This window comes from Bacillus ectoiniformans, assembly GCF_016908875.1.
Lineage (GTDB): Bacteria > Bacillota > Bacilli > Bacillales > Domibacillaceae > Bacillus_BX > Bacillus_BX ectoiniformans.
Window position 1 is genome coordinate 1 of record NZ_JAFBES010000003.1, and the last position, 57,671, is coordinate 57,671.

52 protein-coding genes, 3 tRNA genes, 1 rRNA gene and 2 pseudogenes (1 of these 58 running past the window's edge) are annotated in these 57,671 nt (G+C 39.7%); 47 read left to right on the top strand and 11 right to left on the bottom strand.

Going from position 1 to position 57,671, the window contains the following annotated elements; all coding sequences use genetic code 11:
- From JOC78_RS05225 to dnaA, 9 genes are all read right to left on the bottom strand, one after another.
- Positions 1 to 382, bottom strand: a 16S ribosomal RNA gene (locus JOC78_RS05225); the annotation flags it as partial.
- A gap of 321 nt (positions 383 to 703) precedes the next feature.
- Positions 704 to 1,795 carry an HD-GYP domain-containing protein gene (locus tag JOC78_RS05230; protein WP_204553457.1) on the bottom strand — a complete coding sequence of 364 codons (1,092 nt, stop codon included), beginning with the start codon at positions 1,793 to 1,795 and terminating at the stop codon, positions 704 to 706.
- Positions 1,796 to 1,952: 157 nt separating this feature from the next.
- Positions 1,953 to 4,463 carry a DNA gyrase subunit A gene (gyrA, locus tag JOC78_RS05235; protein ID WP_204553458.1) on the bottom strand — a complete coding sequence of 837 codons (2,511 nt, stop codon included), beginning with the start codon at positions 4,461 to 4,463 and terminating at the stop codon, positions 1,953 to 1,955.
- Between the two features lie 235 nt (positions 4,464 to 4,698).
- A complete protein-coding gene (gene gyrB / locus JOC78_RS05240) occupies positions 4,699 to 6,609 on the bottom strand; it encodes a DNA topoisomerase (ATP-hydrolyzing) subunit B (protein WP_420829906.1) in 1,911 nt (636 codons plus the stop codon).
- Positions 6,610 to 6,681: 72 nt separating this feature from the next.
- Entirely contained in the window at positions 6,682 to 6,933 is a 252-nt protein-coding gene (gene remB, locus JOC78_RS05245) for an extracellular matrix regulator RemB (protein WP_204553459.1), read from the bottom strand.
- Positions 6,934 to 6,945: 12 nt separating this feature from the next.
- The gene (gene recF / locus JOC78_RS05250) at positions 6,946 to 8,064 is read right to left on the bottom strand and encodes a DNA replication/repair protein RecF (protein WP_204553460.1); all 1,119 of its coding nucleotides are present in this window, start codon (positions 8,062 to 8,064) and stop codon (positions 6,946 to 6,948) included.
- A gap of 20 nt (positions 8,065 to 8,084) precedes the next feature.
- Entirely contained in the window at positions 8,085 to 8,303 is a 219-nt protein-coding gene (gene yaaA, locus JOC78_RS05255; protein WP_204553461.1) for a S4 domain-containing protein YaaA, read from the bottom strand.
- A gap of 156 nt (positions 8,304 to 8,459) precedes the next feature.
- The gene (gene dnaN, locus JOC78_RS05260; protein WP_204553462.1) at positions 8,460 to 9,596 is read right to left on the bottom strand and encodes a DNA polymerase III subunit beta; all 1,137 of its coding nucleotides are present in this window, start codon (positions 9,594 to 9,596) and stop codon (positions 8,460 to 8,462) included.
- 191 nt (positions 9,597 to 9,787) lie between these two features.
- Positions 9,788 to 11,131: a chromosomal replication initiator protein DnaA gene (dnaA, locus tag JOC78_RS05265; RefSeq protein WP_204553463.1), complete on the bottom strand. Its 1,344-nt coding sequence runs from the start codon at positions 11,129 to 11,131 to the stop codon at positions 9,788 to 9,790.
- A gap of 584 nt (positions 11,132 to 11,715) precedes the next feature.
- On the opposite strand from dnaA, the gene rpmH reads away from it, so the two are divergent.
- The 11 genes from rpmH (at position 11,716) to JOC78_RS05320 (ending at position 21,756) form a co-directional block, all read left to right on the top strand.
- Positions 11,716 to 11,850, top strand: a complete 135-nt coding sequence (gene rpmH / locus JOC78_RS05270; protein ID WP_204553464.1) for a 50S ribosomal protein L34 — start codon at positions 11,716 to 11,718, stop codon at positions 11,848 to 11,850.
- A 64-nt stretch (positions 11,851 to 11,914) separates the two neighbouring features.
- Positions 11,915 to 12,289, top strand: coding sequence for a ribonuclease P protein component (gene rnpA / locus JOC78_RS05275; RefSeq protein ID WP_204553465.1), 375 nt, complete (start codon positions 11,915 to 11,917; stop codon positions 12,287 to 12,289).
- Between the two features lie 107 nt (positions 12,290 to 12,396).
- Positions 12,397 to 13,155, top strand: coding sequence for a YidC family membrane integrase SpoIIIJ (gene spoIIIJ / locus JOC78_RS05280; RefSeq protein ID WP_204553466.1), 759 nt, complete (start codon positions 12,397 to 12,399; stop codon positions 13,153 to 13,155).
- 11 nt (positions 13,156 to 13,166) lie between these two features.
- Positions 13,167 to 13,784: an RNA-binding cell elongation regulator Jag/EloR gene (gene jag / locus JOC78_RS05285; RefSeq protein ID WP_204553467.1), complete on the top strand. Its 618-nt coding sequence runs from the start codon at positions 13,167 to 13,169 to the stop codon at positions 13,782 to 13,784.
- A gap of 330 nt (positions 13,785 to 14,114) precedes the next feature.
- Positions 14,115 to 15,503 carry a tRNA uridine-5-carboxymethylaminomethyl(34) synthesis GTPase MnmE gene (gene mnmE, locus JOC78_RS05290; RefSeq protein ID WP_204553468.1) on the top strand — a complete coding sequence of 463 codons (1,389 nt, stop codon included), beginning with the start codon at positions 14,115 to 14,117 and terminating at the stop codon, positions 15,501 to 15,503.
- Between the two features lie 21 nt (positions 15,504 to 15,524).
- Positions 15,525 to 17,414, top strand: coding sequence for a tRNA uridine-5-carboxymethylaminomethyl(34) synthesis enzyme MnmG (gene mnmG / locus JOC78_RS05295; RefSeq protein WP_204553469.1), 1,890 nt, complete (start codon positions 15,525 to 15,527; stop codon positions 17,412 to 17,414).
- Positions 17,415 to 17,440: 26 nt separating this feature from the next.
- The gene (rsmG, locus tag JOC78_RS05300) at positions 17,441 to 18,157 is read left to right on the top strand and encodes a 16S rRNA (guanine(527)-N(7))-methyltransferase RsmG (RefSeq protein WP_204553470.1); all 717 of its coding nucleotides are present in this window, start codon (positions 17,441 to 17,443) and stop codon (positions 18,155 to 18,157) included.
- A 148-nt stretch (positions 18,158 to 18,305) separates the two neighbouring features.
- Positions 18,306 to 19,175, top strand: coding sequence for a nucleoid occlusion protein (gene noc, locus JOC78_RS05305; protein WP_204553471.1), 870 nt, complete (start codon positions 18,306 to 18,308; stop codon positions 19,173 to 19,175).
- Between the two features lie 144 nt (positions 19,176 to 19,319).
- Complete coding sequence (locus JOC78_RS05310) at positions 19,320 to 20,084, top strand: ParA family protein (RefSeq protein ID WP_204553472.1); 765 nt, start codon at positions 19,320 to 19,322, stop codon at positions 20,082 to 20,084.
- The gene (locus JOC78_RS05315) at positions 20,077 to 20,928 is read left to right on the top strand and encodes a ParB/RepB/Spo0J family partition protein (protein ID WP_204553473.1); all 852 of its coding nucleotides are present in this window, start codon (positions 20,077 to 20,079) and stop codon (positions 20,926 to 20,928) included. The genes JOC78_RS05310 and JOC78_RS05315 overlap by 8 nt, the downstream gene beginning before the upstream one ends.
- A gap of 123 nt (positions 20,929 to 21,051) precedes the next feature.
- Positions 21,052 to 21,756 carry a DUF554 domain-containing protein gene (locus JOC78_RS05320; protein ID WP_204553474.1) on the top strand — a complete coding sequence of 235 codons (705 nt, stop codon included), beginning with the start codon at positions 21,052 to 21,054 and terminating at the stop codon, positions 21,754 to 21,756.
- Between the two features lie 26 nt (positions 21,757 to 21,782).
- Here the strand turns inward: JOC78_RS05320 and yyaC are convergent, their stop codons facing one another.
- A complete protein-coding gene (gene yyaC / locus JOC78_RS05325; protein WP_204553475.1) occupies positions 21,783 to 22,394 on the bottom strand; it encodes a spore protease YyaC in 612 nt (203 codons plus the stop codon).
- Positions 22,395 to 22,559: 165 nt separating this feature from the next.
- Here yyaC and JOC78_RS05330 point away from each other — a divergent pair, with 165 nt between their 5' ends.
- The 31 genes and pseudogenes from JOC78_RS05330 (at position 22,560) to JOC78_RS05470 (ending at position 53,034) form a co-directional block, all read left to right on the top strand.
- Entirely contained in the window at positions 22,560 to 23,480 is a 921-nt protein-coding gene (locus JOC78_RS05330; RefSeq protein ID WP_204553476.1) for a mechanosensitive ion channel family protein, read from the top strand.
- Positions 23,480 to 23,686, top strand: coding sequence for a DUF951 domain-containing protein (locus tag JOC78_RS05335; protein WP_204553477.1), 207 nt, complete (start codon positions 23,480 to 23,482; stop codon positions 23,684 to 23,686). Before JOC78_RS05330 ends, JOC78_RS05335 begins: the two co-directional genes overlap by 1 nt.
- Positions 23,687 to 23,812: 126 nt before the next feature.
- A complete protein-coding gene (gene ychF, locus JOC78_RS05340) occupies positions 23,813 to 24,913 on the top strand; it encodes a redox-regulated ATPase YchF (RefSeq protein WP_204553478.1) in 1,101 nt (366 codons plus the stop codon).
- 250 nt (positions 24,914 to 25,163) lie between these two features.
- A complete protein-coding gene (rpsF, locus tag JOC78_RS05345; protein WP_204553479.1) occupies positions 25,164 to 25,454 on the top strand; it encodes a 30S ribosomal protein S6 in 291 nt (96 codons plus the stop codon).
- Between the two features lie 70 nt (positions 25,455 to 25,524).
- Complete coding sequence (gene ssb / locus JOC78_RS05350) at positions 25,525 to 26,055, top strand: single-stranded DNA-binding protein (protein ID WP_204553480.1); 531 nt, start codon at positions 25,525 to 25,527, stop codon at positions 26,053 to 26,055.
- Between the two features lie 59 nt (positions 26,056 to 26,114).
- Positions 26,115 to 26,351: a 30S ribosomal protein S18 gene (gene rpsR / locus JOC78_RS05355; protein WP_204553765.1), complete on the top strand. Its 237-nt coding sequence runs from the start codon at positions 26,115 to 26,117 to the stop codon at positions 26,349 to 26,351.
- A gap of 237 nt (positions 26,352 to 26,588) precedes the next feature.
- A pseudogene (locus tag JOC78_RS17815) lies at positions 26,589 to 27,566 on the top strand (cache domain-containing protein); the annotation flags it as partial.
- A 117-nt stretch (positions 27,567 to 27,683) separates the two neighbouring features.
- A complete protein-coding gene (locus JOC78_RS17820; RefSeq protein WP_420829907.1) occupies positions 27,684 to 28,517 on the top strand; it encodes a methyl-accepting chemotaxis protein in 834 nt (277 codons plus the stop codon).
- 265 nt (positions 28,518 to 28,782) lie between these two features.
- Positions 28,783 to 29,721, top strand: a pseudogene (locus JOC78_RS17825) (cache domain-containing protein); the annotation flags it as partial.
- A gap of 123 nt (positions 29,722 to 29,844) precedes the next feature.
- Entirely contained in the window at positions 29,845 to 30,663 is an 819-nt protein-coding gene (locus JOC78_RS17830; RefSeq protein WP_420829908.1) for a methyl-accepting chemotaxis protein, read from the top strand.
- Positions 30,664 to 30,945: 282 nt separating this feature from the next.
- A complete protein-coding gene (locus JOC78_RS05370) occupies positions 30,946 to 31,887 on the top strand; it encodes a DUF2232 domain-containing protein (RefSeq protein WP_204553483.1) in 942 nt (313 codons plus the stop codon).
- A 36-nt stretch (positions 31,888 to 31,923) separates the two neighbouring features.
- Entirely contained in the window at positions 31,924 to 33,894 is a 1,971-nt protein-coding gene (locus JOC78_RS05375) for a DHH family phosphoesterase (protein WP_204553484.1), read from the top strand.
- Entirely contained in the window at positions 33,891 to 34,340 is a 450-nt protein-coding gene (gene rplI, locus JOC78_RS05380; RefSeq protein ID WP_204553485.1) for a 50S ribosomal protein L9, read from the top strand. Before JOC78_RS05375 ends, rplI begins: the two co-directional genes overlap by 4 nt.
- Before the next feature lie 105 nt (positions 34,341 to 34,445).
- On the top strand, positions 34,446 to 35,795 hold the full coding sequence (dnaB, locus tag JOC78_RS05385; RefSeq protein WP_204553486.1) for a replicative DNA helicase: 1,350 nt from the start codon (positions 34,446 to 34,448) through the stop codon (positions 35,793 to 35,795).
- Between the two features lie 171 nt (positions 35,796 to 35,966).
- Entirely contained in the window at positions 35,967 to 37,259 is a 1,293-nt protein-coding gene (locus tag JOC78_RS05390) for an adenylosuccinate synthase (RefSeq protein ID WP_204553487.1), read from the top strand.
- A 410-nt stretch (positions 37,260 to 37,669) separates the two neighbouring features.
- A tRNA-Glu gene (locus tag JOC78_RS05395) sits at positions 37,670 to 37,741 on the top strand.
- A gap of 81 nt (positions 37,742 to 37,822) precedes the next feature.
- Positions 37,823 to 37,899: transfer RNA gene (locus tag JOC78_RS05400), tRNA-Asp, on the top strand.
- Positions 37,900 to 38,115: 216 nt separating this feature from the next.
- Positions 38,116 to 38,188, top strand: a tRNA-Phe gene (locus JOC78_RS05405).
- 274 nt (positions 38,189 to 38,462) lie between these two features.
- Positions 38,463 to 39,170: a response regulator YycF gene (yycF, locus tag JOC78_RS05410; protein WP_204553488.1), complete on the top strand. Its 708-nt coding sequence runs from the start codon at positions 38,463 to 38,465 to the stop codon at positions 39,168 to 39,170.
- Between the two features lie 80 nt (positions 39,171 to 39,250).
- Positions 39,251 to 40,999 (top strand): cell wall metabolism sensor histidine kinase WalK, encoded by a 1,749-nt coding sequence (gene walK, locus JOC78_RS05415; RefSeq protein ID WP_420829909.1) that lies wholly within the window; start codon positions 39,251 to 39,253, stop codon positions 40,997 to 40,999.
- On the top strand, positions 40,996 to 42,327 hold the full coding sequence (locus JOC78_RS05420; RefSeq protein WP_204553490.1) for a YycH family regulatory protein: 1,332 nt from the start codon (positions 40,996 to 40,998) through the stop codon (positions 42,325 to 42,327). The genes walK and JOC78_RS05420 overlap by 4 nt, the downstream gene beginning before the upstream one ends.
- Positions 42,314 to 43,102 carry a two-component system regulatory protein YycI gene (locus JOC78_RS05425; protein WP_204553491.1) on the top strand — a complete coding sequence of 263 codons (789 nt, stop codon included), beginning with the start codon at positions 42,314 to 42,316 and terminating at the stop codon, positions 43,100 to 43,102. Before JOC78_RS05420 ends, JOC78_RS05425 begins: the two co-directional genes overlap by 14 nt.
- 23 nt (positions 43,103 to 43,125) lie before the next feature.
- The gene (locus JOC78_RS05430) at positions 43,126 to 43,920 is read left to right on the top strand and encodes an MBL fold metallo-hydrolase (RefSeq protein ID WP_204553492.1); all 795 of its coding nucleotides are present in this window, start codon (positions 43,126 to 43,128) and stop codon (positions 43,918 to 43,920) included.
- A gap of 203 nt (positions 43,921 to 44,123) precedes the next feature.
- Positions 44,124 to 45,335: a S1C family serine protease gene (locus JOC78_RS05435; RefSeq protein WP_239587018.1), complete on the top strand. Its 1,212-nt coding sequence runs from the start codon at positions 44,124 to 44,126 to the stop codon at positions 45,333 to 45,335.
- A 136-nt stretch (positions 45,336 to 45,471) separates the two neighbouring features.
- Entirely contained in the window at positions 45,472 to 45,630 is a 159-nt protein-coding gene (locus JOC78_RS05440) for a CxxH/CxxC protein (RefSeq protein ID WP_204553493.1), read from the top strand.
- Between the two features lie 320 nt (positions 45,631 to 45,950).
- Complete coding sequence (rlmH, locus tag JOC78_RS05445) at positions 45,951 to 46,430, top strand: 23S rRNA (pseudouridine(1915)-N(3))-methyltransferase RlmH (protein WP_204553494.1); 480 nt, start codon at positions 45,951 to 45,953, stop codon at positions 46,428 to 46,430.
- A gap of 415 nt (positions 46,431 to 46,845) precedes the next feature.
- Positions 46,846 to 49,635 (top strand): COR domain-containing protein, encoded by a 2,790-nt coding sequence (locus JOC78_RS05450; RefSeq protein ID WP_204553495.1) that lies wholly within the window; start codon positions 46,846 to 46,848, stop codon positions 49,633 to 49,635.
- A gap of 367 nt (positions 49,636 to 50,002) precedes the next feature.
- On the top strand, positions 50,003 to 50,782 hold the full coding sequence (locus tag JOC78_RS05455; protein WP_204553496.1) for an FRG domain-containing protein: 780 nt from the start codon (positions 50,003 to 50,005) through the stop codon (positions 50,780 to 50,782).
- Positions 50,783 to 50,791: 9 nt separating this feature from the next.
- Positions 50,792 to 51,895 (top strand): DUF262 domain-containing protein, encoded by a 1,104-nt coding sequence (locus JOC78_RS05460; protein ID WP_204553497.1) that lies wholly within the window; start codon positions 50,792 to 50,794, stop codon positions 51,893 to 51,895.
- Positions 51,896 to 51,995: 100 nt separating this feature from the next.
- Complete coding sequence (locus tag JOC78_RS05465; RefSeq protein ID WP_204553498.1) at positions 51,996 to 52,418, top strand: VOC family protein; 423 nt, start codon at positions 51,996 to 51,998, stop codon at positions 52,416 to 52,418.
- 142 nt (positions 52,419 to 52,560) lie between these two features.
- Complete coding sequence (locus JOC78_RS05470; protein ID WP_204553499.1) at positions 52,561 to 53,034, top strand: peptide-methionine (S)-S-oxide reductase; 474 nt, start codon at positions 52,561 to 52,563, stop codon at positions 53,032 to 53,034.
- Positions 53,035 to 53,184: 150 nt separating this feature from the next.
- Here JOC78_RS05470 and JOC78_RS05475 read toward each other — a convergent pair whose 3' ends face one another.
- Entirely contained in the window at positions 53,185 to 55,113 is a 1,929-nt protein-coding gene (locus JOC78_RS05475; protein ID WP_204553500.1) for a DUF2075 domain-containing protein, read from the bottom strand.
- 232 nt (positions 55,114 to 55,345) lie between these two features.
- Here JOC78_RS05475 and JOC78_RS05480 point away from each other — a divergent pair, with 232 nt between their 5' ends.
- The 5 genes from JOC78_RS05480 to JOC78_RS05500 all read left to right on the top strand — a co-directional run.
- Positions 55,346 to 55,606 (top strand): hypothetical protein, encoded by a 261-nt coding sequence (locus tag JOC78_RS05480; RefSeq protein ID WP_204553501.1) that lies wholly within the window; start codon positions 55,346 to 55,348, stop codon positions 55,604 to 55,606.
- 40 nt (positions 55,607 to 55,646) lie between these two features.
- Positions 55,647 to 55,964, top strand: a complete 318-nt coding sequence (locus JOC78_RS05485) for a hypothetical protein (RefSeq protein ID WP_204553502.1) — start codon at positions 55,647 to 55,649, stop codon at positions 55,962 to 55,964.
- Between the two features lie 70 nt (positions 55,965 to 56,034).
- On the top strand, positions 56,035 to 56,193 hold the full coding sequence (locus JOC78_RS05490) for a hypothetical protein (protein ID WP_204553503.1): 159 nt from the start codon (positions 56,035 to 56,037) through the stop codon (positions 56,191 to 56,193).
- A 29-nt stretch (positions 56,194 to 56,222) separates the two neighbouring features.
- The gene (locus JOC78_RS05495) at positions 56,223 to 57,311 is read left to right on the top strand and encodes a serine hydrolase domain-containing protein (RefSeq protein ID WP_204553504.1); all 1,089 of its coding nucleotides are present in this window, start codon (positions 56,223 to 56,225) and stop codon (positions 57,309 to 57,311) included.
- A 228-nt stretch (positions 57,312 to 57,539) separates the two neighbouring features.
- Positions 57,540 to 57,671, top strand: partial view of a bifunctional GNAT family N-acetyltransferase/carbon-nitrogen hydrolase family protein gene (locus JOC78_RS05500; RefSeq protein ID WP_204553505.1) — the 5' portion only. Its footprint extends 1,416 nt past the window's final position; only the first 132 of its 1,548 coding nucleotides appear in the window; its start codon is at positions 57,540 to 57,542; its stop codon lies off the right edge, out of view.

Consider the following 57,671-nt stretch of genomic DNA (forward strand, 5'->3'; position numbering starts at 1 on the left):
TGCGGAAGATTCCCTACTGCTGCCTCCCGTAGGAGTCTGGGCCGTGTCTCAGTCCCAGTGTGGCCGATCACCCTCTCAGGTCGGCTACGCATCGTTGCCTTGGTGAGCCGTTACCTCACCAACTAGCTAATGCGCCGCGGGTCCATCTGTAAGTGACAGCCGAAACCGTCTTTCAATCTTTCATCATGCGATGAAAGATGTTATTCGGTATTAGCCCCGGTTTCCCGGAGTTATCCCCATCTTACAGGCAGGTTACCCACGTGTTACTCACCCGTCCGCCGCTAACTTGAACTGGAGCAAGCTCCAGTCAAGTCCGCTCGACTTGCATGTATTAGGCACGCCGCCAGCGTTCGTCCTGAGCCAGGATCAAACTCTCCAAAAAGATGTTTGATTGCTCATTTTGACAATTTACATTGTCTGTTTGTTACATTTAAACGTTGACGTTTATTTTGTTCAGTTTTCAATGTTCAATCACCGTCGCACCTTAGCGACTTTTATAATATACCATCATAAATACAGCGGGTCAATACTTTTTAAAAACTTTTTTTAGTTTTATACCCTGTTTCTTATTTGCAAGCTTCTTTTCAGTCTACTAACTCATTTTCCTTATAAGTGAATAAAAATCGAACACCGGTCAATCCGAACGCAAATGAAAAGCTTGCAGATAATATTTATCTCACTGCAAGCCTGATCGCTACTACTCTTATTTTAGGATGGCTTCTATATAGATATCTCTTCTTTTTTCTAAATCAATGGTGCCTTCTCCCTCAATATTCACTAGCGGCCTTGTCGGGTGTTGCTGTTTAATAAACATGACCGTACCGACCTCTTGATTAGAGAGTTTGACCTTGGTTCCTAGAGAAAATGCCGCAAGTAAAGAAATCAAAGCATCCACCGTTTTAATATCGAACTTTCCGAATAAATCTTCTCTAATCATCTCCAGCACTTTAAATGAGGCTTCCCTATTTCTATAAAGTCTTTCAGAAGTCATGGCATGGTACGTATCTGCTACAGCAACAATTTGTGAAAGGTAATGGATTCTTTCAGCTTTTTCTTTCATCAAGTAGCCCGTCCCGTCCATTCGCTCATGGTGCTGAAATACGGCTAGTTTGGCTTCTGGTTTAAGAAGCAGGATTTCTTTTACCATGTTGTAAGAAGCCATAGGGTGATTCGTCATTTCTTTATATTCTTTTTCATTTAAAGGGGACGTTTTAGTAAGGACGCTTGGATTCACTTTAGACATCCCGCAATCCGCTAATACTCCCGCCAAGGCTGCTTGAATAACTTCTCCTTTACTGCGCTTTTGCTTGTCAGCGATCGCAGCGCTTAAAAGGCCAACAGACACAGCATGATGAAACAGGTAATCTGTTTTGGTTGAATAATTTTGTAAGTCTGCTAGTTTTTCCGTATGTTTTATTACATACTCCGCTAAAGGAACAATAATTTCGCGGATTTTTATAATATCGATTCCCATGCCTGACTGCCATTTTTGAAATTCTTTTTTATAGCACTCTACGCTGTGGCTATACATTTCTATAAAGTGATCTTTAGATAACAGAAGACTAACAGTTTCCGGACTTTCTTCTTCTATTGTGTTTTCTACTGGAATTGCAGCATCTGTGCCCGCACCTTCCCCGCTAAAGACGTCAATTCCTTTTATTAAGAAGGAGTTAAGAAACTTTATGTGCAGATTAGTAAGTGCTGTATTTTTAGGAATGATCGGGTAGTTGGTCATTCCCATTACATCTTCTTGGACAATCATGCCTTCTTGTAAGTCTCGCACTTTTATGTACATGGGTTTTCACCTCAAGATTTATTCTTATTTTTATCTTAACAAAAAATGGATAAACAAGAAATGAAAAAAGAGTGCAGCTTAAAAATGTTTAGTCTCTCTCATACATTGCGTTTGAGAAAGCGAGACCTCTTTTTAAACCGCACTCTAGCTTGATTATTTATTCGTTATCATCATCTGGTTCAATGTTTTCAACGATTTCTTCCACTGCTTCTTCCGGAAGAACTTCTTCTAATGATTCTTCTTCTTTTTCTACTTTCGCTACTGTTGCTACTGTTTCATTTTCAGACAGCCTGATTAACTTGACACCTTGAGTGTTTCGTCCAGTGATGGATATATCATTTACATCCATACGAATCAGAACGCCGCCGATCGTGATCAGCATAAGGTCCTCTTCCCCTGTTACTGTTTTAACAGCGATGAGCGAACCTATTTTATCTGTTACATTACTCGTCTTCAATCCTTTGCCGCCTCGGCTTTGAATACGATATTCTTTCTCTGGCGTACGTTTGCCGTAGCCATTTTCAGTTACAATTAATACATAATCATCCGTATGAAGAAGCTCCATTCCAACAACAGCATCACCAGGAGATAGTGTAATTCCTTTCACACCGGTCGATACCCGACCCATTTGACGAACATTATCTTCCGCAAAACGAATCATCATCCCTTTTTTCGTGCCCAAGACGATATGCTGCTGGCCGTCAGTTAACCGAACGGAGATCAGTTCGTCATCTTCACGGATATTTAATGCCCGCAAACCGTTTGTACGGATATTGGCATAATCCATTAATGATGTCCGCTTAACGATTCCTGATCTTGTAGCAAAGAATAAGAAGGATTCTTCTGTGAATTCTTCCACTCGAATCATCGTATTAACCCACTCACCCTTCTCAACCTCAAGAAGGTTAATCAGTGGAATACCTTTAGCTGTACGGCTGAATTCAGGAATTTGATACCCTTTTAAACGGTATACCTTACCTTTATTCGAGAAGAATAGAATCGTGTCGTGGGTTGATGTTGTCAGAAGCTGTTCGACAAAATCATTTTCATTCGTACCCATCCCTTGGATTCCACGGCCTCCGCGTTTTTGGCTGCGGTAAGTAGAAACAGGAAGACGCTTCACGTATCCATTATGAGTAAGGGTAATGATAATTTGCTCGCGAGGAATCAAGTCTTCATCTAGAATATCCTCAAGCCCGCCATCCATAATTTCGGTGCGGCGTTTATCATTAAACCGCTCTTTAATTTCAAGCAGCTCTTCACGAATAATTTCTAATACTTTTTCTTCATCTGCTAGAATCGCTTTTAATTCAGCAATGAGCGCTAATAGATTTTGGTATTCTTCTTCAATTTTTTCTCTTTCTAATCCAGTCAGCCTCTGAAGACGCATATCTAAAATAGCTTGAGCTTGTTTATCAGATAATGAAAATTGCTCGATTAACCCTTGGCGAGCAATTTCAGTCGTTTGTGAACCTCGGATTAGCTTGATGATTTCATCAATATGATCAAGTGCAATTCGAAGCCCTTCTAAAATATGTGCTCTGGCTTCCGCTTTATTTAATTCAAATTGTGTCCGCCGGCGAATAATCACTCGCTGATGTTCTAAATAATAATGCAGACATTCTTTTAGATTTAATACTTTCGGCTGGCCATCCACTAAAGCCAGCAGATTAATACCAAAGCTCGTTTGCATCGCTGTATGTTTGTATAAATTGTTTAACAGCACACTTGCATTGGCATCTCTTCGGACTTCCATGACGACCCTCATACCTTCACGGTCAGATTCATCCCTTAAATCCGTAATGCCATCTATTTTCTTGTCGCGAACAAGCTCAGCAATCTTTTCAATGAGTTTCGCTTTATTGACTTGATATGGAAGCTCGTGAATAATAATCGTTTCTTTTCCATTCGCTTTTTGCTCAATATCAACTTTTGCTCTTAGTACAATGGAACCTTTACCTGTTTCATACGCACGGCGAATGCCGCTTCTGCCCATAATTAAACCTGACGTAGGAAAATCAGGTCCTGGTATGTACTCCATTAATTCCGGAATCGTTATGTCTGGGTTTTTGCTGATTGCTAATACACCGTCAATCACTTCACCTAATTGGTGAGGAGGGATATTGGTAGCCATTCCGACGGCAATACCTGATGCACCGTTTACAAGAAGATTAGGGAATCTAGAAGGAAGGACAGCTGGCTCCTTCTCTGATCCATCATAGTTATCCTTATAATCAATTGTATCTTTATTAATATCTCTGATTAATTCCATTGATATTTTGGACATACGTGCTTCCGTATAACGCATCGCTGCTGCTGCATCGCCATCGACAGAACCGAAGTTTCCATGGCCATCTACAAGCATATAGCGATAGTTAAAGTCTTGCGCCATCCGTACCATCGTATCGTAAACCGCAGAATCGCCATGCGGATGGTATTTACCAATAACTTCACCGACGATACGGGCGGATTTCTTATAGGCTTTATCCGCTGTCATACCGAGGTCATTCATGGCATAAAGAATACGGCGGTGAACCGGCTTTAATCCATCCCTAACATCAGGCAGGGCCCGTGAAACAATAACGCTCATCGCATAATCCAGAAAGGAAGAACGCATCTCCTGGCTTATATTAATCTCTTTTACTCTAGATTCCGGCGTCTCAGCCATCTCAAGAACCTCCTTATAAAGAAAAGTAGTAGAACCCGTTGATCTCGGCAGATGTCAATTGATTTCTGAAAAAACAATGACTCTAAGCGATACGGCTTCTAGAACTAGTCAACGAAAATCGGAAAAGCCGCTCTTTCAGCATACAGCTCTGAATCTGCAGGCTATCCTGATAGAAAGACAGGATAGATCAAATCTACCCTGTGCTTTTTTTATGAATTCATTTACACAATTGATCTTAGATATCTAGATTTTTTACGTACAAGGCATTATCTTCGATGAACTGACGGCGCGGTTCTACTTTGTCGCCCATCAAAATCTCAAATGTTTCATCCGCTTCGATCGCATCCTTCAAGCTGACTTGAAGCAGCGTTCTTGATTCCGGATTCATCGTGGTTTCCCATAATTGCTCCGGATTCATCTCACCAAGACCCTTATAGCGCTGAAGCCCAGGCTTGGATGTACTCGGCAATTCAGCAAGGATTTCTTCCAGCTGGCGATCATTATAAGCGTACTCAATCTTTTTGCCTTGCGTCACTTTATATAAAGGCGGCTGGGCAATATATACATAGCCAGCTTCAATAATTTGGCGCATATAGCGGTAGAAAAATGTTAAAAGCAATGTCCGGATATGAGCGCCATCCACGTCGGCATCTGTCATAATGACAAGCTTATGGTACCGAGCTTTAGAGATATCAAAGTCTTCTCCTACGTTCGTTCCAAGGGCCGTAATAATGGTTCGAACCTCATTGTTAGACAAGATTTTATCTAAACGGGCTTTTTCGACATTAATAATTTTCCCTCTTAGCGGCAAGATGGCTTGGAAATGACGGTCTCGTCCTTGTTTGGCAGAACCACCCGCTGAATCACCCTCAACGATATACAGTTCACTAATGCTAGGATCCTTTGAAGAGCAATCCGCTAATTTCCCTGGAAGACTGGATATTTCAAGCGCACTCTTTCTTCTTGTTAATTCTCTCGCTTTTTTAGCAGCTAAGCGGGCACGGGCAGCCATTAGACCTTTTTCTACAATCTTGCGTGCTATTGAAGGATTTTCTAGCAGGAATGATTCAAACCGGGCTGAAAACAATGAGTCAGTGATTGTCCGCGCTTCAGAGTTCCCGAGTTTCGTTTTTGTTTGCCCTTCAAACTGAGGGTCCGGATGCTTAATAGAAATAATTGCTGTCAGGCCTTCACGCACATCTTCTCCGGATAAATTAGTATCTGCTTCTTTAATTAATCCGTTACGGCGTGCGTAATCATTAATGACACGGGTCAGAGCTGTTTTAAATCCTGACTCATGAGTCCCGCCTTCATAAGTATTAATATTATTGGCAAAAGAATAGATATTGCTGGCGAAGCCTGCGTTGTATTGAAGCGCTACTTCAACCGCAATGCCTTCTCTTGTACCTTCTACATAAATCGGTTCACTATGAATAGGCTCTTTCGAACGGTTTAAATGTTCAACATAGGATTTAATCCCGCCCTCATAGTAGTATTCATTCTTCTTATCTTCTTGACGCTTATCTTCAATGGTAATTTGAATACCTTTATTTAAGTAGGCTAACTCACGCAGACGATTAGCCAGTGTATCGTATTCGTATTCAAGTGTTTCTGTAAAAATTTCTCCATCGGGCACGAAATGAATGGTTGTTCCCGTACGGTCAGTTTCCCCAACGATTTCAAGGTCTTTTTGTGGAACACCGCGCTTAAATTCCTGATGATGAATCTTTCCATCCCGGTGAACATATACTTCAAGTTTAGTGGACAAGGCATTTACTACCGAGGCACCAACCCCATGCAGACCGCCAGATACTTTATAGCCTCCGCCGCCGAATTTACCGCCGGCGTGCAGCACTGTTAAAATAACCTCAACTGCCGGACGTCCCATCTTTTCATGGATCCCAACTGGAATTCCCCGGCCGTTATCATTCACCGTTATGCTATTGTCTTTTTCAATGACGACATTAATTTCCGTACAGTAGCCTGCGAGTGCCTCATCTATACTGTTATCGACAATTTCCCACACAAGGTGATGAAGCCCTTTTCCACTAGTTGAACCAATGTACATTCCTGGTCGCTTACGGACAGCTTCCAATCCTTCTAATACTTGAATTTGATTTTCATCATAGGATGGCTGATTCGGCATATTCTCTTGTTCCATAGTCAAATCCACTCACCTGCTCTTTCCCTTATAAAGTCCGGTGCTGATGTGATCAGCCTACAAACCGGATTCATGCGAATAATGATCATTTATACGTTTTTTTATCGTTCCTGAAGAAAACGGCGAAAGAAATAATTGTTTGTCTGTTATAACTACAGATTTATAACCGCTCGCACTTAAGCCAGTGACGGACTCTGCATGTTCAAATCCTGATAGTGTGTCCTCAGAATAATCGATACTGTTTTTATCAATTATGGCAATAATGTCGCTAGTTCGAAGCATTATGGTTTCTCCAATATGAACATACATAAAATACCTCCCTTACTGCTTGTGAACTACTGAGCCGGTTTTTACAGAGAAAGCGGATGCTTCTCTTAATGTTTGATGATTGATTCCTTCTGTGCTCGTTGTCGTCACAAAGGTTTGAACCTTGCCTTGAATGGTATTCAGCAAATGAGATTGACGGTAATCGTCAAGTTCCGACAATACATCATCCAAAAGCAGAATGGGATATTCTTTAATTTCTGCATGAATTAACTCAATCTCCGCAAGTTTCACAGATAGAGCAGTTGTCCTTTGCTGTCCTTGTGAGCCAAACGTTTGCACATTCTTCCCATTTACTAAAAAGGCAAGATCATCCCGGTGCGGACCGGTCATAGTTACACCGCGCTCCACTTCTTTTTTTCGCTGCGAATGAAATTTTTCTTCAAATGACTTTACCATTTTTGACCAATCATCATCTTCTGATACCTCGACAGAAGGCTGATATAAAATATCCAGCTCTTCAATTCCTCTTGAAATGCCAGAATGAATAGAACTTGCCCAATCTTGAAGCAAGTGAATGAAGTCAAACCGCTTCCGGACAATCTTCACGGCAAGCTCGATCATTTGATCTGTCAATACATCCAACATGGTAAAATCAGTGGATTTCTTAATTTGAAGCTGTTTTAGATAATGGTTCCGCTGCTGGAGCACCTTATGATATTGACTAACATCGTGCAAATAAACCGGTGATACTTGGCCGATTTCCATATCAATAAAGCGCCGCCTTACCTGGGGGCTTCCTTTCACTAGGTGAAGATCCTCAGGTGCAAACATCACCACATTCATATTTCCAATATACTGACTCAATCGCTGCTGTTCTAGATGATTACATTTCGCTTTTTTGCCTTTTTTAGAAATGATTAATTCCATTGGCACGGAATTATGATTTTTCTCTACTCTGCCTTTTATTTTAGCATAATCCGCTTCCCAGCGAATTAAATCTTTATCATTCGAGGTACGGTGCGACTTAGCCATCGCTAAAACATAAATTGCTTCGATTAAATTTGTTTTTCCCTGGGCGTTTTCCCCGATAATTACGTTTACTTTGTCTTCAAATTGAATATCCAACATTTCGTAATTTCTGTAGTTTTCTACACTGAGTTCTTTAATGTGCATGAACGCAACATCCTTTTATTTTATGAATCTGCCACGATAAAGCTGCCGATTCCCGGTATTTCTACCCGGTCGTCCACCCGCAGCTTTCTCCCTCTGCGGATATCCAATTCGCCATTAATATATACTTCATGTTCACTTAAAAACCATTTCACCATACCGCCAGTCTGAATCACTTCAGCCAGCTTTAAAAATTGTCCAAGCGTAATGAATTCTGTTTGAATGACCACTTTTTGATCCATTTATTCTCACTGCTTTCGATTGAATTCTCTAATACTTTATTTTACTAAACTTTTGCCTATAACACAAAGCTGAATGAACATAATAAAGAAGGCTGCCCCCACTTTTTTGAGGACAGCACTTGCATTCGGTGTGAATCATGTTTATTTAACTCTAATTTAGTAAGTTCGCACAGGCAGAATCAATTGAAGAATAGAATCGTCGTATAAAGGTCTGATAACAAATGGTCTCATCGCTCCTGTAAATTGAACATTAATCTCTGTTCCTTCAAGAGCTTTTAGCGCATCCATCATGTATTTCGCGCTGAAAGAGATTTTGAGATCTTCTCCTTCAATGGACTGGCTGGATACTTGCTCGGTTACCTTTCCGATCTCTGGAGAATTGGACGAGATCTCTACCACTCCATCTCCGATCATCGATAACTTAACCACATTGTTACGGCCTTCTCTCGCTAGCAGTGAAGCACGGTCGATCGCCTGCAAAAACTCCTTCGAGCTTAAAACAAGCGTTGTTTTGCTTTCATCCGGAATTAAACGGCTTGTATCTGGATAATTCCCTTCAAGCAATCTTGAGAAGAAAAGTAAATGTTTGGCACGAAACAGCACTTGATTATCAGTGATAACAATTTCTACAGCTTCAGAACCGTCATCTAAAATTTTACTTAACTCGCTTAAACTCTTTCCTGGAATAACCACGTTATAGGATTCTTCTGTATCCGTTTCTACTGCCGCTTTACGCAAAGCTAATCGGTGGCTGTCTGTTGCAATACAGATTAATTCACCGTTTTCCATCTTCCAGTTGACACCTGTCAAGATCGGGCGTGTTTCTGAGGTGGACACTGCAAACACTGTTTGTCTAACCATCGCTTTCAGCAAATCGGTCGGCAGCTTAAATGCTTTACCTTCTTCAATCTGCGGCAAGTGAGGATATTCTTCTGGATCAAGACCATGCAAATTAAACTCTGCTTGACCTGCTCGAATCACTGTTTGAAAAGACGGGAACACTTCTATTTCAAGCGTATCGGAAGGTAATTTCTTAACAATTTCACTAAAAAAGCGTGCGTTTAATACAATGGCGCCTGATTGTTTAATATCCGCAATGATTGTGTCGTCTTCTTCAAACGGAATAAAGGACTCAATGGATATATCAGAGTCACTTCCAGTCAAGGTAATCCCTTCTTCAGTGGCTGCAATCTTAATCCCTGTCAAAATAGGAATCGTCGTTCTTGAACTAATGGCTTTTAGTACATCTTGAACACTTTGGGCAAATCGATCTTTTTGAATGGAAAACTTCATTTTTTCGCCTCCAAGAAATATATGAGAATAATATTCACTTTAACTGCATATATTAATAATTTTATATTAAAAAAATAGTAGTAGTACTAGTAGGTGCTGTTAATATGTGGATAAGTCTGTTTCGGAAAGTAAAGACAGTCTATCCACCTGTGGACAGACTGTTTGCAAAGTAAGCAGAGTTATACACACTATTAAGATTTTAAAATACCTTGAATTTCTTTGACCCGATGCTGAAGCTGGCTGTCTGAACTTAAAAGCTTAGATATTTTTTCATGGGCATGGATCACGGTCGTGTGATCGCGGCCTCCGAATTCCTCACCGATTTTAGGTAAGGAGAAGTCCGTCATTTCCCTTGATAAATACATAGCAATCTGTCTTGGGAATGCAATAGACTTCGTACGCTTTTTAGCTTTAAAGTCTTCTAGTTTCACATCATACTGCTCTCCTACCACTCGCTGAATATCTAGAATTGTAATCGTTTTTGGCTTAGAGCTTGGGATAATATCCTTCAGGGCTTCCGCTGCTAAATCCGCATTAATATCTTTATTAATCAGCGAAGAATAGGCTACAACGCGAATGAGAGCCCCTTCGAGTTCACGAATGTTCGTATCAATTTGATTGGCTATATAGAGCATGACTTCGTTAGGAATATCCAAGTTTTCCGCTTTTGCTTTTTTGCGCAAAATGGCAATTCTTGTTTCTAAATCCGGAGGTGTAATGTCCGTAATTAATCCCCATTCAAATCTAGAACGAAGCCGGTCTTCAAGCGTTGGGATCTCCTTAGGCGGCCGGTCGCTTGAGATAATGATTTGTTTGCTTTCTTCATGAAGCGTATTAAACGTATGGAAGAATTCCTCTTGTGTTTGTTCTTTTCCAGCCAGGAATTGAATATCATCTATCAAAAGCACGTCTACATTACGGTATCTGTTTCGGAAATCGACGGCTTTATTGTCTCGAATAGAGTTAATGAATTCATTTGTAAACTTTTCAGACGACAAATAAACAACTTTCGCTTTCGGGTTATGTTCAAGCACATAGTGGCCAATGGCATGCATAAGATGCGTTTTGCCAAGTCCGACGCCCCCATAAATGAAAAGCGGATTATAAGCTTTTGCCGGCGCTTCTGCTACAGCTAATGATGCTGCATGAGCAAAACGGTTCCCCGATCCGATAACAAACGTATCGAACGTATATTTAGGATTTAGCATACTTTGGGGAAATTCGTGTGTTTCTTCTTTTTTCATTGGTTTCTTTGGCATGACAAGTTCAAATTCTTCTGATTCTGGATGATCAGGAATAATAAACTTAACAGCTAGTTCTTCCCCTGTGATTTCACCGAGAACACCGGAAATTAATTGAGAATAATGTCCCTCAAGCCAGTCACGTGCAAAGTCGTTTGGTGCAGCAACAGTAATAGAATCCCCTTGTAGAGAATGTGCTTTAGTTGATTTCAGCCACGTATCAAAGCTAGGCTTGCTTATTTTCTTTTCAAGGTTTTCTAAAACTTTGACCCAAAGATCTTCAATATTCTCCATATGGCCCCTCCTTCTCCTGGTTTGTTCAACCTTTGTATAATCATTTCGTGATTAAATTCATATTTATGCAAGGACTTGTTTGTGGTTAAATATATATATATAAGATAAAAGTAGTTTTTCGACAATACTCACAACTTGTGGACAAGTTTTTACAGAGCTGCTGAATATCTTTTCCACATGTTATCCACACTCTGTGGATAAAGAAAGCCGCAAAATTACTCATCCAGAGTGAAAACAAAATAATAATATCAGATAATGCTAGCTGGTGCAATGCTTTTATAGGATTATCCACAGAGTTGCCCCAGTTGTTTATAGTAGTTTTCCACAATCCATGAACTTGTGAAAAAGTTGTCAGCAAGTGCTGTGGATAGTTAAAATGTTGTCGAAAGCTATCCACAGCTACACCAAAACCCAGCTTGATCACGCCTTTGGACAAAAAATGTTTAACGGTTCGCTGTGAATCATTTGACAGCTGCATTTATTTGTTTTAAGTAAGAGGTTGACAGAAGGGGTCTCCGTCCTTATAATTAACAAAGACTGTCTTGAACAATTAATTTTACCGATCCTCAGGGAGGTGTTTAATAATGAAAAGAACTTACCAACCAAATAAACGTAAAAGAAGTAAGGTTCATGGTTTCCGTAACCGTATGAGCTCTAAAAACGGTCGTCGTGTAATTGCTAACCGTCGTCGTAAAGGAAGAAAAGTATTATCTGCATAGGCCACTGAAAAATCTCAGTGGTCTTTTTTTCTCATAAATATATGTTTGAACAGGTGGCTGACTTATGAAAAAGACGTTCCGAATCAAAAAAAATGATGAATTTCAATCCGTTTTTAATAGAGGAAAGTCATTTGCCAATCGCCAGTTCGTTATTTATATGTATAAAAACGAAAATGAAGTGCCTTTTCGGATTGGTTTATCTGTAAGTAAAAAGATCGGTAATGCGGTAATGAGAAACCGTATTAAGCGTTACATAAGACAGAGTTTTGCGGAATTAAAAGAACAGATCAAGCCAGGCTATGATTTTGTCATTATTGCGCGCAAGCCTGCGACAGATTTAAGCTGTAAAGAAGTAAAAAGCAGCTTAGCTCATATATTAAAAAGGGCAAAAGTCATTTCTTTGCAAAAAAAAAGTAAAGAAGCTGGCAGGAATCAATAAGCTGGCTGGCAAATAATAATGATTAATGTGGCAGCTCACACCAATGTGGTATGGGCTGCTGCTCATATTAGCAGTTAAATGAAAAGATTGACGGGGGGAGTACTAGTTTGAAGAGAAAGATCTTAACCCTAGCTTTCTTAACAGCAGTGATGATGCTGCTGTCCGGTTGTACGGAAATTAATCAAGACATTACACCGGAAAGTGAAGGTTTCTGGAATGAATACGTTGTATATCCGCTTTCATTAGTGATTTTGAAGACAGCTGAAGCGGTTGGCAGCTTTGGCTGGTCAATTGTAATTGTTACGATTCTTATTCGTTTGCTGATTCTGCCATTAATGATTAAGCAAACAAAAAACGCGAAAGCCATGCAGGTACTTCAGCCTGAAGTGAAGAAAATTCAAGCAAAGTACAAATCTAAAGATGCACAGTCTCAGCAAAAGATGCAGCAGGAAACGATGGCTTTATTCCAAAAGCATGGAGTCAATCCGCTTGCAGGCTGTTTTCCATTATTGGTTCAAATGCCGATTATCTTTGGTTTTTATCAAGCGATTATGAGAACAGACGCCATTAAGCACGATACGTTCTTATGGTTTGATCTTGGCTCTCCGGATCCATTCTTTATTTTGCCACTTGTTGCAGGTGCAACGACATTCTTGCAGCAAAAATTAATGATGGCCGGTTCAGCGAATCAAAATCCTCAAATGGCCATGATGCTTTGGTTAATGCCAATTATGATTATTGTCTTCGCTGTTACTTTGCCTGCTGCCTTATCTTTATACTGGGTAGTCGGAAATATCTTTATGATTATCCAAACTCTTGTCATTAATGGACCTGATTCCATCAAAAGTGCAGAAGCTAACGATTAGGAGGGGCATAGATGAAAGAATTAACGGCTGTTGGACCTACCGTTGAGGATGCCTTACAATCTGCTCTTAAACAATTAAAGGTAAAAAAGGAACAAGTTGAAGTAGAAATATTAGAAGAAGGTAAAAGAGGCTGGTTCGGACTGTTTGGAAATCGGGAAGCTTCAGTGAAAGTAACGGTTAAACCAAATCTTGAGGAAGAAGTCCGCTCCTATATTCTATCGATTACCTCTTTTCTCGGTGCAGATCCAACTATAGAAATGACGAGAAAAGGAAAACAGCTAAATATTAACTTAAGCGGTGACAAAATTGCTTTATTAATTGGAAAAAGAGGACAAACGTTAAATGCTCTTCAACAGCTGACTCAGCTGGTAGCCAATCGTTATTCTGATCAATATATTCACCTAACGCTAGATGCAGAAAATTATCGAAAACGCAGAGAAGAAACATTAGCTGGTTTAGCTAAACGGATGGCGGACAAGGCGATTCACACCAAAAGACCGGTTCACCTTGAGCCGCTTCCATCTTTTGAAAGAAAAGCCATCCATGCTGCCTTAGCAAAAGACCGTCGAATTAATACACACTCTGAAGGTGCGGAACCTAATCGTCACATTGTGATAACCGCTAGATAATGTCAAGCTTTCCCTTATATTAGTTGCTCCTGAATCTAAAATAGAGGAATCTATTGGTGAAGGGCACTAATCATTGGGAAAGCTTTTTTGTTATATTTTTGAAGAAAGTAATTTAATAAAATATATTTTCCCTTTAATTGACATAATTAGCGCCAGAAAGATAATTGTTATCCACACGTGGATAAGTTAAAATATAAGCGGTGAAAAAGAAGGTCGTGGATAAAACGGCCTTCTTTTTAAATCCTTCTGCCTATGGTATTCTAATTATTTAGGAATGAAAGGTTTTTCTTTATATATAGATCCAGTCATTTTATAAGAGAGGTGAAAATGATGAATGAATTTGACACTATTGCTGCGATCTCTACGCCGATGGGCGAAGGAGCGATTGCCATTGTTCGTTTAAGCGGAGATGAAGCGATTTCGATTGCTGATGGCATATTTAAGAGCCCGAACGGCAAGAAGCTGACGGAAGTAGACAGCCATACCATTCATTACGGTCATTTAATGGATCCTGCGACCGGTCAAGTCGTTGAAGAAGTCATGCTGTCATTAATGAAAGGTCCAAGAACATTCACCCGTGAAGATGTCATAGAAATTAATTGCCACGGAGGACTTGTGTCTGTTAATCGCGTCCTTCAGCTCGTGCTGAAACAGGGTGCCCGTCTCGCGGAACCTGGTGAATTTACGAAACGTGCCTTTTTAAATGGGCGAATTGATTTATCCCAGGCAGAGGCTGTAATGGATTTAATCCGAGCGAAAACGGATAAAGCAATGAATGTAGCACTTAATCAAATGGAGGGCAGGCTGTCTACTCTTATTCGCAAACTGCGGCAGGAGATATTAGAGACACTTGCGCACGTTGAAGTAAACATTGATTATCCGGAATACGATGACGTCGAAGAAATGACTCATCAAGTGCTTCTTGATAAATCAAGCTTTGTACAAAAGGAAATTGGCAAGCTTCTGCAAACATCAGAGCAAGGGAAAATTCTGCGTGAAGGACTGTCTACCGTGATTATCGGCCGTCCGAATGTTGGAAAATCCTCTTTATTAAATGCGCTGGTTCATGAAAATAAAGCGATTGTTACCGATATACCAGGTACGACTCGCGATGTGATTGAAGAGTATGTCAATGTCAGAGGCGTGCCGCTCCGGTTAGTAGATACGGCAGGGATCCGCGAAACCGAAGATATTGTCGAACGGATTGGGGTAGAACGGTCTCGTCAAGTATTGAAAGAAGCAGATTTGATTCTTTTAGTATTGAACTACGCCGATGAATTGACTCCTGAAGATGAAAAATTGTTTGAAGCCGTCGAAGGAATGGATGTCATTGTCATTGCGAATAAGACGGATCTTCCTCAACAAATAAATATGGATCGCGTCAAGGAACTGTCAGCGGACAAGCAGCTTGTCACTACCTCTTTATTAGAAGAACAGGGCATTGATGAACTTGAGGAAGCGATTTCGTCTCTATTCTTTACAGGAACCATTGAGTCAGGTGACTTGACGTATGTGTCGAACACACGGCATATTGCGCTGTTAAATCAAGCCCTAACCGCAATTACTGAAGCCATCGAAAATACAGAATCAGGTACACCTATCGATATTGTTCAAATAGATTTAACTAGAACGTGGGAATTATTGGGTGAAATTATAGGAGAAAGTGTTCATGAAAGTCTAATTGATCAATTGTTCTCGCAATTTTGCTTAGGAAAATAAAAAATAGGAGGAAAAATAAACATGCAACATTATGAAGCTGGCCAATATGATGTCGTTGTCATTGGAGCCGGTCATGCCGGCGTTGAAGCTGGATTAGCGTCTGCCCGAGTCGGTGCAAAAACGTTAATGATCACTATTAACCTGGACATGATTGCCTATATGCCATGTAATCCGTCAGTCGGCGGACCGGCAAAAGGGATTGTCGTGAGAGAGATTGATGCACTGGGCGGTGAAATGGGGAAAAATATTGATAAAACCCATATTCAAATGCGTATGCTGAACACAGCCAAAGGTCCAGCTGTCCGAGCCCTAAGAGCACAAGCTGACAAGGTTCTTTATCAGCAGGAAATGAAGAAAACCATGGAAAACGAAGAGAACTTAACGTTGATTCAAGGGATGGTCGACAGTTTGATTGTTGAAGATGGCGAGTGCCGTGGAGTCGTGACTCAAACAGGTGCGATTTACCGTTCAAAAGCAGTCGTTATTACGACAGGAACATTTTTGCGCGGAGAGATCATCCTTGGCGATTTAAAATACTCCAGCGGCCCTAACAACCAGCAGCCATCGATTAAGTTATCGGAGCGCCTCGAAGAACTGGGACTTGACCTTGTTCGATTTAAAACGGGAACGCCGCCGCGCGTGAACAGCCGAACCATTGATTACAGCAAAACTGAAATTCAGCCGGGTGATGATGAACCTCGCGCATTCAGTTATGAAACAACGAAATATATTACTGATCAGCTGCCTTGCTGGTTAACCTATACCAATGAGCAAACGCACCAAATCATTGATGAAAATCTTCACCGTTCACCGATGTTTTCAGGTGTAATTAAAGGAACAGGTCCGCGTTACTGTCCTTCGATTGAAGACAAGGTGGTTCGTTTTAATGATAAGCCGCGCCATCAAATTTTCCTTGAACCAGAAGGACGCAATACCGAGGAAGTCTATGTGCAAGGATTTTCGACAAGTTTACCAGAAGATGTTCAATACCGCATGCTGCAAACCATTCCTGGCCTTGAAAAAGCCCAGTTAATGCGAGCAGGTTATGCGATTGAGTATGATGCTATCGTTCCTACACAATTATGGCCGACATTAGAAACGAAAAAAGTGAAAAATTTATATACAGCAGGCCAGATCAACGGAACATCTGGTTATGAAGAAGCAGCTGGCCAAGGATTAATGGCTGGTATTAATGCAGCGTGCCGTGTACTTGATAAAGAGGAAGTCATTTTAAGTCGTTCCGATGCTTATATTGGTGTCTTAATCGATGACCTTGTGACAAAAGGAACGAATGAGCCGTATCGTTTGCTTACGTCGAGAGCGGAATATCGTTTACTGCTTCGCCATGATAATGCGGATCTTCGTTTAACGGATATCGGTCATAACCTTGGATTGATTTCTGAAGAAAGATATGGCCGCTTTACAGCGAAAAGAGAAGGCATTAAAGAGGAAATTGACCGATTGAAATCCATCATTATTAAGCCAAACGCCAAAACACAAGAATTGATTCGTGAAGCGGGCGGAAGTGAGCTGAAAGACGGCATTCGGGCAGCTGATTTATTGAAACGTCCAGAAATGAATTACGATCATGTTAAGCAGCTGGTTCCGGCCGATATGGCGATTGATCCAGAAGTCGAAGAACAAGTTGAAATCCAGATTAAGTATGAGGGATATATTGAAAAATCCCTTCAGCAAGTGGAAAAACTTAAAAAAATGGAAAACAAGAAAATTCCTGAAGATATTAATTACGATGCCATTAATGGACTAGCTACAGAAGCTAGACAAAAGCTGAAAGAAGTAAGACCGTTATCGATCGCTCAAGCTTCTCGAATTTCAGGTGTAAATCCAGCAGATATTTCGATTCTGTTAGTTTACATTGAACAAGGCCGCATTGCCCGCGTGGGAGGCTAATAATAAAGTTCAGGAAGGAACATCCGATGAATAAAGAACAATTCCAGCAGCTGCTGGCGGAGAAAGGCATCATTCTTTCTCCGGCACAGCTGGATCAATACGAAACGTATTATAAGCTGTTGGTGGAATGGAACGAAAAGATGAATCTGACAGCTATTACCGATCAAGAAGAAGTGTATTTAAAACACTTTTTTGATTCTTTATCGGCTGCTTTTTATGTAGATTTTACGAAAGAAATGAGCGTTTGTGATGTAGGAGCCGGAGCGGGTTTTCCAAGTATTCCGTTAAAGATTGCCTTTCCAAACCTTCGGGTAACGATTGTCGATTCACTCAATAAACGAATCACGTTTCTCGATCATTTAGCGAAGGAATTAAAGCTAGATCACGTTCGCTTTTGCCATGACCGAGCAGAAACGTTTGGGAAAAATCCGGATCATCGCGAACAATATGATCTAGTGACTGCACGGGCTGTCGCTAGAATGTCTGTTTTAAGTGAATTATGTCTTCCACTTGTAAAAAAAGGCGGCCTATTTGTAGCGATGAAAGCTGCTACTGCCGAAGAAGAACTGCAGCAGGGAAATAAGGCCATTAAGGTTCTTGGAGGAAAGCTTGAAGAAACGCATTCTTTTCAGTTACCTATGGAAGAAAGCGATCGTAACATTATGGTCATCAGAAAAGAATCATCCACACCAAAGAAATATCCTCGTAAACCGGGAACACCAAATAAATCACCAATCGAGTAAAGTTATCCACATGTGGGTAACTTTACTTTTTATAGAGAAAAATTGTCGGCTTCCTGAAAAAAATCAAAAACTGTCAAAGCAAAGAAGGAACTGGCGATTCTTAAGAGAATATGTTATGTAGGGAGTTCGTTAAAGGTGGTGTAGGGGCATGAAGCATCCTTTCTCTCGTTTTTTTAGTTTGGGGGAAAAAGCAGCAGAAGAAGTAGTAGAACAGCTGGAAGAGTCGGCAGTCGATCTGAATCGGGAAGAAGTAAAAAAAGTTCCCGTCTCACAAATGATTCCCAACCGGTTTCAGCCGCGGACGGTCTTCAATCAGGAGAAAATTGAAGAGCTGGCCAGAACGCTTCATATACATGGTATTATTCAGCCAATCGTTGTAAGAGAAACAGAAGATGGGTTATATGAAATCATCGCTGGAGAAAGACGCTGGCGTGCAGCCCAAGTATTGAATTGGGAAACGGTTCCAGTAATTATAAATAATCTAAATGATACAGAAACCGCTTCGGTGGCTTTAATAGAGAATTTACAAAGAGAAGAACTCTCTCCAATTGAAGAAGCAGTCGCTTATGGGAAACTGCTTGAACTTCATGATTTAACACAAGAAGCTCTAGCCCAGCGATTAGGAAAAGGACAGTCAACGGTAGCCAATAAACTGAGATTATTGAAGCTTCCACAAGACGTGCAAGATGCTCTAATGAGAAAAGCGATTACTGAACGTCATGCCCGTGCTTTGATTCCATTAAAAGATCCAATGAAACAAGTTCAGCTGATGAACGAAGTCATTGAAAAACAGTTTAATGTGAAGCAGACAGAAGATCGTGTCGTTCAATATTTAGAAGCATCGAAAGAAAAGCCGAAGCCTAAGCGGAAAGCTTTTAGCAAGGATGTGCGGATTGCGGTCAATACCATTAGACAGTCATTAAATATGGTATCTGACAGCGGCATTAATTTAAAATCACAGGAAGAAGAGTTTGAAGATTTTTACCAAATCACAATTAAAATACCTAAAAAAAAGTAAGAGTAGAAGAAGTCTCAGCTGGCTTCTTTTTTTTATCTTCATCCTAAACTGCACATGAAATCTTTCCTGTTTATCGATATTTTTTGTTAGAATAGAAGATAAATACTAGCAGTTTAACAGGATAGCAGAAAGCAGGTGAGTCCGTTGGGAAAAGTCATTGCAATTGCCAATCAAAAAGGCGGAGTAGGAAAAACCACGACGTCTGTCAATTTAGGAGCATGTATTGCTTCTCTAGATAAAAAAGTTCTGTTGGTAGATATTGATCCACAAGGAAATGCCACAAGCGGTTCAGGCGTTGAAAAAGGGGAAGTAGATCAGTGTATTTATGATGTATTAGTCGATGATGTTGACATTGCTGATGTGATTAAACCTACAGCAATTGATGGATTATACGTCGTGCCGGCGACTATTTCACTTGCTGGCGCAGAAATTGAACTTGTTCCAACTATTTCGAGAGAAGTTAGACTGAAACGGGCGCTCGAAGCCATGCGTGATAGCTTTGACTTCATTATTATTGATTGCCCGCCATCTTTAGGCCTGTTAACAATTAATGCTTTAACCGCGTCAGACTCCGTTATTATTCCCGTGCAATGTGAGTATTACGCATTAGAAGGACTGAGTCAGCTATTAAACACAGTTCGTCTAGTTCAAAAACATCTAAATAAAGAACTCATGATCGAAGGAGTTCTTCTGACGATGCTAGACGCCCGGACAAATTTAGGATTACAAGTCATTGAGGAAGTAAAGAAATACTTTCAAGATAAAGTGTACAAAACCATTATTCCTCGAAATGTACGTTTAAGTGAGGCTCCGAGTCATGGAAAACCAATTATATTGTATGATGCCCGCTCAAGAGGAGCCGAAGTTTATTTAGATTTCGCAAAGGAGGTAGCCTTAGCTAATGGTTAAAGGATTAGGAAAAGGAATCAACGCCATCTTTGGAGAAATGGATTCAGAAAATGAAGAAGTAAAAGAAGTAAAAACTAGAGAACTTCGGCCAAACCCTTATCAGCCCAGAACAGTGTTTAACGATGATGCTATAGAGGAATTGGCGGAATCGATTATAGAACATGGCATTCTGCAGCCGATTATTGTCCGAAAAAGCATTAAAGGCTATGAAATTGTCGTCGGAGAGCGGCGGTACCGGGCAGCTAAGAAAGCTAAGCTAGATAAGGTGCCTGTAGTGGTCCGCAAGTTGACGGATGAGCAAATGATGGAGATGTCACTTTTAGAAAACCTCCAGCGTGAAGATTTATCAGCTATGGAAGAAGCGGCTGCTTATCAATCTTTGATGGATAAATTAAATATGACACAAGAAGTTCTTTCTAAACGAATGGGAAAGAGCCGGTCACATATTGCTAATTACGTTCGGCTCTTATCATTGCCTAAATCAGTGCAGACATATTTGGCAGACGGACAATTAACAATGGGTCACGGCCGAACGCTAGCAGGAATGAAAAATAAAAAACAGATGGAATCAGTTGCTTTAAAAGCCGTAAAAGAGCAATTGAATGTCCGTCAGCTGGAAAAATTGGTTCAGCAGCTAAATGAAAATGTTCCACGTGAAACAATTCCTGAGAAACAAGAGAAAGATATTTTTCTAAAAGAGCGAGAAGAATTTCTAAGAGAACGTTTCGGTACAGCTGTACATATTAAACAATCAAAAGATAAGAAAAAAGGGAAAATTGAGATTGAGTATTTATCACAAGAAGATTTAAATAGAATATTAGACTTATTTAATCCAGAAGATTGATAAGGAGCTGCCGAAGATTCGGCAGTTATTTTTTTATTTTGATCATTCCGTGACTGTCCAGAAACGGGATTTAATGGTAATTTAATAAAGATTAGAATTAGATAAGAAGGGCAGTTGTGAAAGATGGTATTATTCGGATCCATTGTGAATGGACTAACAATAATTAGCGGGGCCTTACTTGGAAAGTTATTAAATCGAATTCCAGAAGGGATTAAAGGGACAGTCATGCAAGCCATTGGATTAGCTGTGATTGTGCTAGGGTTACAGATGGGATTTAAAAGTGAAAACTTTTTAATTGTGATCATCAGCCTAGTCTGCGGCGCGGCGATCGGCGAAGTATTAATGTTAGATCACCGCCTTAACCAAGCCGGATTATTGTTAGAGAGAAAAATAGGAAAAGAAAATAGTGAAACAAGTATTTCACAAGGGTTTGTGACGGCCACTTTAATATTTGTTATAGGTGCCATGGGGATTATAGGCGCGTTAGATAGCGGAATTAGAGGCAATCATGAAGTGTTATTAACGAAATCTATTATTGATGGCGTAACGGCTTTAATTTTAACCACGACTCTAGGGATCGGTGTAATTTTTTCAGCGGTTCCGGTTGTCATGTATCAAGGAGCGATTGCTCTGTTCGCTACCCAGATTGATCGGTTTGTGCCAAAAGAGTGGATGGATGCGTTTATTGTAGAAATGACATCTGTGGGCGGTATTATGATTTTTGCCATCGGCTTAAATCTTCTTGGATTAACTAAAATCAGAGTAGCTAATCTATTGCCTAGTTTACTAATGGTGGGTTTGCTGATCACTTTCATTCAATATTTTTAAGTGAATACATGATTAGCCTGATGGGATCATTGTACATCAGGCTTTTTCGGCAGGAAATAATCTTTATCCATCCGCTGATAGCCGATCGATGCTTCAACGACACCTGAAGCAATCACTTTAGCCATGCTCATGACAAGATGAAGCCGCGTATTCTGCAAGACAAAAAACTCCATAAATCCGCTGACATTCACCACACCGGTAATATGCGCTTCTCCAACAGCGGGAAGCTCTTTGTTTACTCCTGCTCCAGGTTTGACTGGTCCTGCTCCAATTTGAATATTTCCGATGCTTTTTAAACGCCCCAAGCAGGCATCTGCGCCAATAATAAATGGGTGACGATGCGTCTTATGAATTATCGCTAATTTTTCTGTTAAATTGACGGCATGGACAGGATCCTCGAGAGTTCCGTATATATGAAACCCGACTGCTTTTTGATCAGATAAGAGTGTGCCAGTTAAAGGGCCAAGAGAATCTCCAGTGGAGCGATCCGTTCCGATAAATACAAGGATAATAGGTCTAGTATTAGGCGGAGGCAGCAAAGACAGCAGTTGTTCAGCTATGTTCTTACTGGCTTCTGGGTGCTCATAATGAAAGACGAAAGGGTCAGGCGACCGATCGAAAAACCGTTTAAGATTCATATTCCACCTCTTTAAGATAATAGTAAGAGTATACGGAAAAAAGAAGATTTCTATACATGGACAGGCAAGAGGACCAGAAAAAAAGGTTTCCTAGTAGGTCTGACTATAATTTTTTCCTGTTCCTTGTTAAAATGAGTATGCCCTTCATTAAAAATAGAAGGAGGAATGGATGGATTGACAACGTATCAACGAATGTTAGAAAAACTTTGGGATAGATTTACAGACGAAGAACTTTGGATCGCGTTTGGAGAAGGAACGCTTAAAATTGTTTTCATCCTGATTCTTGCCGGACTGGTTATTAAAATAGGAAAAGCAGGCATTCGAAATTTCTTTCACTTACGCTCTAAAACACCATTGGGCTTTTCTGAAAGAAGAGAAAATACATTACTTAAGCTGTTAGAAAACGTGATCTCTTACGTCATTTACTTTATTGCTCTTATTAATATATTGGCCGTATTGACGTTTGATATTAAAGGGCTTATAGCCGGGGCCGGGGTCGTTGGTCTTGCCATTGGTTTCGGTGCACAAAACTTAGTGCGCGACGTCATTACCGGTTTCTTTATTATCTTTGAAGATCAGTTTTCTGTCGGAGATTTCGTTCGGATTGGTCAATTTGAAGGGACGGTAGAAGAGATCGGCTTACGAACAACGAAGATCAAGAATTGGACGGGTGAACTTCATATTTTACCTAACGGAAGCATTGTAGAAGTAACGAACTTCTCCGTTCATAACAGCATGGCAGTGGTTGATGTCAGCATTGCTTATGAAGAAAATATTAGCGAAGCTGAAAAAGTAATTAATGATTTACTAGAAACACTTCCTGAGAAATACAGCGAAATTGTGGTGACACCCCAGCTTTTAGGCATTCAAAACTTAGCTGCCTCTGATGTGGTTATGAGAATTGTCGCTGAAACGACTCCAATGAATCATTGGTATATTGCCCGGATGATTCGTAAAGATATTAAAGAGTGTTTAGATGAGCATGGGATTGAAATTCCGTTTCCACGGCTTGTTATGTATTCCCGCAGCGAGCAGGAAGAAGCTGTAGAAGGAAAGAAACGAGAGCGGGAGAATGGGGGAGCATAATGGAGCAAAAGACATTTGAATTAAATGATATTGTAGAAATGAAAAAGGCTCATCCATGCGGAACCAACCGCTGGAAAGTCATTCGGTTAGGAATGGATATCCGCATTAAGTGTGAAGGGTGCGGACATAGCGTGATCTTGCCCAGGAAAGAATTTACGAAAAAAATAAAAAAAGTGTTGGGTTCTGAAGCAAAAGACAGCGAGTAATCCTCGCTGTTTTTTCGTATGAAATTGCAGCTAGTAGAGATTGCCTTTTTCTAAGACTATCTCTATAATTGTGAAAGGTTTATATTCGTAAAAAAATCATATGATTGAAATAGAGGAGTGACCAGAATGGCTTTAACAGCTGGGATTGTCGGGTTGCCAAACGTAGGTAAATCCACATTATTTAATGCAATAACGAAAGCAGGCGCCGAATCGGCCAACTATCCATTTTGTACAATCGATCCGAACGTAGGGATTGTTGAAGTTCCCGATCATCGTTTAAATAAGTTAACAGAAATGGTAGAACCGAAGAAAACGATTCCGACTGCGTTTGAATTTACAGATATCGCAGGAATTGTAAAAGGAGCCAGTAAAGGAGAAGGATTAGGAAATAAATTCCTTTCTCACATTCGTGAAGTAGATGCGATCTGCCAAGTAGTACGTTGTTTTGCGGATGACAACATTACGCACGTTTCTGGAAAAGTAGATCCAATTGATGATATCGAAGTCATCAATTTGGAATTGATTTTAGCTGATTTAGAAAGCGTCGATAAGCGTTTAGCACGTGTAGCTAAACTGGCGAAGCAAAAAGATAAAGATGCGGTATTTGAGAGTGATATTTTAGTAAAATTAAAAGAAGCGCTTGAAGATGACCGTGCAGCACGTACAGTTGAGTTCACGGAAGAACAAGCTAAGTTCGTGAAGCAAATGCATTTGTTAACGAGTAAGCCAATGCTATATGTGGCCAACGTAAGCGAAGATGACATCGCAGACCCTTCAGACAATGAATATGTACAAAAAGTTCGTGAATTCGCTGATAAAGATTCAGCTGAAGTCATCGTCGTTTGTGCGAAAATTGAAGAGGAAATTGCTGAACTAGACGAAGACGAAAAAATGATGTTCCTTCAAGAGTTGGGTATCGAAGAATCTGGTTTAGATCAATTAATCCGTGCTGCTTATTCATTATTAGGCTTAGCGACTTACTTCACAGCGGGCGTACAAGAAGTAAGAGCATGGACATTCCGCCATGGCATGAAAGCTCCGCAATGTGCCGGCATCATTCATACGGACTTCGAAAAAGGATTCATCCGTGCCGAAACCGTTTCTTACGACGACCTAGTGGCAACTGGCTCCATGACGGCAGCCAAAGAAGCCGGAAAAGTCCGCCTAGAAGGCAAAGAATATATCGTAAAAGACGGAGATATTATTCACTTTAGATTTAACGTTTAAAAGCAAAAGCCGTTTGTTCAGGTGTCTAATCTTTTACCCCAAAGCACAATAGATCCTAAAAACCCTCACTTCACCGTGAGGGTTTTTAGCTATTGCAGCAAGTAAAACGCTATAAGGAAATCTCTTCTCTATATAGCTTGCCTTCACAATCAAATTGTAGTATAATTCTTACTTGTGAGTAATGAAATACTTACTCCTTGCTCTTTTTAAGTGAAAAGAGCCGCATAGTCCATGAGGAGGTGAAAGAAAGATGAAAAAGTACGAATTCATGTACATTATCCGTCCTACACTAGATGAGGATGCTAAAAAAGCAGTTGTTGAGCGTTTTGACAACATCCTAACATCAAGCGGTGCGGAGATCATCGATTCTAAAGACTGGGGTAAACGTCGTTTAGCGTATGAAATCAACGATTTCCGTGAAGGTTTCTACCAATTGGTACACGCTAACGCTGAATCTGCAGCGGTTAATGAATTTGACCGTTTAGCAAAAATCAGTGATGACATTATCCGTCACATCGTTGTTAAAGAAGAAGAAAAATAATTCGTTATAAATAAACAAACGTCTGAAAATGTTTCACGTGGAACATTTTTAGGAAAAGGGGTTGATTCTGATGATGAACCGAGTGATTCTAGTCGGTCGTTTAACAAAGGACCCTGAACTTCGTTATACACCAAACGGAGTTGCAGTTGCCACCTTTACCCTGGCTGTGAACCGTTCGTTTACCAATCAGCAAGGAGAGCGAGAAGCAGACTTCATTAATTGTGTCGTCTGGCGCCGTCCCGCTGAGAATGTAGCGAATTTCTTGAAAAAGGGCAGTCTGGCTGGAGTAGATGGACGTGTGCAAACACGTAACTACGAAGGACAAGATGGCAAACGCGTATATGTGACTGAAATTATGGCAGAAAGCGTTCAGTTTTTAGAGCCACGCAATAGCGGCGGCCCATCAAACGAACGTGGCGGCGATAATAACATGTACGGCGGAGGGCAAAAAAGTCAAGATTTTCCGTTTGGACAGCAGAATCAACAACGAAGCAACAACAACAATAATAACAACAACTCAGGTTATACAAGAATAGATGAAGATCCATTTGCTAGCGACGGCAAGCCGATCGATATTTCAGATGACGATCTTCCATTCTAATTCCTATTGAAAAGCGATGCCTATTAGGCTGAGCTAAACAATTACAAAGGAGGGAAATGATCATGGCAGGACGCAGAGGCGGACGTAAGCGCCGGAAAGTTTGTTACTTCACAGCTAACGGCATTACGCACATCGATTATAAAGATGTGGATTTATTGAAAAAATTTATCTCTGAGCGTGGAAAAATTCTTCCACGTCGTGTAACTGGAACAAATGCTAAATACCAACGTCGTTTAACTATCGCAATTAAACGCGCGCGTACAATGGCACTTCTTCCGTACGTTACTGGAGAATAATACGTTTTAAAAGCCTGCTCTTTGTTGAGCAGGCTTTTTTGTATGCATTTTTAATGGGAAATATGAGTATTTTTTAAAAATTTTTCTAAAAAATTTCTACGAAATATATTGAAAAAAGATATAATAAAAAATAGTATTACTATTTACAGCCAGGCGGTGAACTTCTTGCACTCAATTAAAGTAAAATTAATGATTCCTATTGTTGTTCTGCTCCTTTTGTCCTTTAGTTTTATTATTATGTATACAAGTTATAAAGCGGAGAAGGAAACAGAAGAGAATGTCGTTTCGCAAACTCAGGGTATGGTTAAAGAAATGAATCATTCGATTCGCTTATTTTTAGACCAGCATGAAAAAAGTGTAGATCTATTATCCAAAGCTCCTATTCTTGCTTCGTATGGACAAGCGTTAATGCAATCTCCTGAAACGCCTGTAAACAATGAAGCGATAGTGGCTAATTTAGAACAGTATCTAGAGAGCTATCAAGATGTTACAAGCATCTATTTCGCATCTGTCACTAAGCATCTTGAAATAGTACCTTATGCGGATATTCCAGACGATTTCGATCACACGGACAGAGACTGGTATAAACAGGCTATTAACTTAAAAGGAGAAGTTGTTTGGAGTGAGCCTTACGTAGATGCAGCCACAGGAGCAAATGTCGTCACACTGTCTAAAGCGATATATAATGGCAGCCAATTACTAGGCGTGATTGGGGCAGACATTGACCTGAGCACATTAACGAATGCAATGAAAGATATGAATATCGGCTATAACGGCTATTCTGTCGTTATGTCTCAGCAAGGAATGGCGATTGTTCATCCTAAAGAAGCCGGCAAGGATGTATCGAACATGGCGTTTGCTAAAGGTTCATTAGCTGGTAAATCAGATCAAGGGGTTAGCACGTATAAAGAAAAAGGCAAAGATCAGCTATTTGTCTACGATACGGTTCAAGGACCTGAATGGAAAATAGGAGCGATTTACAACCGTGATCAGTTAATCGAACTTGCCCGCTCGATTCAGCAGTCTTTGCTAATAACGGGAGTTCTAGTTCTTGTATTAATTATTGCGGCGGTTCTTTTCGTCTTAAACAAAATTGTGCAGCCGCTTCATGCCTTGCGTAATTCCGCTAGAAAGGTAGCAGAAGGCGATTTAAGTGTCCAAGTATCGGTTCAGTCGAAAGACGAAGTAGGGCAGCTTGCCGCTGATTTTAATACAATGGTCATCAGTATGAAAGAAATCATATCTGTCGTTAACCATTCGGTTCAGGATGTAAAGCATTCCGCGGAGAATTTAAGCGCGATCTCTGAGGAGACGAACGCATCTAGTGAGCAAATGGGCTTAGCGATCACCCAAATTGCTAAGGGTGCAACAAAATCAGCAGAAGAATCCAGTGAAGCCACTCATCGTTCGAATAGCTTAGGGGAACAGATCAATATTATTACAAACCAGGCATCTGACATGAAGGCAGCAGCTGGACAAGCTGAACAAGCGAATCAAGCAGGTCTGAAACAAATTCAAGAACTTGGCGAGTCCAACCAGGATTCCAAAAACTACTTAAATGGAATGGAAAAAGTGATTTTAGAACTTGAATCTAAAATCACCTCCATAGGAGTAGTCATGGAGACTATTACACAAATCTCTTCTCAAACCAATCTATTAGCTTTAAACGCTTCGATTGAAGCTGCCAGAGCAGGGGAACATGGAAAAGGCTTTGCTGTAGTAGCAGAAGAAGTGCGGAAGCTTGCTGAACAATCGGTGAAAGCTACCGACCAAGTAAAGTCTACGATAATGGATATTCAAAACGGCTCGCAGCAAGCAGTTGATCAAATGGTCAAAACAAAAGAAAATTTCGACTCACAAACTTCTGTAGTGGAACAAACCAGCGAGATTTTCGTTCAAATTTCTTCGTTTGTCGAAAAAATGGAAGCATCCATTTCAGCCATAAATGATGAAATTCAGGAAGTAGCGGTGACAAAGAATGAGGTCCTTGAAGTGATGGAAGGCATTGCCGCAGCAAGCCAAGAATCAGCCGCAGCAAGCCAAGAAGTAAGTGCTTCCGCTGATGAACAGCATCATGCGATTCAAGCCGTAACTGAAGCATCTGAACATTTAATGGAGCTGAGTGGGGAACTAAAACACGCTGTGGAGCGATTTAAATTAAATTAATAAATACAAATCTAAGGGCTGACGCAATTTGTCAGTCTTTTTTTTTCATTTATTTATAAAAATATATCAAAAATTTACATTTCCTTAATAAGCCCAATAGGTATTTAAAACTATAATGAGGAGGGTATAAAGTAGGGAAGGCGGGACATGCGTGAAATCAATTCGAAAAAAACTAATTATTCCATTGTTTTCATTATTATTGGCCTCATTTACATTTATTATTTTTTTCACTGGAGAACAAGCAGAAATTATTACGAAAGATAATGTGACCGAGCAAACGAAAGGAATTGTAAAGGAACTAGAGAATTCAACCAACCTTTTTTTAGACAAGTATGAGGACAGCATCGACTTATTAGCAGAAAGTCAGCAAGCTATTCGGTATGGACAGCTAGTAAACGAAAGTGGATCTATAGAAGAACGATCTATAGCCGATAGAGAATTGCAGATTATCTTTAATCGGTACACCGATATCTATAAAGATGCCGTGAGTGTCTATTATGTTTCTCCGTCGAATCAGATGAAAATGGTGCCAGCGATTCAACTGCCCAGCAACTATCAGCCTGTTAACGAATCTTGGTATCAATCAGCGGTTAACAGTAAAACAGCCATCTGGAGCTTGCCTTACAAGAACAGCGCAGGTGCGTATGTAGTCACTATTTCTAAAGCATTATATAGCGGCAAAGAGCTGATTGGCGTCGTTGGAGCAGATATTCATCTAACTAGCCTGACTAATCGAATGAACGATTTAAATATCGGGTATAACGGGTATCCAATCATCTTAGCAGAAAATGGGGATGCGATGGTGCATCCGAAATTGAAAGGGAAGAATTTGAAGAAGGATGCTCTATTTAAAGAAGTGCTTGAAGGCAAAAGTGAAAGCGGAATTGTCGAAGACCCATCCAATAAACAGTTGTTTGTCTACAATACCGTTACTCGTACGAATTGGATCATCGGCGCCATGTACAAGGAATCTGAATTAATCAGCTTATCTAATTCAATTAAAAAGATTCTGCTGGTGACGGCAATTGCTGTTCTGTTTTTAGTCATGATTGCCATCATCATTCTTTCTTCTAAAATAACCCGACCTTTAGAAAAATTAAACCAATCGGTAAGTGAAGTGGCGAAAGGAAATTTACATACAAAGGTTGAAGTGAAAGGAAAAGATGAAGTGGCTCAGTTAGGAAGTAATTTAAACTTCATGATTGATAATATGAGAAACATTATTCTGGTGGTTGCGGATTCTGCTCATAACGTCAAAGAATCGGTTGATCAGCTGAAATTAAGCGCTTTAGAGTCGGCGGCATCGAGTCAGGAAACATTTTCAGCAATGAATGAAATTGCTCTAGGTGCAGAACGTTCAGCGAAAGAGGCTGATTCCGCGGACAAGCAGTCGATTCAACTAGGACAGGTGATTAATGAGATCACTGACAAAGCCGAGACGATGTCTTCTCTAGCAGAAGAAGCTAGCTTAGCCAATCAGGCAGGGGCTTCACAGATTAAATCCCTTTATCAATCAAATGAAACCTCTCAAGCATTTATTGACGCCACACAGGATGTCATTGCTGATTTAGCAGGCAAGCTTCAGCACATGGAGCAAGTCGTTCAGACAATTACCGACCTTTCTTCTCAAACGAACTTATTGGCGTTAAATGCAAGCATTGAAGCGGCTAGAGCAGGGGAGCATGGGAAGGGCTTTTCAGTTGTCGCCCAGGAAGTCAGAAAACTAGCAGAGCAGTCGAAACAATCTGCTTTAGGCATACAAGAAATGATAGAGGATATTCAATTAGGATCGAACCGGGCAATCGAGCAAATGAGTCAAACCAAATACAATTTTTCCAGACAAACCGAGGTGGTTCAGCATACGCGAGAGATCTTTAAGCAAAACTATTCTTTAATGAATCAAATCAAGCAGGCGGTTTCTTCAGTGACAGCGGATATTCAGCATATGGCTGACACAAAGGAAGATGTGCTCATGATGATTAGTGAAATGGCCGAAGTATCCCGTCAGGCGGCAGCGGTCAGCACAGAAGTCCGAAATCACACCGATGAGCAAGTGAAAAGAGTAGAATCTGTTACAGAAAGTGCCGATCAGTTAACGAACCTGAATGATGAACTCCTTCAATCGATCAGAAGGTTTAAAGTATAAATAAAAGATCAGATAACAACCACTTGAATGGGTCATTTCAAGTGGTTTTAACGTTGGCCTGCGCTAGGATACATCCGTTATTTGACGGGTTTTCGCTGCTGTTTAACTTTCTGAAATTCCTCAAGGTTGAATGACATTCAAAAGGAAGCTAAAATAATAGAAGCAGGTTTTCTGCGCAACGCACAAAACTCGTTGACAAAAAGGCTGATTTCTCCGCCAAGCAGCAGGGCCGGCAGAGTCTTTTACATAAATGAAACAGTAATAATTTAATGAGGTGTTCGAGTGAGAAGTACTAGAATGATCACTGAAGGGGCATTAATGTTAGCTATATTTACAATTTTATTGCTGATCTCATTGTATGTCCCTTTATTATGGGCGATTTCAAGCCTGTTCTTAATTTTGCCTTTCCTCATTTACAGTGCGAAATATCCGGTTAATTACTCTGTGCTGCTCATTGTAATCAGCACGGCTCTTTCGGGACTGGTCGGGGGAATTCTGACTATACCATTAGCCTTATCCAACAGTACTACAGGTGTAGTGATGGGCAGTCTTATAAAGAAACGCAAGGAAAAGTTTGTTATATACGTAGCGGGCAGTTTTACTTTTTTACTTAACGTTCTTCTTCAGTATGTAGCGGCTATCATGTTATTTGATTTTAATTTCATGTCGGAATTGAATCGGACATTGAAAAGCTCCTTTAAGGAATCAACTGCGCTGATGGAGAAGCTGGGGCAGACCATCCCTGAAAACACAGAGGAACAGCTTATGGCTAGTGTAGATATGTTTCAAACACTCATGCCAAGCTTGATCGTGCTGTTTTCCTTTCTCTCTGTGCTGATCTTAATTCTCGTCAATTTTCCTATTTTAAAAAGGCTTGGAATGGATGTACCTGTTTTTGAGCCATTTAGAAATTGGCAGCTGCCAAAAAGTATCCTGTGGTATTACCTGTTTTTACTGCTTGGTGCTTTTATCGCATTTCCGGAAAAGGGAACGATGTGGTATTCAGCTTATACTAACTTGATGTTTATGCTGCAGCTATGTCTGCTGATTCAAGGACTTTCTTTCATCTTTTTCTATGCTTATCTAAAGAAATGGACAAAAGCAATCCCAATATTTATTGCTGTTTTTTCAATTCTCATGCTTCCACTTCTTTATCTTGTGAGATTATTAGGTATAATTGACTTAGGATTTGATTTGCGGCAGCGCCTTCAATCAAAAAAATAGTTACTGTAGCGATTTTTATTTCTAGGAGCTGAAACCATGCTTTCTTACTATAATAGGAGAAATATTCAACTTCCGTTATATGGACTAATGGCTGTCCTCGCAGTTGTGTTAATCATTCTTTCGATGCACAGCTGGATTGCCGGATTGATCGGTCTAGCAGCGGCTGCTTTTCTTTTTTTTCTCCTGTTCAGGGCAGAAAAAAGGATTCACGAAGAAATTGAACAATATGTTAACACATTGTCTTACCGATTAAAAAAGGTAGGAGAAGAAGCCTTGTTAGAAATGCCAATTGGGATTCTTTTGTACAACGAGGAGTATTACATAGAATGGTCTAATCCTTTTTTAGCTTCCTGGTTTGAACAGGAGTCTCTTGTGGGGCAGTCCTTATATGAAGTGGCAGAAGTCGTCATACCGGTGATAAAAAGTGAAAAAGAAGAAACGGTCCAGTTAAATGGACGCCAGTTTCATCTTGTTGTTAAGCCGAGTGAAAGACTGGTTTACTTTTTCGATGTGACAGATCAAGTGGAAACAGCTAAGAAATACCTTGAAGAAAAGACGGTTGTGTCGATTATTTACTTGGACAACTACGATGATTTGACTCAAGGAATGGACGACCAGACGCGAAGCAACTTAAATAGCCTAGTCACCTCGCTGTTAAACAATTGGGCTAAAGAATATGGAATGTTTATAAAACGGATTTCTTCAGAGCGGTTCTTTGCGGTATTGAATGAAAAGATTCTGCTTGAACTAGAAGAGTCGAAATTCGCTATCCTGGATGTTATTAGGGAACATACGGCTAAACAAAATGCACCGCTCACATTAAGTATTGGTGTGGGACAAGGGGAGTTGCCGCTTCCTGATATCGGCGATCTGGCTCAATCCAGTTTAGACTTGGCTCTTGGACGAGGAGGAGACCAGGCAGCCATTAAACAAACGACAGGAAAAGTGAAATTCTACGGCGGAAAAACGAATCCGATGGAGAAAAGAACACGTGTCCGCGCGCGGGTGATCTCTCATGCACTGAAAGAACTGGTGACAGAAAGCGATAAGGTCATTGTCATGGGTCATAAATATCCAGACATGGATGCCATAGGTGCTTCTATGGGAATCCGCCGCGTAGCCGAAATGAACGATCGAGATGGCTATATTGTCTTGGATTTCTCTGAGATCGATACAGCGGTGAAGCGATTAGTCGGAGAAACGAAGGAGCATCCAGATTTATATTCAAGATTCCTCACTCCTGAAGAAGCCTTGGATTTAGCGACAGAGGATACGCTGCTTGTCATAGTAGACACGCATAAACCTTCGCTTGTGATCGAAGAAAAACTATTAAACAAAATTGAAAAAGTTGTGGTCATCGATCACCATCGGCGCGGAGAGGAATTTATTCAAAATCCTTTGCTTGTCTATATGGAGCCATATGCGTCCTCGACTGCAGAACTTGTGACAGAGCTGCTTGAATACCAGCCGAAAACGAAAAAACTTTCGATGTTAGAAGCGACGGCCCTGCTTGCAGGAATAATTGTCGATACGAAGAGCTTCTCTTTAAGAACAGGCTCGAGAACATTTGATGCAGCTTCCTACCTGCGGGCACAGGGGGCAGATACCGTTCTCGTACAAAAATTCTTAAAAGAGGATATTAATACGTATATACAGCGTTCACAATTAATTGAAACAGTGTATTTCGTATACAATGGCATTGCGATCGCTAAAGGGAGAAATGAGGCCATCTATGATTCTGTGTTAATTGCTCAAGCAGCTGATACACTTTTGACGATGGATGGAGTCAGTGCATCCTTTGTCATTGCCAGAAGAGCGAAAGATACAGTCGGCATCAGTGCCCGTTCTTTAGGAGAAATCAATGTCCAAATCATTATGGAACAATTAAACGGGGGTGGGCATTTAACCAATGCAGCAACCCAGCTGAAAGAAATCACTGTAGACGAAGCAGAATTACAGCTGAGCACAGTCATTAATCAAATTATTGAAGGGGGCAGGGAAGAATGAAAGTAATCTTCTTGCAAGACGTAAAAGGTAAAGGAAAAAAAGGGGAAGTAAAAAATGTCGCGGATGGATACGCGCACAATTTTCTTCTAAAAAATAACTTAGCGGTGGAAGCAACAGCCGGCAACCAAAAAGCATTAGATAATCAAAAGAAAAAAGAAGCAGAAATTGCTCAGCAAGAAGTAGAAGATGCGAAGAAGTTAAAAGAAGTGATTGAAGGTCTGACTGTTGAAGTGAAAGCTAAATCAGGAGAAGGCGGCCGTTTATTCGGTTCTGTCACTTCTAAGCAGATTGCAGAAGAACTAAAGAAAACACACAACATTAAAATTGATAAACGAAAAATGGATCTGCCAGATGGCGTACGTGCTCTTGGTTACACAAACGTACCGGTTAAACTTCATAATGAAGTATCTGGAACTTTAAAAGTTCATGTAGTGGAAGAAAAATAATTCATTTCATGCTAAAATAGTAAGGTTGAGAAATGTGATCGGATGTTTTCTGGTCACATTTTTTCTATAAAAAAAGTCATCCTTCCTTTAAGGAGGTTCAAGCATATGAGTGATTTATTAACAGATCGGATTCCACCGCAAAATATAGAGGCAGAGCAGGCCGTGCTCGGAGCCGTTTTCTTAGAACCATCCGCATTAACTGTAGCATCGGAAATATTAATCCCTGAAGATTTCTACCGAAGTGCCCATCAGAAGATATTCAGCATGATGCTCAAGCTGAATGACCATGGGAAAGCGGTCGACGTGATTACCGTCACGGAAGAACTCGCAGCGGCCAAAGAGCTTGAGGATGTCGGAGGCGTATCTTATTTAACTGACTTAGCGGATTCTGTTCCTACAGCTGCCAACATTGAATATTACGCCCGGATCGTCGAAGAGAAGTCGCTTTTGCGTCGATTGATACGCACAGCTACCCATATCGCTTCCGAGGGCTACAGCCGAGAAGATGAAGTAGAAGGGCTGTTGAGTGAAGCAGAAAAAAGCATTATGGAAGTCGCTTCCCGCAAAAACACCAGTGCCTTTCATAATATTAAAGATGTGCTTGTTCGCACATACGACAATATTGAATTGCTTCATAACCGTAAAGGCGACGTAACGGGTATTCCTACGGGTTTCGCGGAGCTTGATGGCATGACGGCAGGCTTCCAGCGTAATGATTTAATCATTGTTGCTGCCCGTCCTTCAGTGGGTAAAACCGCCTTTGCGTTAAACATTGCCCAAAATGTCGCGACCAAAACGGAAGAAAATGTGGCCATCTTTAGTTTGGAGATGGGAGCGGAGCAGCTGGTGATGCGGATGCTTTGCGCTGAAGGGAACATCAACGCCCAAAACCTGCGGACAGGCTCTCTGACCGACGAAGACTGGCGCAAGCTGACTATGGCGATGGGCAGTCTGTCGAACTCCGGTATTTTCATTGATGATACACCAGGTGTCCGCATCGGGGAAATTCGTGCGAAATGCCGCCGTTTGAAACAGGAGCATGGACTGGGCATGATCTTAATCGATTACTTGCAGCTGATTCAAGGAAACGGCCGTTCAGGCGAAAATCGTCAGCAGGAAGTATCGGAAATTTCCCGTTCTTTAAAGGCATTAGCGAGGGAATTAGAAGTGCCGGTTATCGCGCTTTCCCAGCTGTCCCGTGGAGTAGAGCAGCGTCAAGATAAGCGTCCGATGATGTCAGATATTCGTGAATCAGGGTCGATTGAGCAGGATGCCGATATCGTTGCTTTCTTATATCGTGACGATTATTATGATAAAGAGTCTGAGAATAAGAATATTATTGAAATCATTATTGCCAAGCAGCGTAATGGTCCAGTTGGAACCGTACAGCTGGCGTTTGTAAAAGAATATAATAAATTCGTCAACTTAGAGCGGCGATTTGATGACGCCGGTTAAGAAATGTTGAGAGTCAGTTACCATATGCTGGCTCTTTTTTGTTTTATACGAACGAATACGATAAAAAAATATTAATTGTTCGTGTTTTGTATTTGACTTCTTCTGTTTTAAACTGGTAAACTTATTATGTTTGATAAAAAGAATTTACGGACCCTTCGGAGGTGCACATACATGTCATCAGTAGTTGTAGTTGGAACACAATGGGGCGATGAAGGAAAAGGTAAGATCACTGACTTCCTTTCAGAAAATGCAGAAGTAGTAGCCCGTTACCAAGGCGGTAACAATGCCGGTCATACCATTAAATTCAATGATGTGACGTATAAATTGCATTTAATCCCATCAGGAATTTTCTATGAGGATAAAATTTGTGTAATTGGAAATGGAATGGTTGTAGATCCTAAAGCGCTAGTTAAAGAATTAAAGTATTTAGCAGACCGCAACGTATCTACAGAAAATCTTCGTATCAGCAATCGTGCACATGTCATTCTTCCATACCACTTGAAAATCGATGAAGTGGAAGAAGAGCGCAAAGGTGCGAACAAGATCGGAACAACGAAAAAAGGAATTGGCCCAGCTTATATGGATAAAGCAGCGCGTGTCGGAATCCGCATGGCTGACCTTTTAGACCGCCAAGCCTTCGAAGAAAAATTAACTCGCAATCTTGAAGAGAAGAATCGTCTGTTAGAGCGTTTCTATGAGACTGAGGGCTTCAAAATTGAAGATATTTTAGACGAGTACTATGAGTATGGCCAACAAATTAAGCATCTAGTAAGCGATACATCTGTTGTGCTGAACGACGCATTAGATGAAGGCCGCCGTGTCCTTTTTGAAGGTGCACAAGGCGTTATGCTTGATATTGATCAAGGTACATATCCATTTGTTACATCATCTAACCCAGTTGCCGGCGGTGTAACGATCGGTTCTGGTGTAGGTCCTACAAAGATCAATCATGTCGTTGGTGTGTCTAAAGCTTACACAACTCGTGTAGGAGATGGACCATTCCCGACAGAACTTGATAACGAAATTGGCCACCAAATTCGTGAAGTAGGCCGTGAATACGGAACAACAACTGGACGTCCTCGCCGTGTCGGCTGGTTTGACAGTGTCGTTGTTCGCCATGCTCGCCGTGTGAGCGGCTTGACAGATCTTTCATTGAACTCAATCGATGTTCTTACAGGCATCGAAACATTGAAAATCTGTGTTGCTTACCGTTACAAAGGTGAAATCATGGAAGAATTCCCAGCGAGCTTAAATGTACTGGCTGAATGTGAGCCTGTATACGAAGAGCTTCCAGGCTGGACAGAAGATATCACAGGCTGCAAATCATTGAGCGAACTGCCGGATAATGCCCGTCATTATTTAGAGCGCGTGTCTCAATTAACAGGCATTCCTTTGTCAATCTTCTCAGTAGGTCCTGACCGCAACCAGACAAATGTTGTCCGCAGCGTATGGAGCTTAAGATAAGCATATAATGAACAGAAGAGAGTGTCCCATAAGCTTCGGCTTTTAGGGGCACTCTTTTTTCGTTACTCTTGATTTCTTTTCGCGCCTGTTGTGTTTCTTTTCACTTGAAGAGAGTTTATTTACATTCAAGGGGATTTCTTTACACTTACTCAATTTTCTTTTCGTACAGGTGATTTGTTTACAGTCAGCGAAATTTCTATACGCTCAAAAAGGTTTCTTTTCATACAGCTGAAAAAGAGCAAAATGCACTGTATTTTTTTAAAAATCAAGAGAAATCCGTACTTTAAAAAGTTTTATTCCCTTTTACGACAAATTTTTTCAAAAATGTATTGTCAGTCTAAATTCCATGTGATAAGATTAACCTCGTTGCTAAGGAAACAAGTGAATTAGTAAACTATCATTCTACTTATGGCCCGTTGGTCAAGCGGTTAAGACACCGCCCTTTCACGGCGGTAACACGGGTTCGAATCCCGTACGGGTCATCCAAACAGACAGGTACGTTTCTGACGGCTGCCTTTGCACCGTCAGATTGCTTTACCTTATGTTTCAAGTAGATCAATAATGGTCCGGTAGTTCAGTTGGTTAGAATGCCTGCCTGTCACGCAGGAGGTCGCGGGTTCGAGTCCCGTCCGGACCGCCATTATTATTTAAACCGTTTACTTTAATGAATCAATCCTAATGAATTTGCGGGCCATGCGTTCTAAGACCTGTTCTTAGATGGCCAGCAAAATTTTTACCGGATGCAGGTATGTGGCTTTAATAATGAGTACATAATGTAAGACCAGCAACAAGTGTCGTTCCTGAGAGCGGGTGGATGGAAAACGGACACATTTATATGAAAGTATTCTTTTATTAAGGCTCAGTAGCTCAGTCGGTAGAGCAATGGACTGAAAATCCATGTGTCGGCGGTTCGATTCCGTCCTGAGCCATCAAAGAAGCATCGCGATGATATTTCACTCTCGCGATGCTTTTTTTATTTCCAAGGAAATAGATGCCTGGCTGTAATAGATGAAAACGATCGTATAACATGGTAAAGTTAATGAGAAGTTTGACATATTTACAGCAGCTTAGAATCCAGGCATAAATAGAGAACAGGCGTTAGATCATAGTGTAAATGCACTTACATTCTTCTGCTATAATTGTACCAACCATTTAATCTTTACTATAGTAGATAGCAAGATTGAAGAAATGAGGAGAAAAATCATGCAAAAGAAAATACTAGTCGTTGATGATGAAAGACCAATTGCAGATATCTTACAATTTAATCTCAAAAAAGAAGGCTACGATGTTCACTGTGCCTACGATGGTGATCAAGCAGTAGAGATGGTTGAGGAATTGCAGCCGGATTTAATTCTGCTCGATATTATGCTTCCAGGCCGTGATGGAATGGAAGTATGCCGTGAAGTGAGAAAGAAATATGAAATGCCGATTGTCATGCTGACAGCGAAGGATTCAGAAATTGATAAAGTGCTCGGTCTTGAACTTGGGGCGGATGACTATGTCACAAAGCCTTTTAGCACGAGGGAGCTAATTGCCCGTGTGAAAGCGAATTTACGCCGCCATCAAGCTGGCGCTGCACAGGCCGTGGAAGAAGATACGAATGAAATTACAGTCGGTACGCTGACGATTCATCCAGATGCTTATATCGTATCTAAACGTGGAGAAACGATTGAATTGACGCATCGTGAGTTTGAATTGCTTCATTATTTAGCGAAGCATATTGGACAAGTCATGACGCGTGAGCATTTACTGCAAACGGTATGGGGCTACGATTACTACGGAGATGTCCGTACCGTGGACGTAACCGTTCGACGCTTGCGTGAGAAAATTGAAGATAACCCTAGCCACCCATCTTGGATTGTGACAAGAAGAGGAGTCGGTTATTACTTGCGGAATCCTGAGCAGGAGTAAGATAAATGAAAAGAGTAGGTTTTTTTCGATCGATCCAGCTGAAGTTTGTGTTAATTTACGTGCTTCTCATCCTGTTTGCTATGCAGGTGATTGGTGTTTACTTCGTGAAGGAACTAGAAGAGAAGCTCGTTACAAACTTTAAAAGCTCCTTGCAGGAACGGGTAAATTTATTAGAATACAATTTAAGAGAAGAAATGCTGAAAGAGAGAAGCGAAGAAACAGCTACGCTTGAACAAGATATCCGTAAAATCTTAGACGACTTTTCAGCCAATGATATTTCAGAAGTGCGGGTCATTGACCGCAGAAGCCGAATCATTGGCACGAGTGACCCGAATAATCAAGGAATTGTCGGTCAGCGAACGACTGAAATTGCGGTGAAACGGACGCTTTCAGTTGGTGCGGAAGAAGATAAGATCCTGATCGACCGCCAGACTCGGAAGCGGATCTGGGTATTTACATCCCCGATTATTTCTAATCGGGAAGTGATTGGTTCCGTCTATTTAATTGGTAAAGTGGAAAACGTCTTTGGGCAAATGGATGAAATCAATGAGATATTATTTTCCGCCACAGCTCTTGCTTTATTTGTGACGGCTATACTGGGCATTCTTTTGGCACGAACGATCACAAGACCGATCACCGATATGCGGCGGCAGGCAGTGGCCTTAGGGAAAGGAAACTTTTCACGAAAGGTTCGCGTGTACGGCCAGGATGAAATCGGAGAACTGGCCATTACCTTTAACAATTTAACGAAACGGCTTCAAGAAGCCCAGGCGACAACAGAAGGAGAAAGAAGGAAGCTTTCGTCCGTTCTTTCCTATATGACAGACGGAGTGATTGCGACCGATCGTAAGGGACGGGTCATTTTAATTAACGAGCCGGCTGCGAAGCTATTAAATGTTTCACGTGAAACAGTCATTTCTCAGCCTATCGTATCTCTGCTGGGGCTTGAGGAAGAGTATTCGTTTGAAGATTTATTAAATGAGCAGGACTCGGTCATTTTAGATCACAGTACGCAGGAACAGCCTTATATCTTACGTGCGAACTTTTCTACTATTCAAAAGGATACGGGCTTTGTGAATGGTTTAATCACCGTGCTCCACGATATTACCGAGCAAGAGAAAATTGAAATGGACCGCAGGGAGTTTGTGGCGAACGTTTCACATGAATTAAGAACCCCACTCACGACGATGCGAAGTTATTTGGAAGCATTGGCAGAAGGGGCGTGGCAGGATCCGGATATTGCTCCGCATTTCTTGGATGTCACTCAAACAGAAACCGAGCGAATGATTCGTCTCGTCAATGACTTGCTCCAGCTATCGAAGTTTGACAGCAGTGATTACAATTTAACGAAGAAGGATGTAGACTTTACGGAATTTTTCAACCGCATTATTGACCGATTTGAAATGACAAAGCCGGAGGAAATCACGTTTAAACGGAAGCTGCCGCGCTATCCTGTGTATGTAGAAATCGATGCCGATAAGCTTACGCAGGTGCTTGATAATATTATTTCCAATGCGCTGAAGTACTCTCCTCAAGGCGGACAGATTTCGTTTAAAGTGGAGGAGCGGTCTAATGCCATTGAAGTAAGTGTACGCGATCAGGGAATGGGCATTCCTAAGAAGAATTTAGAGCGAATTTTTGAGCGTTTTTATCGTGTAGACCGAGCGCGCTCACGTAAAATGGGCGGAACAGGATTAGGATTAGCTATAGCAAAAGAAATGATTACCGCTCATGGCGGCCATATTTGGGCGACAAGTGTCGAAGGGAAAGGGACAGCCATTCACTTTACACTTCCATACGAGCTTTCTCAAGAGGATGAATGGTCATGAACTATGAAAAAATTAAATCAATTGCCTTAGCTGTGCTAGTTCTGATAAGCATCTTGTTAACATGGAGTATTTGGAACTACCAGCCGGATTATGAAACGATCGACAATGATTATATTTATGAGGTGTCGATCAGTGAGACGAGAACAGCTGATGAGTTAATTAAACCTTCTAAGGTACTTGTGCACATAGAGGAAGAACATCACGGCACGAACAATGAAAAAGATGCAGATGAAGTATTAAAAGAATTAAAAAAATGGACATTTGACGAAGGAGAGAATATCTCTACTACCTTGTCGGAAAGGGAATTCCAGCGGCTAGTTCATGGAAACAACCGATTAGAAATGATCTTTCCAACCTATGTGCCATTTACTTCTTTTAAAAATATTTTAACGTTTAATAATAACAGCGTGCCTAATGCGGTATTTGACCGCATAGTAGTGACTCAGGTGAATGCAAAGGAAAACACAGCGTTGGTTTATTTTGTCTCAACGAGTGAACGGCTTGTATTTAAAAGCGAAGCCCAAGCGTCAACGGCAGCAATCTTTAAAAAGAGATTTATAGACTCTGCCGATCGCTGGAAGCATTATTTTTCTTATAAATTGAAAAATGGCCATACGATTTTCTTGCCGAATGAAGAAACATCGCTGCTTCGTTATAAGTATTATCCGGACTACATTGCCACAGAGAAGTTTAAAGATGCTCTATTCAGCGACCCAAGCTACGTCAAAAAAGGGGCAAAATCTGATGGAGAAGAATATACAGATGGTTCTAGTTTACTAAGAGTCAACTACAATAATCACATGATTTTTTATGTGAATCCAGCCAAGGAATCTGAAATTGACCGGACGGGAAATTACCATCAGCTTCTCGAGAAAAGCATGAATTTCGTTAATGAACATAGCGGATGGACCGATCAATATCGTTTGTTTGACAGCTCTCCGTCTAACCCAACGATTAACTACCGTTTATTTGTCAGCGGCAGACCTGTGTTTAATGACCAAGGGATGACATTAATTCAGCAGGTATGGGGTCAAGATCAAATTTATAAATATGTTCGTCCATATTTTACGCTAGACATCTCATTGCCTTCTGAAAAAGACGAAGTGAAACTGGTAAATGGCAAGACGGCTATAGATAAAGTAGTCAGCCAAGATGACATTAACCCTAATATGATAGAAGATTTGACGGTCGGCTATGATTTAGCCCGCGACCCACAGACACGTAAGATTCTTGTATTAGAGCCTTCTTGGTACTATAAATATAACGGCCGTTGGCAGCGCCTTGAAATGAATGAAGGAACGGGAGGAACTGTGCGTGGATTGGAGTAAAACGAAGTCAATATTCATAGCGGTTTTTCTCATTTTAGACATTTTCCTCCTGACCGTTTTCTTTAATAAGCATAGCGCCAGCCAGTTTGAAATGATTAAGGAAACGTCCATTGAAGATAAGTTAGAAACAGATAACATCCAATATGGAAAGCTGCCTAATCAAATGAATAAAGAACCTTTGGTTACGGCGAAAGCGAAAGAATTTACGAAGACGGAGCTAACCCTTCTGACCAATCAGGAAGTGCGCTTATCGGAAAGTCAGGTGACAGTGATCAGCGAGCTCGACAAACCCGTAAAGCTCGGTGAAAACAAAGAGGAGGATATTCGTTCCTTTGTGAATAATCATGTCTTATTTGGCGACAAATACCGCTTATCCAGCATTAAAGAAAAAGAGAAACAAATTACGTTTTATCAGCACTATGATGATAAAAAAATGTTTGAGAACATTAACGGTAAATTAGAATTAAAGTTAAATGGAAGCGGAGAAATTGTTTCGTATGAGCAGACGCTTCTAGAAGATTTTCACGAAAATGGCAAACCCGAGAATGTGCTGCCGGCGTTCCAAGCGATTCAAACGCTCTATAAAAATGGACTGATCAAGCCTAACAGCAAAATTTCTAATGTAGAATTAGGCTATTATACGGTCGTGCAGCTGACTGAATCTCAAGTGCTGTCACCTACTTGGTATTTCAAAATAAAGAATAAAGATAAAGAAGAAGAATTATACGTGAATGCGTATGACGGATCGATCTATCAAACGGAGAAAGATTCATAATAAGGGACATGGAGTGAAACGAAATGACGATGCATTTTAGTGTGCTCGCCAGCGGAAGCACAGGAAATGCGTTTTATGTAGAAACAGGGAAACATTCCTTTCTAGTGGATTCCGGTCTGAGCGGCAAGCAAATGGAAGCCTTGTTTTCATCGATTGGCAGAGAGGTGAAGAACCTGTCAGGCATTCTTGTGACACATGAGCATAGTGATCACATTAAAGGATTAGGGGTGCTTGCCAGAAAGTATAAATTGCCGATCTATGCCAACGAGAAAACATGGCAGGCGATGGACGGATTAATTGGAAAAGTGGATACCGAACAGAAATTCACTTTTGATATGGAAACGGTCAAGACCTTTGATGACTTAGATATAGAATCGTTCGGTGTCTCTCATGATGCCGCAGAGCCGATGTTTTATATCTTCCATCATGAAGGCAAAAAGCTAGTGTTGATCACAGATACAGGCTATGTCAGTGATCGGGTGAAGGGTATTATTCAGGATGCGGATACGTATGTATTTGAAAGCAATCACGATGTGCAAATGCTTAGAATGGGAAGATACCCATGGAACATTAAGCGCCGAATTCTAGGCGACTTTGGGCATGTATCGAATGAAGATGCGGCACTTGCGATGTGCGACGTCATTGGTGACAAAACAAAACGCATCTATCTGGCTCATCTTAGCCAAGATAACAACATGAAAGATTTAGCGAAAATGAGCGTGACGCAAACCCTTGAGATGAAAGGGATGGCAGTTGGCGACCAGTTCGATATACTAGATACCGATCCCAAAACACCGACGATTTTAACTGAAATATAAGTGAAAAGCGGACTTTTTACCGACTTAGCTTTCGATGCATGTAAACGATGTGCAGGGGGAGCCAGACGGATAAGAGTCCGCCTTTTTTGTGTACGGAAAGACGCTTTCCTCTTCCTAATTAATTGAATTTTTTAAAACAATTGTTATAATTTTGGCTAAGTGGGAAAAATAGAAGAAGCAATTATTTTGAAAGGGTGAGGCGTTTGGGGTACTACGATGAAGAAAGAACGAGCCGCAGCCAGCGAAACCGTGGCAAAGGCGGCTATTTTTTAGCCAGTTTGGTCGGTATGATCCTAGGAGCAGTACTAATCCTTGTGGCTCTGCCAAAGCTGACAGATTATAATATATTAAATGGAGCCGAAGAGAAGCAGGAGGAAACAGTAAAGGATAACAAGTCCGTTCAAGGCCAAAAGGTGTCAATGGACGTGACGACCGATGTAACCAAAGCGGTGGATAAAGCGAAAGACACCGTGGTGGGAATTACAAATATCCAGTCGGGTAACTTCTGGGAAGGTGAAGGATCGGCTCAGCCAGCCGGGACAGGTTCAGGAGTAATCTATAAAAAAACAGGTGATAAAGCGTATATCGTGACGAATTTCCACGTAGTGGAAGGCGCACAGCAGCTAGAAGTATCCTTAGCAGATGGAACGAAAGTCCCTGCGAAAATGCAAGGAGGCGACGTCTGGTCGGATCTTGCGGTGTTAGAGGTCAGTTCGGCTAACATTAAAAATGTAGCGGAATTTGGCGATTCAGATGCGTTAAAGATCGGTGAACCTGTTATCGCGATTGGGAATCCACTCGGTTTAGAATTCTCAGGTTCTGTGACGCAAGGCGTGGTATCCGGACTGGAGCGAGCGATCCCAGTTGACGTAAATCAAGATGGAATGGTCGACTGGCAAGCAGAAGTTATGCAGACCGATGCAGCAATTAACCCTGGAAACAGCGGCGGAGCCTTAGTAAATATTTCAGGTCAAGTGATTGGCATTAACTCAATGAAAATTGCCCAGCAGGAAGTTGAAGGTATTGGCTTATCTATTCCGATTAATTATGCACAGCCGATCATTGAGGATTTAGAAAAGTACGGAAGCGTGAAACGTCCAGCAATGGGAGTGACGCTTAGAAATGTGAATGAAGTGCCTGCTTATCATCAGCAGGAAACATTGAAGCTTCCTAAAGGAATTACAGAGGGTGCGATGATTGAACAAGTCGTTCCGAATTCTCCAGCAGGTCAAGCCGGCCTTCAGGAGTTTGATGTGATTGTGAAGCTCGATGATGAAGAAATTAAAGATATTTTAGGATTAAGGAAGTATATGTATAACAATAAAGACGAAGGCGATCAAGTGAAGGTTTCTTTCTATAGAGAAGGCAAGCTGCAGGAAGTAACAATGAAACTGACGACAGAAGGCGCTCTATAATTAATCAGTGCTCCCCGCATCCTTTTACAGAAGGTATGGGGAGTACTTTATTTATGAAAAGAAAAGTGTAGTTGAATCGGATGGTCAGTATGGTATGATAAGTGAGGAAAATACCGCATAAAGGAGTTAAGTAAAGATGATTTATTGCTGCCAAGAACATGTAGAATTAGCTCTTGATGTCGTTGTGGATGAATTCGAAACCTTTCCGAAGATTGATCAGCTGTCAGAAGAGAAAAAGTTGTCCACAAACTGCGAGTATTGTCAAAACAGAGCGGAATATGTAGTGGCAAACTAATATTCGCCTACCACATGTGGATAGGTTCTGTTGATATGTGGATAACTAAAATTTTATAGTCAATATATGTAAATATGATAAAGTAAGGTAAAAGACTGGCGAGGTGCATGCAGCCAGTCTTTTTTACTGAATTGTTAGGCTATTTTGGCATCGCTTTTACCGAAAAGAGCTGTCAATGTAGCTTTAAAAAGGGTAAGAAAAAGTATGATAAAGGGATGAATTAGAGAGTTAGTGGGTTGAAATTGGAGTGGTTCTGTGTATATGTGGATAACTTTTGTGGATATCCTGTTCGTAAAATGTTTGTAAAGAGAGGGAATGCTGTGAATATCTCAATTATTACGGTTGGAAAATTAAAAGAGAAGTATTTAAAGCAAGGAATCGCCGAATATACGAAGCGTCTGTCGGCTTATGCGAAGATAGAGATGATCGAAGTCGCGGACGAAAAGGCACCGGAAGAACTAAGCCAGACAGAAATGGAACAAGTGAAACAAAAGGAAGGCGAGCGAATTCTCGCCAAAGTCAATCAAGACACCTATGTGATTGCCTTGGCCATCGAAGGCAAAATGAAAACCTCCGAAGAACTCGCCACGCAGCTGGATCAGCTTGCGACCTACGGCAAAAGCAAAATCGCCTTCATCATCGGCGGATCGCTCGGTCTTAGTTCAGAGGTGATGAAACGGGCGAATGATACATTGTCCTTTTCGAAGATGACTTTTCCTCATCAGTTGATGCGGTTGGTGCTGGTGGAGCAGGTGTATCGGGCTTATCGGATTAATCGAGGGGAACCTTACCATAAGTAAGTGCGGTTTTTTAGTATATTAAAAAGTAAATTTAAAGAATCTGAGATAAAACGAATGGCACCAGGAAGATCAACATTTCCTGGTGCCATTTTTCTGCTTTCGTGGTCGCTTTGCTTCGAGCATGCTTTTCTGGGTCATGGCTTGAGCCTGTAGTCTCAAGCTCATGCGATTCCCCTAGAAGTCAGCTCTTTGCATCGCGACCACTTATCAAATTTTTAGCCTCGAACTTAGTTGCGATTCGTTAAAATTCTACTTCTGTCCCAAGCTCTTTTTTTATTTGAGAAGGTTTTGTGCTTAAAAATGGAATATAATATTTAAGTTAGAAGTTTTTAGGGTGAATATTATTGATGAGTTTTATATTAGCAAAGAAGTTGAATAAAAAAATTATTTTAAAAGAAATGAGAGGCAAAGAATTATGGTTGAACTTGAATATAATAACATAAATGATTATAAACTTTCTGAAGTATTTGGTCGTCAATTTAGCATTATCCCAAAAGAATGTAAACAAATTAAAACAATAGAAGATTTATATAATATAATTAATGTCGCCAAAAATGAAAAATGGAAAGTTTTTGGAATCATTGGTTTTCCAATAAGTATAATACCCAAAGAATTATGGGATTTAATAGATCTTGAAGTTTTATTCCTAACAGATAATGGAATCGAAAATATTCCAGAAGATATAATCAAATTAAAAAATTTAAAAGCATTAAGTTTAAAAGGAAATAAAATAAAAACAATACCGAATGATTTTAAAAATTTACAGGTAGTATATTTAGATCTTTATGGTTGTGGATTTGAACAAATTCCAGAGAACATAATGTGCCCGACATTGAAGGGAATAGGAATAGACATAACTTCAAAGTATTTAACAGATAAAATTTTAGAACTTAAAGAATTAACATATTTATACATGGCAAATTCTCAAATTGTTACTTTACCGGAGGAGATGGATAAGTTACAAAACTTAAGGGAGATTTATTTGTCTAGAACTAAAATAGAGTCATTACCAAGTTCTATACAAAAAATGTATAAACTAAAAATTTTTAATATTCATAAGACACCATTAGCAGAAGATATCCCTCCTGAAATATTAAATAAGGCAGATTTTTCTTTAATAAGATACATAAGCTTAATTAATTCAAAAGCTAACAAATATTTTAATGAATCAAAAATGTTAGTAGTTGGACAAGGAAGAGTTGGAAAGACATGTGTGATAAATAGGGTTACTAAGGATGTATATGTAGATGAAATATCAACAGAAGGAATCGATATTCATGATTGGGAGTTTAGTATAAGAAAAGAGGATATTATTGAGAAGTATAAGTTGAATGTTTGGGATTTTGGTGGTCAAGAAATTTATCATTCTACTCACCAGTTTTTTCTAACGAAGCGTTCCTTATACTTGTTAGTTTGGGATGGTCAGGCAGAGGATGAATATGGGAGGATTGAATATTGGTTAAAAACAATTGAAAGTTTTGCTAACGATAGCCCCATAATATTAGTTATTAATAAATGTGATTCGAATATTGGTCGAATAAAGAAAATTGATTATCCAAGATATTTGAATGAGTTCCCACAAATTGGAAGTATGGAGGCTGTAAGTTGTAGAGATAATTTAGGTATAGAGGGTCTACGTAGCAAAATCCAAGAGATGGCGATTGAATTACCATTAATGAAAACTAAATGGATTACCACTTGGTTACATATAAGGTTTGAAATAGAGGAATTGTCAAAATTAAAATCGTTCATATTATACGAAGAGTTTTTAAAATTGTGTAAAGAAAATGATGTTATAGAAGATGATGCATTAATATTAATTAATTATTTGAATGATTTGGGTATAGTTCTATATTTTTCTGATAATATGTTGTTAAGTAACCTTGTAATTCTAAAACCAGAATGGGGAACAACTGCAGTATATAAAGTTTTAGATGAACAAGAGAGATCATTGAAAGATAGAAATGGAATTTTAAAAAGAGAAGATTTAAAAAACATTTGGAAAATTGAAGATGGGTACAAACAAGAGATGTATCCATATCTAATAGAAATTATGAAAAAATTCGAATTATTATTTATGATTGAAACGGATGTATATCTAGTTGCAGAATTACTAAATAATATTAAATATAATATTGATTTAAGCTTTAATGAAGAAGATATGATTGTTTTTAGATATCAATATGATTTTGTTCCAGCAGGGATTATTACAAAGCTTATTGTTTTACTGAGTGATTTTTTAGTGGAAAAAAATGGGGAAAAATTATGTTGGCAACAAGGTATGTATTTACAATATAACCAGAGTACAGCAGAAGTAGTTTTATACAACAGTATAGCAGAAAAATATATTGAAATAAGAATTGTTGGAGGAGTCCCAAGAAATAAAACAGAGTTCCTAACTATTATAAGAGCAAATATAGAAAAAATAAATAAAAGGTACTCCAAATTAAAAGTAGTATCCAAAGTTCCATGTATATGTAAAAAATGTAGCCCTTCGCTATTTGAGTATTCAATGCTTTTAAAAGCGGAAGAAAAAGGGAGGAAAGTTGTAATGTGTAGTGAATCGGTGGAAGATGTTTTTATTGAAGATTTGCTTTTAGGCATAGAGAATAGAAGTGATATTTCAGAAGACTTCTATAATGGCATTTCAACAAAAGACATAAAGATAAAGAAATTAACATATGAAGCACTCTTTGAAGATATAAAAAAAGCATGTATCAAATTGCAGGGTAAATCAACTGTTAGACTTGAGGATGAAAGAAATGATTTCATTGACAATATGTTAGAATCTGCGGGGTATACCACTAAAGATCAAACCAGATACGGTTTTACAAATGCTGGGAATTTAGGGGAAAATGATATTCAAATATTAAACCGAGATGGAATACCATTTAGTATAATCGAGGGTATGAACCTGGAGTCTATAAACAAAAGTTATATGGAGAAACATTGGAAGAAAATATTTGACTATGATGCAGTTGGTCTGAAAGAGAACTTTATCATTAATTATGTATCAGTTAAGGATTTTGATAGTTTCTGGGGTAAATATAGACAAGCACTTTTACAATGTGAATTTGAGCATCCAATTGAAAATTCTCAAGATATTGATGTTGATTTTACTGATATGAGAGTTTTAAAAGTAAGACATATTCGAAATGAAAAGGATACATATACTACCCACATTGCTATAAAAATGCATATATAAAATTTATATAATAGCTATCAAAATAACTTCACGTTCATCAATTTCATTTAGTTCGACTGCGAGTATAAATTATTCATAATATGATAACTGCTCCTAGCTAAAGTAAGCGAATAATAGTATAGAATTAGTGTGTGTATAAGGTTTCTTTAATCGACTGAATTAATTGTCATTCAATTTATTCTAAAGCATGGGATCACCACCTTTTCTCCATTACAAACATATAAATAAAAAATCGCACTTACACATAGTGCGGCGAACCTTATCATAAGTGAATGAGTTTTGAATTTTTACAGAAACAGTCTGACTAAGCTTTTAGTTAGGCTGTTTTTGCTATAATAGACATATTAGTATAGTGGAGGTATTGGTAATGGAAGAAGTTTTTGTAAACAGTGTTGCTCAATACATAGAAGAGATAAAAAATATATCCTCTAGAGGTTTTTCCTTTTTTAGAGGGCAAAGTTCACATAAACATCAATTGCTTCCGTCACTTTTAAGGAAGAATAAAAATGGAATTGATGTGTATGGAACTAATTGTGATAAAAATTTTCAAACTAAATTTAAATCAAAAGCGATCCCTTTTTTAAGCACTGTTCCTACTAATGACTTTGAATGGTTATTTATAGCGCAACATTATGGACTACCTACTAGGCTATTAGACTGGACATCCAATCCGTTAGTTTCGTTATATTTCGCGGTAGAAAATTCACTAGAAGAATACAACGTTGAGAATTATCCGGTTATATGGTCTTTGAATCCTATTGATTTAAATAGTAAAGTTGGTTATTTAGGGAATAGAGTTGACGTACCAAATCTTATGGAAAATGATTCAACTCTAAATAATTGTTTACATACGAATTATAGGGTTGGCATAAGGCTTGATGAAGCAATTTATCCTTTGGCTATAAGTGGACCAGTAAACAATTCCCGTATTGAAGCCCAAAAAGGTATTTTTACTTTATTTCCATCGAATGCACTACCGTTAGAGGATTATAATGGAGCTAGTGAATTTCTTTACAGAATTAATATTCATTATGATTATATACATGAAATTAAGAAAGAACTGTTTAGTTTAGGTATTAGTAAATCGAGTATTTACCCAGAATTGTCCAGTATTGCAGATGATATTGTTTTTGAATATAAACAATAGGAGGATATTATGGATAGTAAATGGAAAGTTGATTCCACGCCAAGTACTAAAGCAATTTATGACGTTGTCAATGAAATAGATAAAGGAATGGATGGATCTGGAGGAATAAAATTAGACCCTGAGTATCAAAGGGAATATAAATTCACTATATCAGATGAAAGTCTTTTAATTGAGTCGTTATTGTTAGGAATACCTATACCTATAATATACTTATCTTCTGATACAACGAAACTACCTTATATATCTAATGTTATAGATGGGCAACATAGATTAAGAGCAATTTATCGATTTGTAAAAAATGAGTTTGCTTTAAAGGACTTGGAAAAATTAAGTGATTTAAATTTTAAAAAATTTTTAGAGTTACCTAATGATATACAAGCTTCAATTTTACATCAATGTAGTTTGTCATTTGAAAATATTCATGTACAAAACAATCCGGAATTAGAAATGGAAATCTTTAAAAGATATAATACTGGTTCACATCCTTTAAGTAGACAAGAAATAAGGCATGCTGTTTATAGAAGTAAAGTTAATGATTGGTTAAATAAACAGATAGAAACCTATTATAAGTCGTTGTCACCTTTTCGAGATATTTATAATATGACTAAGAAAAGGTTTTCAGATAAAACTGCTCATGAAAATATTCAAACCATGCTTTATATACTAGAATATGGATTAGAAAGTAAATATGAAACATCCCCAGAGTATGCAGAAGAATTTATGAAAAAAAATACAATAACTATAAATCAAGAAAGCCAAATTGAAAAGCTTTCATTTTTATTAAATAAAGTAAATAATTTTTTTGAAAAGATCTATTGGGAGTATGGCATTAAGTATCCTTTTTCCAAAGAAATTTACGGGGTTGAAAGTAGAAATTATAAAGTGCAAATACCTATATTGATGATTATTACAGATTTCTTGAGAAAATTAATTGAACAAGAAGTAGATTTAACTAATGAAATGAACACTGAAAAAATTCTCAAAGTAATATCAGATGTTATGAAAGATTCTTACTTGGAGAATAATTTTAAAGGCTCTAGTACAAGACCAGAATTATTAATTGAAACATCAAATAAATTGCATGAAAAATTTGTTGAAAATAACCTCATATAGAAACATCACGGTGAACCGTATCATAAGTAGAGACAAAACAATTGTATCAAGAGATCTGTTGATTCCTATATATTAATTATGACTTATTAGGAGGAATTAAATGAAACCACGAATTTCAGTTATAACATTAGGTGTGGATGATTTAGACAGGTCTTTGAAGTTCTACAGGGATGGGCTTGGACTGCCAACAGAAGGAATAGTAGGTCAAGAATTTGAGCATGGTGCTGTTGCCTTTTTCGATTTACAATCAGGATTAAAACTGGCAATCTGGAATCGTAAAGATATAGCTCATGATACAGGCATAAACCAAATAAAAATCAGTCGAACTGAATTTACCATTGGTCATAATGTGGGGAGTAAAGAAGAGGTAGATACGGTAATAGAACAGGCAAGAAATGCTGGTGCAACTATTACAGTTCCAGCACATGATACCTTTTGGGGAGGTTACTCTGGATACTTTCAAGACCCGGACGATCATGTGTGGGAAATAGTCTGGAATCCAGCTTGGGAATTTTCAGAATGACGTTATCCAAATAAAAATAAGAGAGCCTAAATATACAAGGTTTTATGCAAACTTCTTGTACGCTTAGGCTTCACAAATAGGTATTTTTAACGTTAAAGCTTTAATTGACCCATCCCTTCAACACACAAAGAGGTGATCCAAAATGGAAGTCGTATATTTTGCAGGTGGATGTCTTTGGGGAGTTCAGGCATTTATCAAAACTTTGCCTGGCGTGACGTTTACGGAGGCAGGAAGAGCGAATGGAACAAGCCGGTCACTTGAAGGTGAATATGATGGCTATGCGGAATGTGTAAAAACGACATTTGACCCAGAGGTTGTCACAATGGAAGAGCTGATGGAGTATTTCTTTGAAATCATCGATCCGTATAGTGTGAATCGGCAGGGAGAGGATGTTGGGGAGAAATACAGAACTGGCGTGTATAGTGAAGATCCCAAGCATTTAGAAGCGGCGAGGACGTTTATAAATAAGAGAAATGATGCTGCCCGCATCGTGGTTGAAGTGCTGCCTCTGACAAACTATGTACGAAGTGCCGAAGAACATCAGGATCGGTTAGGTAAATGCCCGGATGATTATTGCCATATACCTGAAAAGTTATTAAATAAATATAAGGTTTAGTAGTTAGTGCCTGTTTTTCAGTTTTTTTCTGAGAAACAGGCACTAACTGCTTAAAATCATTGATATGTTTCTCTAAAATGGCTTTTAATAAAAGGAAGCTGTCAGAACCATTATCAAAAAAGCTAGCTTTTTAGTGTTAAATAACTTTTATTAATACCTCCCCCGGTCCTCCGCCACCATCCCGGCTCTAGGCGATAAGTCTTCGTAAGCAGCAGATTTATTGAGCCGCTCTTTAAAGTACTTATTCAACTCTGGCTCTGTACAGAAGATAAAGCAGCCTTTTTGTCCCCGCGTCATTAGTGTTCGGTAGGTGTTTCTTATGATTCGGTCTGCGAGTGCCTGCGCTTCTTCAGGCTGTTCTTTTGCAAGTTTTTTAATTCCTTTAAGAGACTGGTCGGTTTTCGCCCGTTTCGAGAAGTCTGTTATAACCTGTCCGTCTTGATAGGACAGGTCATGGCCGATGATGACACCGACATAATCAAATTCCAGTCCTTGAGAGGTGTGAATGCAGCCAGCTTCAGTGACAGAATCCTGTTCAATGGCCCAGATGCTGTCAGAGAGATTCCAGCTGATGCTGAAATTATGCTCAGGAATATGAATGTCTTTATGCATCGTATTGTTACGGCCGTTCTTAGGCCATTCCCAGCAATAGCCCGCAAGCATCCGAGACTTGTTATTTTTCCGGTTCAGCATTTCAATTTCATTCAGCATTGCGTTCGGGTCATCATAGACTCTAAAGTCGTAATCAACGCCCCGATCGTTCGCGTTCGCGGTTTCTCTAATTTGAAGCACGTCATCGAGCCAGGCAATGTAGGCATCCGATCCGTCACAGCGAAACTGGGAAACTAGCTTCCCTTGAATCAATTCGGCATTCAATTCTTGCGCATACTTGTTAATGACATCGATGCTGCCGATGTCCTTTAACGTCACCTTTTGATTCTCATCAATAAAGAAGATCGTAAATTTAGACGCATGAATCGCTTCTTTCACTTGATTTTCACCTAAATTACTAAAAAGGCCGGATTTTTCGTTCAGCCGATGGGCTTCGTCAATAATCAGCACGTCAAATTCATTGGCTTCTGACTCGGTGAAGCTTCCGGAGCTTTTAAACAGATGGTCAATCTGTGTTTTCTTCATCGTTCCTTTCAGTTTAGACGCATATACATTGCGGGGGGCGGAATTTTTCGATACATACAATGCCGTTAATTCCTGATTAATGAAATTTACAAGCAAATTCACGGCCATCACGGATTTACCGGTTCCTGGTCCGCCTTCGATCACCATGACGCTCTTTTGGTTATTCCTGATACTCTCCAGTGCTAAATGGTAGGCCTCTTCATAAAATACCTTTTGTTCATCAATAAGGACGAATTCCTGATTGCCTTTCAGCATGCTGGCAAGCGAATCCTGAAGGGATTTAGAAGGACGGATTTTTCCATGTTCAATTTGATAGATTAGTTGATTGCGATCACCGAAACGCACATATTTTTTAATGAAATTTCTTAACTTCCGTATTTCCCCTTTACCAAAAATAGGGGCTCGTTCTAAGTGCTCTGCATAATGAGCATCCATTAAAGGATCATTTTCTGACTTGCGGTAATTATGTAAGTAGGCACAGGGGTTTAATGAAATTTGCTGATCCTGTACGTTTTGATTAAAGTCTTGAATTAAAGCCGCATAGGACCAGGCCTGGTAAGAAGGATGAGTGACTGTCCGCTTTCCTCCACCGAGATAGGTAGATACCAGCGCATCTTTAGACGTCACTTTTTCTGCCTCCGACCATTGCTTCAACTCCACAATCACTACATGATCCTGATAGCCGTCATGCCCAGCCACTAAAAAATCGACCCGTTTCGATGTGTTTGGGATCTTAAATTCTATAGCCACAGATGTATCTGCTGGTATTTCTTCATCCTGCATCACATTCGACATGCGCTGAAGTGAATTTTCCCAGGAGTTGATTTCACTTTTAGATGTCCGGCCAATTTTCTTCTGATAAGACTCGTAAAGACGTTCCACTAGAAGCTCGTTCGTCACATCAGATATAAATTCCGTTTTTGTTGCTTCGTATATGATCAAGTGAGAGTCACCTCTTTCAAGAGTATCGTGATTATAGTTTATCATTTATAGGAGGTGAAATTAGGGTGTAATTCTAAAATATGTAAATAGTATAACAGCCAATTATACTTTCTGAGAAATATGAAATTCGTCTAATTCCGTTGAGATTATTCAAGGATCAAGATATGTAACAAAGGAATAAATTAGTAATCGTCGAATAAATGATAGGCAAAGGTAAAAAGGGGTGGTTACCGTGAAAAAGAACCATAAACCCAATGGAAGGTTATATTGGGAGAGGTATGTCGAACTGGATTATTATTGGAAAAACAAGCATACACTAGCAATAAACATCGGTGCCGATGATCCTATGCTATTAGAAAGGGTAGAAGCCTTAAAGTTTGCTAGTGAAATTGCAAAAGGGAAGAAATGTAATACTTTATTAGAAATAGAAGATGATATCAGGATCTATGGCCAAAATAATTTAGCTGAAAGATTGTTCTTTTTTAAAAAGTAGGCTCCAGCCAGAGCAAAAAAATTTTTTGGGGGAGGAAATCATGAGGAACTCAGTATCAATAATTTTTCAATCCAAGCCTGAACAATGGGGGCTTAGAGGTGATCCATATTTATGGGATGAATTAGAACAGGAATTCACTGATATCTCATTACCTTGCTCAAAAATGTGTTTTATCGGCCATTTTAAAAACCACTTTCACAAACTCACAAATCACCCGTTCGATACAGATACTGACTCATTTACTATGGAAGAATATGACCACGGGGGCATGTCGAGCGGGCAAATTTCTGTAAGGTTTTGGAGAGAAAGGGGCTTGCCGCTTTTACTCAAACGATTAGAAAAAATAAGTGGAGAATAGATGGGCAGGTGCACTTCAGACACTTACCTTCCACAGAGCCAAAAAATAAAGTATTAAGGAGAAGCTGTTTATGAAATTAACGCCTGAAGAAGTAGAGAAATGGAGCAAAGGTGTGCCGGTTGACCCTGATCAACAAGAGGATGAAATAAGCGATCTATATGGATTAGATAAAGATGATTGCCTTGATCGCACTTATCCTGGTGCAGCGAATGAAGAGAAAAGTAAATAAGAACATATAGACTGGGGACGTAAAAATTTATGAAAAAGTTTTTAAAGATTTTCGCAATGATTGTTAGCGGGATCATCATTATTTCCGCAGCAGCTTTATTATTATTTGGCCGTGATGCTCACAGTAACTTATCGGGAAAAACTCCTGAGCAAATCGATCAATATTTGACCAATGAAGGTTTTCAAGGAGCCGTTTTGATTGCTAAAGACGGAGAAGTTTTATTTGAAAAAGGCTATGGAGAGGCTGCACCGGATGTAAAGAATACGCCAGACACGTTATATCAAATTGCTTCTTTATCCAAAACATTCACAGCTACCGCAGTCATGCAACTTGCTGAGAAAAAACTGCTTTCAGTAGATGATCCACTTTCTGCATATTTTCCTGATTTTCCGAACGCCAAGAATATCACAATTGGCCACCTGCTGAGTCACAGCTCGGGGATTCCCGATTACTTAAACCCAGAATTTGAATTTGATTACGGTAAAAAATGGGATCCCAATGATATTGTTGATGTGGTAAGTGACGCTGATTTAGAATTTACTCGAGGTGAGAGCTATGCGTATAGCAATACTGGCTACGTTCTTTTAGGGCTGATTATTGAAAAAGTAAGTGGTCAATCCTATGCAGAATATATTAGTGAGCATATATTTAAGCCGGCTGGTATGAAGAACTCTATGTTTGAATTTACAAAAGAAATGCCGAGAGCAGCTGGGAATGTTGAAGGGAAACCGGGCCCTGCTATGGATCATTCCGCAGCATATGCAGCAGGGGATATTATCTCTACAGCTGAAGACTTATCACTGTTTTACAAATCCTTACACAATAATGAGCTGGTAAGTAAAGAAACGGGAAACCTGATGAAGGCAACTCATGCTAAGAAATTCCCGTATCAATATGGATATGGATGGTACACACAAGAGGTCATGGGGCACAAAGCAGTTGGTCATTCCGGTGGCTATCCAAGTGGTTTTCGTCATTATGTGGCACATCTTCAAGAAGAAGATCTCCTAGTTATTGTTCTTAGCAATGAAATGAGTATAAACTCTAAGGCCATTAACCGAAATCTCACTTCTATTGTTCTGAAGAAGCCAATCTGGGTATGGGAAAAGCAGCTTTGATATAAGATGTTAGCCTATGCCTTCCTGATTATAGATAGATTTAAAAGAACCGAACAAAGTTGTTCGGCTCTTTTTTTTTCACCTTATATCTTTTTATCAAATGAACGGGTGAATATTATACCGTGATTTTAGTTTCATTTTATTAATTGAAAATGAGCATGTTACAGTTTATCTTTTTTTCAAAAAGGGAATTATAAGCGAAAGATGAGGAAGAATGGACGTGGACTTATGTCGGAAAAAGATATGTCAAAATATGAAAAGAAAATTATTGTAAGGAAGATTACAATCGAAGATATTGACGATATTATGCGCTTATCAAGCCGCTGTTTTCCGGGTATGGAGCCGTGGAAACGGGAGCAG

Bases quoted from the DNA above. Each gene is read 5' to 3' on its own strand.
- recF (WP_204553460.1), bottom strand. From the start codon at position 8,064: ATGCACATTAAAGAACTCAGTGTAGAAAACTACAGAAATTACGAAATG.
- rpmH (WP_204553464.1), top strand. From the start codon at position 11,716: ATGAAAAGAACTTACCAACCAAATAAACGTAAAAGAAGTAAGGTTCAT.
- rsmG (WP_204553470.1), top strand. From the start codon at position 17,441: ATGAATAAAGAACAATTCCAGCAGCTGCTGGCGGAGAAAGGCATCATT.
- gyrA (WP_204553458.1), bottom strand. From the start codon at position 4,463: ATGGCTGAGACGCCGGAATCTAGAGTAAAAGAGATTAATATAAGCCAG.
- JOC78_RS05490 (WP_204553503.1), top strand. From the start codon at position 56,035: ATGAAATTAACGCCTGAAGAAGTAGAGAAATGGAGCAAAGGTGTGCCG.
- rnpA (WP_204553465.1), top strand. From the start codon at position 11,915: ATGAAAAAGACGTTCCGAATCAAAAAAAATGATGAATTTCAATCCGTT.
- JOC78_RS05450 (WP_204553495.1), top strand. From the start codon at position 46,846: ATGGTTGAACTTGAATATAATAACATAAATGATTATAAACTTTCTGAA.
- JOC78_RS05440 (WP_204553493.1), top strand. From the start codon at position 45,472: ATGATTTATTGCTGCCAAGAACATGTAGAATTAGCTCTTGATGTCGTT.
- JOC78_RS05460 (WP_204553497.1), top strand. From the start codon at position 50,792: ATGGATAGTAAATGGAAAGTTGATTCCACGCCAAGTACTAAAGCAATT.
- gyrB (WP_420829906.1), bottom strand. From the start codon at position 6,609: ATGCCGAATCAGCCATCCTATGATGAAAATCAAATTCAAGTATTAGAA.
- jag (WP_204553467.1), top strand. From the start codon at position 13,167: ATGAAAGAATTAACGGCTGTTGGACCTACCGTTGAGGATGCCTTACAA.
- JOC78_RS05315 (WP_204553473.1), top strand. From the start codon at position 20,077: ATGGTTAAAGGATTAGGAAAAGGAATCAACGCCATCTTTGGAGAAATG.
- JOC78_RS05495 (WP_204553504.1), top strand. From the start codon at position 56,223: ATGAAAAAGTTTTTAAAGATTTTCGCAATGATTGTTAGCGGGATCATC.
- JOC78_RS05390 (WP_204553487.1), top strand. From the start codon at position 35,967: ATGTCATCAGTAGTTGTAGTTGGAACACAATGGGGCGATGAAGGAAAA.
- JOC78_RS05465 (WP_204553498.1), top strand. From the start codon at position 51,996: ATGAAACCACGAATTTCAGTTATAACATTAGGTGTGGATGATTTAGAC.
- noc (WP_204553471.1), top strand. From the start codon at position 18,306: ATGAAGCATCCTTTCTCTCGTTTTTTTAGTTTGGGGGAAAAAGCAGCA.
- JOC78_RS05470 (WP_204553499.1), top strand. From the start codon at position 52,561: ATGGAAGTCGTATATTTTGCAGGTGGATGTCTTTGGGGAGTTCAGGCA.
- JOC78_RS05420 (WP_204553490.1), top strand. From the start codon at position 40,996: ATGAACTATGAAAAAATTAAATCAATTGCCTTAGCTGTGCTAGTTCTG.
- mnmE (WP_204553468.1), top strand. From the start codon at position 14,115: ATGAATGAATTTGACACTATTGCTGCGATCTCTACGCCGATGGGCGAA.
- ssb (WP_204553480.1), top strand. From the start codon at position 25,525: ATGATGAACCGAGTGATTCTAGTCGGTCGTTTAACAAAGGACCCTGAA.
- JOC78_RS05335 (WP_204553477.1), top strand. From the start codon at position 23,480: ATGGAGCAAAAGACATTTGAATTAAATGATATTGTAGAAATGAAAAAG.
- yycF (WP_204553488.1), top strand. From the start codon at position 38,463: ATGCAAAAGAAAATACTAGTCGTTGATGATGAAAGACCAATTGCAGAT.
- yaaA (WP_204553461.1), bottom strand. From the start codon at position 8,303: ATGGATCAAAAAGTGGTCATTCAAACAGAATTCATTACGCTTGGACAA.
- ychF (WP_204553478.1), top strand. From the start codon at position 23,813: ATGGCTTTAACAGCTGGGATTGTCGGGTTGCCAAACGTAGGTAAATCC.
- yyaC (WP_204553475.1), bottom strand. From the start codon at position 22,394: ATGAATCTTAAACGGTTTTTCGATCGGTCGCCTGACCCTTTCGTCTTT.
- JOC78_RS05375 (WP_204553484.1), top strand. From the start codon at position 31,924: ATGCTTTCTTACTATAATAGGAGAAATATTCAACTTCCGTTATATGGA.
- walK (WP_420829909.1), top strand. From the start codon at position 39,251: ATGCAGGTGATTGGTGTTTACTTCGTGAAGGAACTAGAAGAGAAGCTC.
- rpsF (WP_204553479.1), top strand. From the start codon at position 25,164: ATGAAAAAGTACGAATTCATGTACATTATCCGTCCTACACTAGATGAG.
- mnmG (WP_204553469.1), top strand. From the start codon at position 15,525: ATGCAACATTATGAAGCTGGCCAATATGATGTCGTTGTCATTGGAGCC.
- JOC78_RS05320 (WP_204553474.1), top strand. From the start codon at position 21,052: ATGGTATTATTCGGATCCATTGTGAATGGACTAACAATAATTAGCGGG.
- JOC78_RS17830 (WP_420829908.1), top strand. From the start codon at position 29,845: ATGAATGAAATTGCTCTAGGTGCAGAACGTTCAGCGAAAGAGGCTGAT.
- JOC78_RS05330 (WP_204553476.1), top strand. From the start codon at position 22,560: ATGGATGGATTGACAACGTATCAACGAATGTTAGAAAAACTTTGGGAT.
- remB (WP_204553459.1), bottom strand. From the start codon at position 6,933: ATGTATGTTCATATTGGAGAAACCATAATGCTTCGAACTAGCGACATT.
- dnaA (WP_204553463.1), bottom strand. From the start codon at position 11,131: ATGGAGAATATTGAAGATCTTTGGGTCAAAGTTTTAGAAAACCTTGAA.
- JOC78_RS05485 (WP_204553502.1), top strand. From the start codon at position 55,647: ATGAGGAACTCAGTATCAATAATTTTTCAATCCAAGCCTGAACAATGG.
- JOC78_RS05430 (WP_204553492.1), top strand. From the start codon at position 43,126: ATGACGATGCATTTTAGTGTGCTCGCCAGCGGAAGCACAGGAAATGCG.
- dnaN (WP_204553462.1), bottom strand. From the start codon at position 9,596: ATGAAGTTTTCCATTCAAAAAGATCGATTTGCCCAAAGTGTTCAAGAT.
- JOC78_RS05230 (WP_204553457.1), bottom strand. From the start codon at position 1,795: ATGTACATAAAAGTGCGAGACTTACAAGAAGGCATGATTGTCCAAGAA.
- JOC78_RS05455 (WP_204553496.1), top strand. From the start codon at position 50,003: ATGGAAGAAGTTTTTGTAAACAGTGTTGCTCAATACATAGAAGAGATA.
- dnaB (WP_204553486.1), top strand. From the start codon at position 34,446: ATGAGTGATTTATTAACAGATCGGATTCCACCGCAAAATATAGAGGCA.
- JOC78_RS17820 (WP_420829907.1), top strand. From the start codon at position 27,684: ATGGGCTTAGCGATCACCCAAATTGCTAAGGGTGCAACAAAATCAGCA.
- rplI (WP_204553485.1), top strand. From the start codon at position 33,891: ATGAAAGTAATCTTCTTGCAAGACGTAAAAGGTAAAGGAAAAAAAGGG.